The sequence below is a fragment of the Pleurocapsa sp. FMAR1 genome (genome assembly GCF_963665995.1).
In the GTDB taxonomy this organism is placed as follows: Bacteria; Cyanobacteriota; Cyanobacteriia; order Cyanobacteriales; family Xenococcaceae; genus Waterburya.
Window position 1 is genome coordinate 1,440,165 of the sequence record NZ_OY762512.1, and the last position, 57,671, is coordinate 1,497,835.

At 39.7% G+C, this 57,671-nt stretch carries 54 protein-coding genes, 1 tRNA gene and 1 pseudogene (2 of these 56 cut by a window edge); 26 read left to right on the top strand and 30 right to left on the bottom strand.

Annotated elements, in window-relative coordinates; translation table 11 throughout:
* A protein-coding gene (locus SLP02_RS07000; RefSeq protein ID WP_319419941.1) for a tetratricopeptide repeat protein crosses the window boundary here: on the top strand, nucleotides 1-315 show its 3' portion. The gene continues 192 nt to the left of window position 1, outside the view; 315 of the gene's 507 nt are visible here — the last part of the coding sequence; its start codon lies off the left edge, out of view; the stop codon is at nucleotides 313-315.
* A 141-nt stretch (nucleotides 316-456) separates the two neighbouring features.
* Here SLP02_RS07000 and SLP02_RS07005 read toward each other — a convergent pair whose 3' ends face one another.
* Nucleotides 457-2,262 carry an ABC transporter ATP-binding protein gene (locus SLP02_RS07005; RefSeq protein WP_319419942.1) on the bottom strand — a complete coding sequence of 602 codons (1,806 nt, stop codon included), beginning with the start codon at nucleotides 2,260-2,262 and terminating at the stop codon, nucleotides 457-459.
* Nucleotides 2,263-3,014: 752 nt separating this feature from the next.
* Between SLP02_RS07005 and psbA the strand changes: the two genes are divergently transcribed.
* Both psbA and SLP02_RS07015 read left to right on the top strand, forming a co-directional pair.
* Nucleotides 3,015-4,097 carry a photosystem II q(b) protein gene (gene psbA, locus SLP02_RS07010; protein ID WP_319419943.1) on the top strand — a complete coding sequence of 361 codons (1,083 nt, stop codon included), beginning with the start codon at nucleotides 3,015-3,017 and terminating at the stop codon, nucleotides 4,095-4,097.
* Nucleotides 4,098-4,380: 283 nt separating this feature from the next.
* Nucleotides 4,381-5,154, top strand: coding sequence for a DUF5765 domain-containing protein (locus tag SLP02_RS07015; protein ID WP_319419944.1), 774 nt, complete (start codon nucleotides 4,381-4,383; stop codon nucleotides 5,152-5,154).
* Between the two features lie 98 nt (nucleotides 5,155-5,252).
* Here SLP02_RS07015 and lpxD read toward each other — a convergent pair whose 3' ends face one another.
* On the bottom strand, nucleotides 5,253-6,299 hold the full coding sequence (lpxD, locus tag SLP02_RS07020; protein WP_319419945.1) for a UDP-3-O-(3-hydroxymyristoyl)glucosamine N-acyltransferase: 1,047 nt from the start codon (nucleotides 6,297-6,299) through the stop codon (nucleotides 5,253-5,255).
* 115 nt (nucleotides 6,300-6,414) lie between these two features.
* Here lpxD and SLP02_RS07025 point away from each other — a divergent pair, with 115 nt between their 5' ends.
* The 7 genes from SLP02_RS07025 (at nucleotide 6,415) to guaA (ending at nucleotide 14,950) form a co-directional block, all read left to right on the top strand.
* The gene (locus tag SLP02_RS07025; protein ID WP_319419946.1) at nucleotides 6,415-7,026 is read left to right on the top strand and encodes a class I SAM-dependent methyltransferase; all 612 of its coding nucleotides are present in this window, start codon (nucleotides 6,415-6,417) and stop codon (nucleotides 7,024-7,026) included.
* A gap of 340 nt (nucleotides 7,027-7,366) precedes the next feature.
* The gene (locus SLP02_RS07030; RefSeq protein WP_319419947.1) at nucleotides 7,367-7,696 is read left to right on the top strand and encodes an MgPME-cyclase complex family protein; all 330 of its coding nucleotides are present in this window, start codon (nucleotides 7,367-7,369) and stop codon (nucleotides 7,694-7,696) included.
* 112 nt (nucleotides 7,697-7,808) lie between these two features.
* The gene (gene ubiE / locus SLP02_RS07035) at nucleotides 7,809-8,519 is read left to right on the top strand and encodes a bifunctional demethylmenaquinone methyltransferase/2-methoxy-6-polyprenyl-1,4-benzoquinol methylase UbiE (RefSeq protein ID WP_319419948.1); all 711 of its coding nucleotides are present in this window, start codon (nucleotides 7,809-7,811) and stop codon (nucleotides 8,517-8,519) included.
* Nucleotides 8,520-8,578: 59 nt separating this feature from the next.
* A complete protein-coding gene (locus SLP02_RS07040) occupies nucleotides 8,579-9,808 on the top strand; it encodes a DUF445 domain-containing protein (protein ID WP_319419949.1) in 1,230 nt (409 codons plus the stop codon).
* A 668-nt stretch (nucleotides 9,809-10,476) separates the two neighbouring features.
* Complete coding sequence (gene gltX, locus SLP02_RS07045; protein WP_319419950.1) at nucleotides 10,477-11,928, top strand: glutamate--tRNA ligase; 1,452 nt, start codon at nucleotides 10,477-10,479, stop codon at nucleotides 11,926-11,928.
* A 132-nt stretch (nucleotides 11,929-12,060) separates the two neighbouring features.
* Entirely contained in the window at nucleotides 12,061-13,164 is a 1,104-nt protein-coding gene (gene cbiD, locus SLP02_RS07050) for a cobalt-precorrin-5B (C(1))-methyltransferase CbiD (protein WP_319419951.1), read from the top strand.
* Between the two features lie 157 nt (nucleotides 13,165-13,321).
* The gene (guaA, locus tag SLP02_RS07055; protein ID WP_413467134.1) at nucleotides 13,322-14,950 is read left to right on the top strand and encodes a glutamine-hydrolyzing GMP synthase; all 1,629 of its coding nucleotides are present in this window, start codon (nucleotides 13,322-13,324) and stop codon (nucleotides 14,948-14,950) included.
* Nucleotides 14,951-15,090: 140 nt separating this feature from the next.
* Here the strand turns inward: guaA and SLP02_RS07060 are convergent, their stop codons facing one another.
* Nucleotides 15,091-15,267 carry a hypothetical protein gene (locus SLP02_RS07060; RefSeq protein ID WP_319419952.1) on the bottom strand — a complete coding sequence of 59 codons (177 nt, stop codon included), beginning with the start codon at nucleotides 15,265-15,267 and terminating at the stop codon, nucleotides 15,091-15,093.
* A 1,182-nt stretch (nucleotides 15,268-16,449) separates the two neighbouring features.
* On the opposite strand from SLP02_RS07060, the gene SLP02_RS07065 reads away from it, so the two are divergent.
* Both SLP02_RS07065 and SLP02_RS07070 read left to right on the top strand, forming a co-directional pair.
* Nucleotides 16,450-17,082 (top strand): hypothetical protein, encoded by a 633-nt coding sequence (locus SLP02_RS07065; protein WP_319419953.1) that lies wholly within the window; start codon nucleotides 16,450-16,452, stop codon nucleotides 17,080-17,082.
* A gap of 637 nt (nucleotides 17,083-17,719) precedes the next feature.
* The gene (locus SLP02_RS07070; RefSeq protein ID WP_319418707.1) at nucleotides 17,720-18,199 is read left to right on the top strand and encodes a hypothetical protein; all 480 of its coding nucleotides are present in this window, start codon (nucleotides 17,720-17,722) and stop codon (nucleotides 18,197-18,199) included.
* 12 nt (nucleotides 18,200-18,211) lie between these two features.
* Here SLP02_RS07070 and SLP02_RS07075 read toward each other — a convergent pair whose 3' ends face one another.
* Both SLP02_RS07075 and SLP02_RS07080 read right to left on the bottom strand, forming a co-directional pair.
* Nucleotides 18,212-18,520, bottom strand: coding sequence for a GFA family protein (locus SLP02_RS07075; protein ID WP_319419954.1), 309 nt, complete (start codon nucleotides 18,518-18,520; stop codon nucleotides 18,212-18,214).
* A complete protein-coding gene (locus SLP02_RS07080; protein WP_319419955.1) occupies nucleotides 18,514-18,696 on the bottom strand; it encodes a GFA family protein in 183 nt (60 codons plus the stop codon). Before SLP02_RS07080 ends, SLP02_RS07075 begins: the two co-directional genes overlap by 7 nt.
* A gap of 176 nt (nucleotides 18,697-18,872) precedes the next feature.
* On the opposite strand from SLP02_RS07080, the gene rplI reads away from it, so the two are divergent.
* The 6 genes from rplI (at nucleotide 18,873) to SLP02_RS07110 (ending at nucleotide 22,441) form a co-directional block, all read left to right on the top strand.
* On the top strand, nucleotides 18,873-19,331 hold the full coding sequence (rplI, locus tag SLP02_RS07085; protein ID WP_319419956.1) for a 50S ribosomal protein L9: 459 nt from the start codon (nucleotides 18,873-18,875) through the stop codon (nucleotides 19,329-19,331).
* 306 nt (nucleotides 19,332-19,637) lie between these two features.
* Nucleotides 19,638-19,709 (top strand) — tRNA-Gly (locus SLP02_RS07090).
* A 182-nt stretch (nucleotides 19,710-19,891) separates the two neighbouring features.
* Complete coding sequence (locus tag SLP02_RS07095; protein WP_319419957.1) at nucleotides 19,892-20,302, top strand: hypothetical protein; 411 nt, start codon at nucleotides 19,892-19,894, stop codon at nucleotides 20,300-20,302.
* A 10-nt stretch (nucleotides 20,303-20,312) separates the two neighbouring features.
* The gene (locus SLP02_RS07100) at nucleotides 20,313-21,557 is read left to right on the top strand and encodes a glutamate-5-semialdehyde dehydrogenase (RefSeq protein ID WP_319419958.1); all 1,245 of its coding nucleotides are present in this window, start codon (nucleotides 20,313-20,315) and stop codon (nucleotides 21,555-21,557) included.
* Between the two features lie 10 nt (nucleotides 21,558-21,567).
* Nucleotides 21,568-22,089: a DUF427 domain-containing protein gene (locus tag SLP02_RS07105; protein WP_319419959.1), complete on the top strand. Its 522-nt coding sequence runs from the start codon at nucleotides 21,568-21,570 to the stop codon at nucleotides 22,087-22,089.
* A 61-nt stretch (nucleotides 22,090-22,150) separates the two neighbouring features.
* Entirely contained in the window at nucleotides 22,151-22,441 is a 291-nt protein-coding gene (locus SLP02_RS07110) for a hypothetical protein (protein WP_319419960.1), read from the top strand.
* 46 nt (nucleotides 22,442-22,487) lie between these two features.
* Here the strand turns inward: SLP02_RS07110 and SLP02_RS07115 are convergent, their stop codons facing one another.
* The 4 genes from SLP02_RS07115 to petJ all read right to left on the bottom strand — a co-directional run bounded on the left by SLP02_RS07115 (nucleotide 22,488) and on the right by petJ (nucleotide 24,963).
* The gene (locus tag SLP02_RS07115; protein ID WP_319419961.1) at nucleotides 22,488-23,060 is read right to left on the bottom strand and encodes a TIGR04376 family protein; all 573 of its coding nucleotides are present in this window, start codon (nucleotides 23,058-23,060) and stop codon (nucleotides 22,488-22,490) included.
* Nucleotides 23,061-23,107: 47 nt separating this feature from the next.
* Nucleotides 23,108-24,091 carry a hypothetical protein gene (locus SLP02_RS07120; protein ID WP_319419962.1) on the bottom strand — a complete coding sequence of 328 codons (984 nt, stop codon included), beginning with the start codon at nucleotides 24,089-24,091 and terminating at the stop codon, nucleotides 23,108-23,110.
* Nucleotides 24,092-24,219: 128 nt separating this feature from the next.
* Complete coding sequence (locus SLP02_RS07125) at nucleotides 24,220-24,495, bottom strand: hypothetical protein (protein ID WP_319419963.1); 276 nt, start codon at nucleotides 24,493-24,495, stop codon at nucleotides 24,220-24,222.
* A 132-nt stretch (nucleotides 24,496-24,627) separates the two neighbouring features.
* Entirely contained in the window at nucleotides 24,628-24,963 is a 336-nt protein-coding gene (gene petJ, locus SLP02_RS07130; RefSeq protein WP_319419964.1) for a cytochrome c6 PetJ, read from the bottom strand.
* A gap of 275 nt (nucleotides 24,964-25,238) precedes the next feature.
* Between petJ and petE the strand changes: the two genes are divergently transcribed.
* Together petE and SLP02_RS07140 are read left to right on the top strand one after the other, a co-directional pair.
* On the top strand, nucleotides 25,239-25,598 hold the full coding sequence (petE, locus tag SLP02_RS07135; protein WP_319419965.1) for a plastocyanin: 360 nt from the start codon (nucleotides 25,239-25,241) through the stop codon (nucleotides 25,596-25,598).
* Nucleotides 25,599-25,742: 144 nt separating this feature from the next.
* Nucleotides 25,743-26,033 (top strand): DUF3493 domain-containing protein, encoded by a 291-nt coding sequence (locus tag SLP02_RS07140; RefSeq protein ID WP_319419966.1) that lies wholly within the window; start codon nucleotides 25,743-25,745, stop codon nucleotides 26,031-26,033.
* A 524-nt stretch (nucleotides 26,034-26,557) separates the two neighbouring features.
* Here SLP02_RS07140 and SLP02_RS07145 read toward each other — a convergent pair.
* The 8 genes from SLP02_RS07145 to recA all read right to left on the bottom strand — a co-directional run bounded on the left by SLP02_RS07145 (nucleotide 26,558) and on the right by recA (nucleotide 37,342).
* Nucleotides 26,558-27,868, bottom strand: a complete 1,311-nt coding sequence (locus tag SLP02_RS07145; RefSeq protein WP_319419967.1) for a glycosyltransferase family 4 protein — start codon at nucleotides 27,866-27,868, stop codon at nucleotides 26,558-26,560.
* Between the two features lie 299 nt (nucleotides 27,869-28,167).
* Entirely contained in the window at nucleotides 28,168-28,932 is a 765-nt protein-coding gene (locus tag SLP02_RS07150; protein ID WP_319419968.1) for a class I SAM-dependent methyltransferase, read from the bottom strand.
* Between the two features lie 417 nt (nucleotides 28,933-29,349).
* Complete coding sequence (locus SLP02_RS07155; RefSeq protein ID WP_319419969.1) at nucleotides 29,350-30,633, bottom strand: glycosyltransferase family 2 protein; 1,284 nt, start codon at nucleotides 30,631-30,633, stop codon at nucleotides 29,350-29,352.
* Nucleotides 30,634-30,647: 14 nt separating this feature from the next.
* A complete protein-coding gene (locus tag SLP02_RS07160) occupies nucleotides 30,648-31,670 on the bottom strand; it encodes a glycosyltransferase (RefSeq protein ID WP_319419970.1) in 1,023 nt (340 codons plus the stop codon).
* Nucleotides 31,667-32,893 (bottom strand): glycosyltransferase family 2 protein, encoded by a 1,227-nt coding sequence (locus tag SLP02_RS07165; protein WP_319419971.1) that lies wholly within the window; start codon nucleotides 32,891-32,893, stop codon nucleotides 31,667-31,669. The genes SLP02_RS07160 and SLP02_RS07165 overlap by 4 nt, the downstream gene beginning before the upstream one ends.
* A gap of 8 nt (nucleotides 32,894-32,901) precedes the next feature.
* On the bottom strand, nucleotides 32,902-34,701 hold the full coding sequence (locus SLP02_RS07170) for an ABC transporter ATP-binding protein (RefSeq protein WP_319419972.1): 1,800 nt from the start codon (nucleotides 34,699-34,701) through the stop codon (nucleotides 32,902-32,904).
* A 4-nt stretch (nucleotides 34,702-34,705) separates the two neighbouring features.
* Entirely contained in the window at nucleotides 34,706-35,911 is a 1,206-nt protein-coding gene (locus SLP02_RS07175) for a glycosyltransferase family 2 protein (protein WP_319419973.1), read from the bottom strand.
* Nucleotides 35,912-36,241: 330 nt separating this feature from the next.
* Nucleotides 36,242-37,342 carry a recombinase RecA gene (recA, locus tag SLP02_RS07180; RefSeq protein ID WP_319419974.1) on the bottom strand — a complete coding sequence of 367 codons (1,101 nt, stop codon included), beginning with the start codon at nucleotides 37,340-37,342 and terminating at the stop codon, nucleotides 36,242-36,244.
* A gap of 493 nt (nucleotides 37,343-37,835) precedes the next feature.
* On the opposite strand from recA, the gene glyS reads away from it, so the two are divergent.
* Nucleotides 37,836-39,998, top strand: a complete 2,163-nt coding sequence (glyS, locus tag SLP02_RS07185) for a glycine--tRNA ligase subunit beta (protein ID WP_319419975.1) — start codon at nucleotides 37,836-37,838, stop codon at nucleotides 39,996-39,998.
* A gap of 82 nt (nucleotides 39,999-40,080) precedes the next feature.
* On the opposite strand, the gene SLP02_RS26545 is transcribed toward glyS, so the two are convergent.
* Nucleotides 40,081-40,140 (bottom strand): YqaE/Pmp3 family membrane protein, encoded by a 60-nt coding sequence (locus SLP02_RS26545; RefSeq protein ID WP_413467341.1) that lies wholly within the window; start codon nucleotides 40,138-40,140, stop codon nucleotides 40,081-40,083.
* 9 nt (nucleotides 40,141-40,149) lie between these two features.
* Entirely contained in the window at nucleotides 40,150-41,388 is a 1,239-nt protein-coding gene (locus tag SLP02_RS07190; RefSeq protein ID WP_319419976.1) for a transposase, read from the bottom strand.
* A gap of 26 nt (nucleotides 41,389-41,414) precedes the next feature.
* On the opposite strand from SLP02_RS07190, the gene tnpA reads away from it, so the two are divergent.
* Nucleotides 41,415-41,810 carry an IS200/IS605 family transposase gene (tnpA, locus tag SLP02_RS07195; RefSeq protein WP_319419977.1) on the top strand — a complete coding sequence of 132 codons (396 nt, stop codon included), beginning with the start codon at nucleotides 41,415-41,417 and terminating at the stop codon, nucleotides 41,808-41,810.
* Between the two features lie 76 nt (nucleotides 41,811-41,886).
* On the opposite strand, the pseudogene SLP02_RS26550 reads toward tnpA, so the two are convergent.
* The 6 genes and pseudogenes from SLP02_RS26550 to SLP02_RS07225 all read right to left on the bottom strand — a co-directional run.
* A pseudogene (locus SLP02_RS26550) lies at nucleotides 41,887-41,991 on the bottom strand (YqaE/Pmp3 family membrane protein); the annotation flags it as partial.
* A 256-nt stretch (nucleotides 41,992-42,247) separates the two neighbouring features.
* Nucleotides 42,248-43,597 (bottom strand): right-handed parallel beta-helix repeat-containing protein, encoded by a 1,350-nt coding sequence (locus SLP02_RS07205; RefSeq protein WP_319419978.1) that lies wholly within the window; start codon nucleotides 43,595-43,597, stop codon nucleotides 42,248-42,250.
* 227 nt (nucleotides 43,598-43,824) lie between these two features.
* Nucleotides 43,825-44,547, bottom strand: coding sequence for a Crp/Fnr family transcriptional regulator (locus tag SLP02_RS07210; RefSeq protein ID WP_319419979.1), 723 nt, complete (start codon nucleotides 44,545-44,547; stop codon nucleotides 43,825-43,827).
* Between the two features lie 465 nt (nucleotides 44,548-45,012).
* Nucleotides 45,013-45,699 carry a Crp/Fnr family transcriptional regulator gene (locus tag SLP02_RS07215; RefSeq protein ID WP_319419980.1) on the bottom strand — a complete coding sequence of 229 codons (687 nt, stop codon included), beginning with the start codon at nucleotides 45,697-45,699 and terminating at the stop codon, nucleotides 45,013-45,015.
* A gap of 153 nt (nucleotides 45,700-45,852) precedes the next feature.
* Nucleotides 45,853-46,278: a response regulator gene (locus SLP02_RS07220; protein ID WP_319419981.1), complete on the bottom strand. Its 426-nt coding sequence runs from the start codon at nucleotides 46,276-46,278 to the stop codon at nucleotides 45,853-45,855.
* A 237-nt stretch (nucleotides 46,279-46,515) separates the two neighbouring features.
* On the bottom strand, nucleotides 46,516-48,165 hold the full coding sequence (locus tag SLP02_RS07225) for an alpha-amylase family glycosyl hydrolase (protein ID WP_319419982.1): 1,650 nt from the start codon (nucleotides 48,163-48,165) through the stop codon (nucleotides 46,516-46,518).
* Between the two features lie 417 nt (nucleotides 48,166-48,582).
* Between SLP02_RS07225 and SLP02_RS07230 the strand changes: the two genes are divergently transcribed.
* From SLP02_RS07230 to SLP02_RS07240, 3 genes are all read left to right on the top strand, one after another.
* A complete protein-coding gene (locus SLP02_RS07230; RefSeq protein WP_319419983.1) occupies nucleotides 48,583-50,046 on the top strand; it encodes a sensor histidine kinase in 1,464 nt (487 codons plus the stop codon).
* Between the two features lie 238 nt (nucleotides 50,047-50,284).
* Entirely contained in the window at nucleotides 50,285-51,712 is a 1,428-nt protein-coding gene (locus SLP02_RS07235; protein WP_319419984.1) for an NAD(P)/FAD-dependent oxidoreductase, read from the top strand.
* 113 nt (nucleotides 51,713-51,825) lie between these two features.
* Nucleotides 51,826-52,509: a lecithin retinol acyltransferase family protein gene (locus tag SLP02_RS07240; RefSeq protein WP_319419985.1), complete on the top strand. Its 684-nt coding sequence runs from the start codon at nucleotides 51,826-51,828 to the stop codon at nucleotides 52,507-52,509.
* Nucleotides 52,510-52,587: 78 nt separating this feature from the next.
* Here the strand turns inward: SLP02_RS07240 and SLP02_RS07245 are convergent, their stop codons facing one another.
* Both SLP02_RS07245 and SLP02_RS07250 read right to left on the bottom strand, forming a co-directional pair.
* On the bottom strand, nucleotides 52,588-53,745 hold the full coding sequence (locus SLP02_RS07245; protein ID WP_319419986.1) for a baeRF7 domain-containing protein: 1,158 nt from the start codon (nucleotides 53,743-53,745) through the stop codon (nucleotides 52,588-52,590).
* Nucleotides 53,746-53,907: 162 nt separating this feature from the next.
* Nucleotides 53,908-54,762 carry a DUF2267 domain-containing protein gene (locus SLP02_RS07250; protein ID WP_319419987.1) on the bottom strand — a complete coding sequence of 285 codons (855 nt, stop codon included), beginning with the start codon at nucleotides 54,760-54,762 and terminating at the stop codon, nucleotides 53,908-53,910.
* 481 nt (nucleotides 54,763-55,243) lie between these two features.
* Between SLP02_RS07250 and SLP02_RS07255 the strand changes: the two genes are divergently transcribed.
* On the top strand, nucleotides 55,244-55,519 hold the full coding sequence (locus SLP02_RS07255) for a DUF1816 domain-containing protein (protein ID WP_319419988.1): 276 nt from the start codon (nucleotides 55,244-55,246) through the stop codon (nucleotides 55,517-55,519).
* Here the strand turns inward: SLP02_RS07255 and SLP02_RS07260 are convergent.
* From SLP02_RS07260 to SLP02_RS07270, 3 genes are all read right to left on the bottom strand, one after another.
* Nucleotides 55,491-56,585, bottom strand: a complete 1,095-nt coding sequence (locus tag SLP02_RS07260) for a DNA topoisomerase IB (RefSeq protein ID WP_319419989.1) — start codon at nucleotides 56,583-56,585, stop codon at nucleotides 55,491-55,493. The genes SLP02_RS07255 and SLP02_RS07260 overlap by 29 nt on opposite strands.
* A 20-nt stretch (nucleotides 56,586-56,605) precedes the next feature.
* Nucleotides 56,606-57,169 carry an HVA1 family protein gene (locus tag SLP02_RS07265; RefSeq protein ID WP_319419990.1) on the bottom strand — a complete coding sequence of 188 codons (564 nt, stop codon included), beginning with the start codon at nucleotides 57,167-57,169 and terminating at the stop codon, nucleotides 56,606-56,608.
* Between the two features lie 154 nt (nucleotides 57,170-57,323).
* Nucleotides 57,324-57,671: the 3' portion of a type II toxin-antitoxin system death-on-curing family toxin gene (locus SLP02_RS07270; protein ID WP_319419991.1), read on the bottom strand. The gene runs 36 nt beyond the window's last position; 348 of the gene's 384 nt are visible here — the last part of the coding sequence; the start codon falls outside the window, past its right edge — the gene reads right to left on this strand; the stop codon is at nucleotides 57,324-57,326.

Below are 57,671 nucleotides of genomic sequence, written 5' to 3' on the forward strand. Positions count from 1 at the left end.
GATGCGATCGCTTTATGTGAAAAACTAATTACCCATCCTAATCTCCAAACCCGCGAACAGGCACAGCGTATTCTCTATATTATCAAAGCTCCCAAGCTAGAGCGACCTAAAGAATGGATGAGTGAAATTCCTGATTTGGCTGACGCAGATCAAGGTGCATCTCGCTATGTTACGGCTAAAAAACAGACCGCCAAAAATTCATCTAAACAAGAATATTCAGAAACACCACCGACTGATAGCCAAGACAATCAGTTTATCTGGTTTGCTCTTGCATCGATCGCTGTAATATTAGGTATTCTAGCTTTGTTGAGTTAAAGCCTAATAACAAAACCAACATAAGTGCAAATAAGGAGCATTGCCTTAAGCTCAAGATCTTAGAGTAATCTATGACTGATAATATGCAGCTATTGATTAATTTTAAGGATCAAATTGATAATTACTGATTAATTAAGCAAGTTAAACTGTGTAGCTTGAGGCTTGGAGGCTAAACATCTCGGCATATAATCCGTTGTTTGCCATTAGTTCTTGATGGGATCCGATTTCGATAATACGACTGTTTTCTAGGACTACAATGCGATCGGCTAGCTGTACCGTCGAGAAACGATGACTGACAAAAAAGGTCATCTTACCTGCGGTTAAAGTTCGGAATTTTTCAAACAACTCATATTCTGCGATCGCATCTAGGGCAGCAGTAGGTTCATCTAAAATTAGAATAGGTGCATCGGTCATAAACGCTCGCGCCATGCCGATTTTCTGCCACTGTCCCCCTGAAAGATCCACTCCACCTTTGAACATCTTTCCTAAGCGGGTTTTGTAGCCATCACTAAGGGTTTTCACTACCCGATCTGCACCCGAATTTACCGCCGCTTCTTCAATGCGTGACTGATTTTCTCTTTCCTTTAAGTTGCCAAAACCAATGTTGTCCCTAGCACTTAGCTGATAACGGGCAAAGTCTTGATTGAGGACACCAATATTGGAATGCAATTCCGATAGCTTAAATTGCTGGAGAGGTATGTCATCAATGGTGATTGTGCCTGAATCTACGTCATATAGCCTAGTAAGAAGCTTCAGCAGAGTGGTTTTTCCTGCGCCATTTAAACCAACAAGCGCAATACTTTCTCCTGGGTTGACCTGCAAATTTAGATTGCGTAGTGTAGGTGCGGTTGCTCCTGGATAAGTAAAGGATACATTTTTTATTGATAATCCTTGTTTAATTGGTTGAGGAAAAGGTTTAGGACGGGGAATGTTAGTTACTTCTGGCTTAAGGTCTAAAAATTCAAAGTATTGGGAGACATAAAGATTAGATTCATATATTTTTGCCAAATTTTCGAGAATAGCAGGCAATAGCTGCTGTGCTTGACTAAATGCTCCTGTATACATGGTAAAGTCACCTACGGTAATTTTGGCGCTAATTGTTTGCACCAGAGTCCAGCCATAGGCGATATAAAAACCAGCGTTTACAAATATTCCTGATAAACCTCGCATTCTGGAATATTCAGAAGCGATCGCTGCTGATTTTCTGTTAAAGTCCTTGCGAATTGCAATCCACTGGCTCAATAAATGCCCACCTAAGTTAAATAGACGGACTTCTTTAGCAAAATTAGGATTAGTTAAAACACGCTGAATATAATCTGACAGTCGTCCGCTTTCAGTTTCTAGGCGTACCATCCAAAAACGCCTTCCAGAATAGACAATGCTAGTCCAAAATGAGGGTAAAGCTGTAAAAAATAGTAGAGGAACAATTGCTAAATTGAACTCCAACAAAAGTCCTAACAAGCTAATTAAGGTAATTCCCTGACCAAACAAACCAGTAAGTAGCTTGATAACCTGAACGGGATAATTACTACCGCTATTTTCGGCGCGACTTAAAGTATCATAAAATTCCGAAGATTCAAAATGAGCCAGATCTAGCTGGGCAGACTTTTCCAATAAAATATATTTCGTATGGAGCATCAGGCGATCGTTAAAGATCTGCGCTACATAGAGATTGACCTGATTTAATATAGCTCCTAGTAAACCAACCCCGAACCGTATCACTACTAATACAATTAGAGGTCTCCAAACAAAATCAGCATTACCCCAGTTAGCAATCACCAGATCGACAATCGCTTTATCAATTAATAGCATCAGGGCAGGTACTAGAGATTGAAACCCTGTCACCGCTAAAGATAGAAATAAATAAACTGGAGTAGCTTGCCACACTAAGCGCAGTAGCAAGGGAGTATTAATCAGAATTTCTTGTAGTCGTCTTCGATCAGTCAAATTTTTATTAGGTCGTTTTTAGTCTATTTTTCAGACGTAGACGTATTAGTTTTAGTCGCGATAGTTATAGTAGTGAAGTCACAGATTACTCCGCCACGTTTGACATAAATTGATGGAGTTTGTCTTGGACAGCATTATATGTTGCTAAAGCCTTGGATGCGGACAAGTATATGCGGGCAAGCGCGAAAAGCGAAACAGTTCGTTGCGGTGAAGCAGTTGCGTTGGGCGGGTTTCCCGACTTGAGCAAACTGAGGAAAGACCCCGCGTCGCCGTCAGGCGCAAGGGAATGCTTTCCGATGCTGAACCCGAAGGGAGGTTCCCTCCGTTAAAGAAACTGTTTTAAGAAGCGAAGCGAGGCGGTCTTGGGGGTTTCCCCGCAGGGCTGGGTACAGCCCAGAGCGTCGCTGGACGCGACTCAACGCTTCGCGTTGTGCAGCCATCGCTTCAAGAAGCCGTTGCGGGGGGAACCCCCGTTGAGGCTATTGAGCAAGAAGCCCTTTGTTTCTGTTAACGTGAAGTCTGTCCACTGCTGTGAGCGTTGGTTATTTATCACAAGCTTAGAGCGGGGGATTTCTACAACTTTTGATAGAGATCGTCAAGAATATTGTTACATAACTTGACAAAGTATTAATACTTAGCTATATTGATTACATAGACAAAAGAAACACATTATTTATCTGGTTTCTAAATCTAGTTCTAAGTTATTAACTATAGAACATTTAAATATATACACAACGCAATCATAAACACAAATGACAACCACTCTACAACAAACCCAAACCCAGAATAGCTGGGAAAGGTTCTGTCAGTGGATCACCAGCACCAACAACCGTATCTATGTCGGTTGGTTCGGCGTCCTGATGATTCCTACACTACTTGCAGCAACAACCTGTTTCCTAATCGCCTTCGTCGCAGCACCACCAGTAGACATCGATGGTATCAGAGAGCCTGTAGCAGGTTCCTTGCTTTACGGAAACAACATAATTTCTGGTGCAGTAGTACCTAGTTCTAACGCCATTGGACTTCACTTCTACCCAATTTGGGAAGCAGCCTCACTTGACGAGTGGCTGTATAACGGTGGACCATACCAACTGATTGTCTTTCACTTCCTAATCGGCGTATTCTCATACCTCGGTCGTCAGTGGGAACTATCATTCCGTTTAGGAATGCGTCCTTGGATATGTGTAGCCTACTCAGCACCAGTATCAGCAGCCACAGCAGTATTTCTAATCTATCCACTAGGACAAGGAAGCTTCAGTGATGGAATGCCTCTGGGTATCTCTGGAACATTCAACTTCATGTTGGTATTCCAAGCAGAACACAATATTCTGATGCACCCCTTCCATATGTTAGGAGTAGCAGGAGTATTCGGTGGAGCATTATTCTCTGCCATGCACGGTTCACTAGTAACATCGTCCTTAGTACGTGAAACAACCGAAACCGAATCACAAAACTACGGATACAAATTCGGACAAGAAGAAGAAACATACAACATCGTCGCAGCCCACGGCTACTTCGGTCGTCTAATCTTCCAATATGCGTCCTTTAACAACTCCAGAGCTTTGCACTTCTTCTTAGGAGCATGGCCAGTGATTGGAATCTGGTTAACAGCAATGGGAATATCCACCATGGCGTTCAACCTAAATGGATTCAACTTCAACCAGTCGGTAATGGATTCACAAGGACGTGTAGTCAACACTTGGGCAGACATCTTAAACCGAGCTAACCTGGGTTTTGAGGTAATGCACGAACGTAACGCTCACAACTTCCCGCTTGATTTAGCAAGTGGCGCTCAAGCTCCTGTAGCATTAACTGCACCTGCAATTAACGGTTAAGTTGACTTGAATTATAATTCTGTAATTAATTAACTAAAAAATGCCCTCCATCACTGGAGGGCATTTTTTTTGGCTATTTTTGACGAAAGGCTAAATAGCTAATACTAGCAAAATGTATCTTAGTTAAAAACCGAACTGATATTAGAGCATGTCATCAATTAGAAACTTGACTCTTCAATAATTGTTTATACTGATATTTAGTTGAGATGCAAATATTTGATTAAAACTTAATTGTGGCAATAAACAATTTGCAAATAAAAAAAATAAGAGAAATAATTAAATTATGTGTTGGAGTGGAGAAGCCTCAGCAACCCTAGCCACAATCGGGCTTACTAGTACAGCGTATGTTGCCTGGAAGGGTGAAAAAAAAGCATTATGGATTCCTCTTGGTTATTTTTCTTTAATGGAGTTACTCCAGGCATTTACCTATAGAGTAATTGATCAGCCAGATTTGCCTTTGAATCAGCTTCTTACTTTATTAGGATTATTGCATATTATTTTTCAGCCGTTTTTTATTAGTGCAGTATCACTGCATTTTATTCCAGAGAAAATCAGACAGAAGATTACACCATTAATCTATAGTTTGTGTTTTATAGGTGCAATCTTGATGTTAGTCAAAGTGTATCCATTTGCCTGGGCTGGAACTTGTACAATCGGATACGAACCTCTGTGTGGCAGTCAACTTTGCTCTGTTTCTGGAAATTGGCACATAGCCTGGAACGTGCCGATGAATGGATTAAAATGGCTGACTTTGGGATACTATATCCCAGTTTTTGTTGCTCCTTTAATCTATGGTTCTTGGAAATTTACGGTTTACCATCTTATTGTTGGACCTTTAGCTGCGAGAATGTTAACCGATAATCTTAATGAATGGCCAGCAGTATGGTGCTTGTTGTCCATAGCATTGTTTTTGATCGCCATTAAGTCTCCATTACGACAAATTCTTTACGTAAAACATTGGTGGCTATGGGATTCTGAAGCGATCGCCTTAGATTCGGATGCGGACGAGTCTGAGTCAATTCAAATTCCTGCAATTTCCTTGGCGGATAAGAAATAGCAATTATGAATACGAGTACCTAAGTTATCTATGGGATATGCGGTCAAGATTATCAGTAACTTGAGCATTGGCGATCGCACTTGTCCCTTCAAGATAGTTTAGGGTAATTTCTTCGCTTGCTGCTTCAACTCTTTATATATCTGATACATTTCAGGTAAACGCTTATACATTACAAACAGCTTACGATATAGTTTGCTAGGCATATAGGGCATCCCTGAAATCATTTCCCCTGCTGCTACGTTGCCCGTAATCCCTGTTTTTCCTGTAGCAATTACGCGATCGCCTACCGTCACTTGGTTGGCTACGCCTACCTGTCCCCCTAGCATTACGCCGTTACCAATAATTGCCCCACCCGCTAATCCTACTTGAGATGCTAGGGCGCAGTTGCGTCCAATTTTACAGCCGTGTCCAATTTGCACTAAATTATCTATTTTAGTGTTCCGCCCAATCATGGTTTCTCCCACCGCAGGGCGATCCACCGCGCTGTTACAGCCAACCTCTACCCCATCTTCTAGGACAGTGCAGCCAGACTGTTCCATCTTATACCAGCCTGTAGGAGTGGGTACAAAACCAAAGCCTTCTGAACCTATGGCTGCACCGCTATGAATTACACAGCCAGAGCCTATACTGGTTCGTTCGTGAATAGTACAATTAGCGTGTAGAGTTGTATCGCTGCCAATACTCACATCAGGATAAATTACGACATTAGGATGAATGCAAACGCGATCGCCAATAGTCACTCCTGAGTAGATCACTACGTTTGCGCCAATATATACATCTTGTCCTATTTTAGTATTAAAATCGATAACTGCGGTAGAATGAATACTAGAAGAGGGTTTAAAAGGTTGATAAAATAGAGCGATCGCCTGAGCAAACAATAATCTTGGTTGAGCAGTAGCAATCCAGGCAATGCCCTTAGCTGATGCTTGAGTTTGCCAAGTCTCATCTAGAGGCAAAATTAAGGCATCAGCCTTAGTTTCGGCGATCATCTTCGCAAATTTTCCCCCTTCCACATAGCTTAAAGTACCAGCAGCAGCTTCATCTATAGCAGTAATTCCTGTGATTTGAGGATTCAACTGATTATGATTTAAACTATTGTTTTTGGCTACTTGACCTAACTTGATAATGATTTGTTGAAACTGCATTTTATTTTGATCCTAAAAATAATTATTTTCTAATAAAGCTGTCTTGAGATAATCAAAGCAAAATTTACTTTAAAGCAGCAACACTTATTAATATTTGGCTCAAAAACATAAAATAATGGGATTTTATTCTAATTTAATTATTCCTTACTGTATCGAATTTGCTATGTCTGGTTCGACTCTTGAGGAGTATCGCCAGCAGCTTTTAGCAGATGTGTCAGGAGAGATTCTAGAGATTGGTTTTGGTACGGGTTTGAATTTGCCACACTATCCAGACAATGTGTCCAAAATTACCACTATCGATCCCAATGTGGGGATGCAAAAGCTAGCGCGAGCGCGTATTGCTGCTTCTAACATCTCTGTAGACCACAAGGTACTAAATGGAGAAAGTCTACCTATGGCTGACGGTAGCTTTGATTCGGTGGTGTGTACTTGGACGCTGTGCAGTATTCCTCAAGCAGATAAAGCGATCGCCGAAGTTTATCGTTTACTCAAGCCAGGCGGAAGATTTTTCTTTATTGAACACGGTCTAAGCCAAGATCCGAAAATTCAAGCTTGGCAAAATCGTCTTACTCCAATTCAAAAGGCGATCGCCGATGGTTGTCATCTTAATCGCCAGATTAAACATATTGTTCAACAAAAGTTTAATGATGTAACTATTGAACAGTTTTATGCACCCAAATTGCCTAAAGTAATTGGCTATATGTATCGAGGTATTGCTGTGAAGTAAATAAACAAAACAACTTCATAGATTTTGTTAGAAAATAAATGTCCATTAAATTAAATTATTTTTTAGCCTAAACTTTGCTTGATTTGCTCAGACAATAATTCAATAGTTCCTAAAAAAGCGTTACTAGATTTAGAACTAAAGGCTATAGCTAAAAATTAATAGACAATTTATTATTCTTCTGTATCCTATTTATGGAAAAATTATGATTAGCCCCATTGTCTCAATCAACACCGAATAAGTTATTTAGCGATCGCCAGATGTCAGAAATAAGTTTTAAACTTATGGCTTTGGTTATTTAAGATCATTAATTTAGTAATTTAAGTTCCAAAAATAATTAATCATGACCATTTATTATTACGTTGCGGCTAGCCAAAAGTTTTTATTAGAAGAAGAACCTTTTGCAGAGGTAATTGAAGAGAGAATTCGTAATTACCAAGAAAGAAACAAAGAAATTGATTTTTGGTTAATTAAGCAGCCTGCTTTTTTAGAAGCACCTGAAATGGCGGATGTTAAGGCAAAGACCCCCCAACCCTCAGTAGCCGTAGTTACTACTAGTGAACAACTATCTACCTGGCTAAAACTAAGATTAGAGTATGTAGCGACTGGAAAATTTGAAGCACCTTCTAACACTATTCCTGAACCTTTAAAATCTTTAGAGCAAGTTGCTTGAAAAAAGAGACAGTGACGGTAACGTTTTATAGATTAATAAGATTTTTCTGGGTTTTATATTCCGCTTCAAAGCAATGTTATATGATCTGTAAAAACAAGATGCCGACAGATTAATGACCAAAACCCATTCCCCAACAGCAGCAGAGATAAAGGAAATTTTTGAGCGTATTGCTCCTGTATACGATCGCTTAAACGATCGTCTTAGCTTTGGACAGCATCGAATTTGGAAGCTAATAGCGGTAAAATGGAGTGAGGCAAAACCAGGAGATCAGGCTCTGGATATTTGCTGTGGTAGCGGAGATTTGGCTTTATTGTTAGCAAAAAAGGTGGGAAAAACAGGTAAGGTAACAGGATTAGATTTTGCGAGGGAACAACTGGCGATCGCGCGATCGCGACAGATGCTTAAATGCCCTACTGTGCCGATGGAATGGCTAGAGGGAGACGCTTTAAATTTGCCCTTTGCTGACAATCAGTTTGACTGTGCCACAATGGGCTATGGCTTGCGGAATGTAACTAATATTTCTCGCTGCCTACAAGAGCTATACCGTGTCCTCAAGCCAGGGGCAAGGGCAGCCGTATTAGATTTTCATCGCCCTAGTCAAAGCTGGATGCAAAATTTTCAGCAATGGTATTTAGCGACTATTGTTGTGCCTACTGCTGAGAACATGGGCATGAAAGAAGAATATGCCTATCTCAATCCTAGTATTGAGAGATTTCCTAACGGTGCAAAGCAGGTTGAAATGTCTAAAATAGCAGGTTTTGAGCAGGCAATTCATTATCCTTTGATGGGAGACATGATGGGGATATTAGTGCTAAGGAAATAGAATAGGATATAGAATTAACTTTTGCTGTTTAAACTTTATTACCGATTCAATATACTGCTTTGGCACTAGCGAATCTCTGGATATTTTTTGTTCCCCCCATAGCTGGAAGCATTATTGGCTATTTCACCAATGATATAGCTATCAAAATGCTTTTTCGTCCATATAAAGCTATTTATATTGGCAAACGCAAGCTACCTTTTACACCTGGCTTAATTCCTGGTAATCAAGAGCGTTTAGCTCAGAAAGTCTCTGATACGATTATGGGTACGTTACTTACTCCAGGAGAACTTCAAAAGCTAGCTCAACGACTTTTGGCAACTGAACGTATTGAAGGAGCAATCTTATGGCTTTTGAAACTGGCACTTGACCAAGTTAGATCAGATCGAGAGCAAAAGACGGCTAAAATTTTGGCTAACATTCTCCATGATTCATTTAGTCAATCTTTACCTCGACTTTTAAAAGTATTAGCCAGAAAAGACGATTTCTTAGAAGCTCAAACCAATCAGATTTTTGAGCAAATACTGCTTGATTTTCAGTTAAAAGACGATCAGGCTAAGAAATTTTCTGATTGGTTACTCGGTTCGGTACTACCTGCCGATACTATTCGCCGAGCAATGATTGATTTTCTAAGCGATCGCAACATCAAAATTATTGATGAAGGTTTTCGCGAAAAAACTAGCGGTACATATTGGGTAGTTGCTAATTTATTTGGTTTACGCAATAGCCTAATACGGCTTCGTTCTTTTTGCCTGGATGAACCAGAAATTAGTAATGCTAGGCTTGAAGAATTAACCTACTCGCTACAAATTCGCGATCGCATCAAAAACTGGCTGAAAAATCTTTCCCTGCAAAATCTACCCGTCTCTACGGTTAGACAACTTCGTAAAACTGTACAAGAGGCAGTGCGCAATTACATCAGAGAAGAAGGAGGCGATGTAATAGTTCGTCTGGGCGACTCTGTAGAATGGGAAAACTTAGCTGCGTTGATCCTCAAGCGTCTTCAATCTTCGCCTACGGTTAATGATTCCTTAGAAATAATTAGCCAAGAATTAGCTTTAGTTCTAGAACGTTACCTGGAAAAAGACCTAGAAAAGCTAGTAACCGAAGCTATACCCATTCTCTCAATTGATCGGGTAATCATAGATCGGATTTCTGCCACCACACCCGAAGAATTAGAAACCGCAGTTCAGGGTATTGTAAAAAATGAACTTCAGGCTATCGTTAATTTGGGGGGCGTATTAGGATTTATTGTGGGGCTATTGCAAACGGTTATTTTATTTTTTAACTAGCTGCTAATAATTAACGTCTGATGTGGATTAACTTTCTTTTTTATTTTAAAGAAAACCTACATATTTTAGTAAAAAGATTCCTTGTTTAAATTAAACTCAGGCAGGCTCAGACTCTAGCTAATTATAAAAAGAATCGATGTTAATGTTTACGTCAGGGGCTTGGGGAGGGCGTAACGTCCCCAATGGGACGGCGCTTATAAAGGGGCGAATGCATTCGCCCCACAGCACCTTGGGTTTGGGGGGCTAGTCCCCCAATATTCAGTAATGGTTTTTACAAACCAATTTCATTTAGAAGCGAGAATAAGCATTTTTTTCTTGGTCAGCATTCCCTTGCTAGGTGAGCATTCCCTTGCGTCTTACGCCGACGCGGGGTCTCACCTCTGACGGCGACGCGGTGAGACAGTTGCGTTGCGGTGAAGCAGTTTCTTTAAGCGGGGTTCCCCCCGTTGCGAGACAGTCCGTTGCGCGGGTTTCCCGCGTTGAAGGAACTGTCGAGGGCGAGCAAACTGTTGAACCCTTTAGGGGGTCTGACCGCTAATTCACATTAGGCGTAATTAAGACCTCTTCTTGTGATTATCAGCCATTTTTATTCGAGAGATGTTACTCAATCTCGCTACAATGGATGACTACAGGCAAATAAAAAATTAATTTCAAGTAAGAGGTATTTTGTGAGTGTTAGAGTAAGGATTGCTCCTTCACCAACAGGGAATTTACATATCGGCACGGCGCGGACAGCAGTGTTTAATTGGCTGTTTGCCCATCGTCATCAAGGCGTATTTGTTTTACGGGTAGAAGATACAGATGCAGCGCGATCGCGCCCTGAATATACGGAAAACATTAAATCAGGATTAGAATGGCTAGGCTTAAATTGGGATGAAGGACCATTTTTCCAAACCCAGCGTTTGGATCAGTATCAGCAAGCTATACAAACTCTACTGGACAAAGGTTTAGCTTATCCTTGCTACTGTAGCCCTGAAGAATTAGACGAAATGCGGGAAACTCAACAAGCCAAGGGACAAGCCCCTGGTTATGATAATCGTCACCGCAATTTATCCCCCTCGGAAAAAGAGAAATTTGAGGCAGAAGGACGCAAGCCCGTAATTCGTTTCAAAATAGACGGCGATCGCGCTATTGCCTGGAAAGATGTGATCAGAGATACCGTCACTTGGCAGGGTTGTGACTTGGGAGGCGATATGGTAATTGCCCGCGCAGCCGAGAATGACGAGCCTTATGGACAGGCTTTGTATAATCTGGCAGTAGTTGTAGATGATATAGACATGAACATCTCCCACGTCATTCGGGGAGAAGATCATATTGCCAACACTGCTAAACAAATTTTGCTTTACGAAGCATTGGCTGAAGAAATTCCGATCTTTGCCCATACTCCTTTAATTCTCAATGAAGAAGGGCGCAAGCTGTCTAAACGTGATGGCGTGACTTCCATTGATGATTTTCGTAAAATGGGCTTTTTACCCGAAGCATTAGTTAACTACATGACTCTTTTGGGGTGGACTTTTCCTGACTCTACTAAAGAGATTTTTACTTTAGAAGAAGCGGCGCAAGAATTTGATTTAGACCGAGTTAATAAAGCAGGAGCAAAATTTGACTGGGATAAATTAGATTGGCTCAATAGTCAATATCTCCATCAAATGTCTGCTGATAAGTTAACTGATTTGCTAATTCCCCATTGGCAAGAAGCTGGATACGCTGTAGATAAGATGGATCGAGATTGGTTAGAAAAGTTGACGGCATTAACTGCACCTACTCTCAATCGTTTAACCGATGTAATTAAAGAAACCAGCGTCTTTTTTGTTGACTCAGTTGAATATAGCTCTGAGGCAATGGATTTACTCCAGCAAGAAGGTGTGGCAACAGTAATTACTGAAATTGCCGAACAAGTAAACAACACTGACAGCATAGGCGAAGATGATGCACAAGCTCTAATCAAGCAAGTCACCAAAAGCCAAAAAGTCAAAAAAGGCTTGGTAATGCGATCGCTACGCGCAAGTTTGACAGGCGAATTACACGGTCCCGATCTAACTCAAACTTGGTTGTTACTCAATCAGTTAGGGACAGACAAAACCCGTCTTCAGCAAACTTTAGATAAGATTGCAGGTTAAAAACTAGTTGACCAACGGTTAGAAATTATTTCGCTACTGTATAACGGAATAATTTTTAACTAAAAAGACAGTTAATACTTCTGTACGGGCGAACAGCGGTTCGCCCATAACTGACATCTAATTTTACTAATAATGTCTACTGGATATACCTTACCTGTCTTTGCCTGTGCTAGTGCGATCGCTGCTTTACGCCATCTTCATCAAGAATCACCTCAAGCTACGGTCAAAGTAAATTTAATTAAACCAGCCCAGATAGTAGATATTGCTGTTGAACAGGTGGCAAAAGTTGATGAATATACAGCGATCGCCATAACTCGTAGCGATCCTGGCGATCACCTGGATTTAACTCGTAATACCCCTATCTGGGCAAAGGTAAGCCTGAATAATTCTAATTTTGAGCAAATTACCATCAAAGGAGGTGAAGGTATTGGTCATTATGGTGAGAATCAGGCAGCAATTTATAGTTATGCCCAAGAATTAATTATAGAAAATATTAAACCTTTGCTTCAAAGTAATCAAAGCATTGAAATAACTATTATTATGCCCGAAGGACAAAGACTGGCTAAACGCACCTCAAATGAAGCCTTTGGAGTAGTAGAAGGATTATCTTTGTTAGGGACAACAGGAATTGTTCAGCCATTAACTGCTCTTAGTCAGCTAGAAGAATATCAGACTCAAATTAGGGAAAAGGCAGCTTTGTATGATTTTTTAGTCTTTTGTATTGGTGAAAATGGTATCGATCTGGCGCAAAGATCGGGCATAGATTCCCAAAGAATTATCAAAACCGCTAACTGGCTAGGTTCAATGTTAGTAACCGCAGGCTTTGCAGAAGTGAAGTCCATTTTGCTATTTGGTTATCACGGTAAGCTGATCAAGTTAGCTGGGGGCATTTTTCACACCCATAATCATCTTGCTGATGGCAGACTAGAGATTTTAACCGCTTATTGTGCCAAGCTGGGTTTGCCCCAGGCTGAAGCGATTAAAATTCTTGAATGTTCTACTACTGAATCTGCTTTGAACCTGCTGCGGGAATTGGACTCAGGCAATGAACAAGATTTTAGCTGGAGCGATCTAGTTTATGAAGAACTTACTCAGGCGATCGATCTAAAATCTCAGGCATATATTCGCAAGTATACTGAAAAGAAACTTAGCGTTGGCTCGGTATTATTCGATCGCCAGAGAAACATCATCAAAAAAAGCAAGAATGCTCTTCTTTTGCTGCCCAATCTATGTTAACCTGTTAAGAATATTTATAGCACTTTATATCTAGAGCTTGACCCTGTTGGATCGTAACTCTTCAGATACAAGAATGGCATAAAAGCCAATAATTATTTACACTTTCTTACTTAATTACCTACATTCCCATTACCTACACAGACTTTACTAGAGTATAGTGACTATCCAGACAGAATCAATCTCCCCTAGCAATGAGACTTTATCTCCTAAGTCTTTGGTAAATAAAACTAATCGCCAGAAAATAATCATTATTGATTTTGGTTCTCAATACTCTGAATTGATTGCTCGTAGAATACGAGAAACTCAAGTGTATTCAGAAGTTTTATCTTATCGAACTACTGCCGCTCAGCTTCGCGAAATAAATCCTCAAGGAATTATTCTTTCTGGTGGACCTAGTTCAGTATACGACGATCATGCTCCTAAATGCGATCCTGAAATCTGGAATTTAAACATTCCTATTTTTGGCGTATGCTACGGAATGCAGCTAATGGTCAAGCAACTGGGCGGTACGGTAGAAAAAGCTAAATTAGGCGAATATGGTAAAGCACCACTGTTTATCGAAGACCCCACAGACCTGCTAACTAATGTCGAGTCTGGATCTACCATGTGGATGAGTCATGGAGACTCCTGCATTAAGCTTCCAGAAGGATTTTCTATTTTAGCATATACCAAAAATACTCCCTGTGCTGCGATTTCCAATCCTGAGAAAAAGCTTTTCGGCGTACAGTTTCACCCTGAAGTAGTGCATTCAATTGGTGGGATCGCTTTAATTCGTAATTTTGTTTATCATGTCTGCGAATGTGAACCAACCTGGACAACAGAAGCCTTTGTCGAGGAGTCAATTCGAGATATTCGCGCTAAAGTTGGTAATAAACGAGTTTTATTGGCTCTTTCTGGAGGGGTTGATTCTTCTACCTTGGCTTTCCTACTCCATAGAGCCATTGGCGATCAGTTGACCTGTATGTTTATCGATCAGGGGTTCATGCGTAAAGGTGAACCAGAAAGACTGGTAGAAATATTTAAAAATAAGTTCTTGATTCCTGTAGAATATGTCATGGCTCGCGATCGCTTTTTAAAACAGGTAGAGGGTGTAAACGATCCCGAACTTAAGCGTCGTCGTATTGGGCATGAGTTTATCAAAGTTTTTGAAGAAGAGTCAAAAAAATTAGGGCCTTTTGATTATTTGGCACAGGGAACTCTTTATCCTGATGTAATTGAGTCTGCTGATACCAATGTTGACCCCAAAACAGGTGAAAGAGTAGCAGTCAAAATCAAAAGCCATCATAACGTTGGTGGTTTACCCAAAGATTTACGCTTTAAATTAGTTGAGCCTTTACGAAAGCTATTTAAAGACGAGGTGCGTAATGTTGCCCGCGCTATTGGTTTGCCAAAAGAAATTGTGCATCGTCATCCCTTCCCAGGACCAGGTTTAGCAATTCGGATTGTTGGGGAGGTTACTGCCGAAAGACTGAACATTCTGCGGGATGCTGATTTTATTGTTCGCGATGAAATTAGTAAACAGGGTATGTACCATGACTACTGGCAAGCCTTTGCGGTGCTATTGCCAATTCGCAGCGTTGGAGTAATGGGAGATAAACGCACCTATGCTCATCCAATTGTGCTGCGCTTTATTACCAGTGAAGACGGCATGACCGCAGATTGGTCAAGAGTACCTTATGATTTATTAGAAACTATTTCTAATCGAATTGTCAACGAGGTAAAAGGAGTAAATCGTGTTGTTTACGATATTACCTCCAAACCCCCAGGGACAATTGAGTGGGAGTAGGTTTTGAGAGATGAGGGACAAAGGCGCACTTCCACATATAAGAATTAGCTCACAAAGGTAGGGTTTTTTACAAAGATGTGATGTGAGTAAAGGCTCAAAAATAAGGTATGAGTAGAGTCAAAAGTTATGTAGTGGCTTTATTAGTAGCGATCGCTGGGAAAGATAAAGTTTTCTGGCTCTAGAATCATAAATCGCTGAAATCTTTTTGTTTCTGGTGTGCCGATGGCTTCAGTTAATGCAGCCTGAATTGCATAAGATAAAGCAAAACGCTTAGGCTTTATATTTTCTCGTAATCCATATATTTTGACTTGAGGCATCTACTTTTTTACTTTAATTTCTCACCATACTTTAGCGGAAAAATTGCAGTTTTCAGCAGGTTTCTGATTGCCAGTGTGTAGTTTAAACAAAACAAATTTAAATTACTTTAATCGTTGATGCCTGGTTGACTGACAAAAGATGAAGAGAAAAACCTGAGAATAGAGATTCAGTAAAGAGTTGAGGGATTGACACAAAGCAAGGGGAGTCAGCACTCTGAGATTAGATACCACTCATAATTTCAGAATACTGTGAATCAAAACTCCCGTCTCTACAATGCCTTGAATCAATGGATGAGTCAATAGAAGTTTGAAGACAGAAGTATGAAGGCGCGAAGTTTCAAGTTTGTTCGAGGGCTTGTACCTCATACGAAGGAAGAAGTTTGAAGTTTGAAGGAAGAAGGAATTCGGAATTCGGGAAGGATTTTTTGTAGCTCATACCTCACACCTCATACTTCGCGCTGTTTTACTTCATACCTCATACACAGGGCTATCGCCCAGATCGTCCGTCCTTCGGACGACTTCGATGCTTCGCATCGTGTAGGGCGAAGCCCTGGTACCTCTACCAAACTAAGAGCGATCGTGAACGACGGGGCTTGCAACTATAGTGGAACAAAGGACTTGTCCGCATGTAGGAGGAAGTAGCTGTTTACGAAGTTTGAAGGAAGAAGTTTGAAGGAAGAAGGAAGAAAGATTTTTTGTACCTCATACGAAGGAAGAAGTAGCTGTTTTACTTCATACTTCATACCTCATACTTCATACTTCATGCAGCTGTTTTACTTCATACACGGACTCTCTGTCCGTCGCCGTTCCCGAGGAGACGTCGGAACGCAGAGAGCGTTCACCTCACACTTCGCGCCACAGGGCTATCGCCCAGATCGTCCGTCCTTCGGACGACTTCGATGCTTCGCATCGTGTAGGGCGAAGCCCTGGTCAAGCTACTGACTGGTTACATTTATGTTTTACTTCATACACGGACTCTCTGTCCGTCGCCGTTCCCGAGGAGACGTCGGAACGCAGAGAGCGTTCACCTCGCCACAGGGCTATCGCCCAGATCGTCCGTCCTTCGGACGACTTCGATGCTTCGCATCGTGTAGGGCGAAGCCCTGGTCAAGCTACTCTTCAATCTTCAAATATTTGGATGATAATTGCTTTAATACACACGGGCAATGTCAACCTGACAAAATGGTCGATGTACATCCCTGGTCGAGGGAAGTGGCTGTCATCTTCAAACTTGGGGTATTGACGGGCAATGTCAACCTGACAAAATGGTCGATGTACATCCCTGGTCGAGGGAAGTTGGCTGGGGGTAGACAGAGACGTATTCAGCGTTGGCTAAACAATCCTCGAATCAATGTCCATCGAATCAGAAAGTCCTTGGTCAAAGCAGCACTTGATGATTGGTCAGAATCAAAAATATTTTTGGCATTAGACACTTCACTGTTCTGGGATGAGTATTGCCTTGTGCGGCTTTGGGTTATTCATCGAGGGAGAGCTTTACCGTTGGTGTGGAGAGTGATGAACCATGAAAGTGCTAGTATTTCAGTTACCGATTATCGAGAGATGATTAAGCAGGCACAAGTTAGGCTACGAGAATCAGTTAAGGTAATTTTACTCGCGGAGCGAGGATTTATACATACCGAATTGATGACCATGCTGACAACTCAACTAGGATGGCATTATCGTCTCCGAATTAAGAGTAATACCTGGATTTGGCGTGGAAGTTGGTGTCAACAGAAGTTTGAAGACAGAAGTATGAAGGCGCGAAGTTTCAAGTTTGTTCGAGGGCTTGTACCTCATACGAAGTTTGAAGTTTGAAGTTTGAAGGAAGAAGGAAGAAGGAATTCGGAATTCGGGAAGGATTTTTTGTAGCTCATACCTCACACCTCATACTTCGCGCCTTCATACCTCATACACAGGGCTATCGCCCAGATCGTCCGTCCTTCGGACGACTTCGATGCTTCGCATCGTGTAGGGCGAAGCCCTGGTACCTCTACCAAACTAAGAGCGATCGTGAACGACGGGGCTTGCAACTATAGTGGAACAAAGGACTTGTCCGCATGTAGGAGGAAGTAGCTGTTTACGAAGTTTGAAGGAAGAAGTTTGAAGGAAGAAGGAAGAAAGATTTTTTGTACCTCATACGAAGGAAGAAGTAGCTGTTTTACTTCATACTTCATACCTCATACTTCATACTTCATGCAGCTGTTTTACTTCATACACGGACTCTCTGTCCGTCGCCGTTCCCGAGGAGACGTCGGAACGCAGAGAGCGTTCACCTCACACTTCGCGCCACAGGGCTATCGCCCAGATCGTCCGTCCTTCGGACGACTTCGATGCTTCGCATCGTGTAGGGCGAAGCCCTGGTCAACCTAAAAACTTTCACTTTCATTTAGCAGAGGCAATTTGCTTACACAACGTACAGATTCACAAAGGTGAATTTTCTGGCAAAGTTCATGTGATTCTTGGTCGCAACAACGTTAACGGCGAACTATGGGCAATTGTCAGTAATGAAAAAACTACTCTACAAACCTTTGCTGAATATGGATTACGTTTTGATATCGAAGCGAATTTTTTAGATGACCAATCTGGTGGTTGGAATGTTCAACGCTCGATGATTCGAGATGTATGCGCTTTGTCCCGTTTGTGGTTTATCTTATCTGTGGCTACTCTCTACGTTAGTGCCCAAGGTGTTGAGGTAGTTCGTATTGGCAAACGAAGATGGGTTGATACTCATTGGTTTCGTGGTAATAGCTATTTTAGGATTGGTTGGGATTGGGTCAAAGCTGCACTCATTAATGGTTGGAATTTACTTCATTGCGTGACTTTCTCTAGTAATCAAGATCCCTCACCTGCAATGGCATCACGATCGCAATATCAAAAACGAGCAGATCAGTTGGAGTTCAAAGTTTTAACTTATTCCTACAATATTTCTTGAAAGTTTTGTCAGTCAATCAGCGTTGATGCAGTGAACTATTTGTTTATCATCAGGCATAGTTTCGTATTGAGGAAAGCTATCAGTAATCTTCCACCATTTAGCTTTTGATCCTGTAAAAATATGAAACTCTTGATATTGGTCAAATTCTCCTTCACAGCCAGCAATGGGTAAACCCAGTAAATTGTCTCGCAAGGGATAAATCGTTGCCAAGCTTGAGCCACAGTTTTTGCAGAAGGTTTTTATTACGTTGGCAGTAGCTTGATATTGAGCCAAATATTCTTGTCCTTGGATTATTTTATAGCCATCTGCCTTGATTACCATACGGCTTCTAAATGCTGCACCATGCCATTTACGGCATTTTGACGAGCGACCCCGCGTCGGCGAAAGACGCAAGGGAACGCGCGAGATAGACAATGACAATGAACTAAGTTTCCCATTGCGCCACAATACTCATAGCGAATTTTGCCACACAAACATTCTCCCTTCAAATTCGCCATTTTTTCTCTATTAGCCTACAAAATGTTGATTTGAACTATAACAATTATTATTAACTGCTGACTACCAAATCTAACTTCCATCTGCTGACCTGACTGATATAATAAAAAGTTCAGCAGGTGCAACAATCAAACCGCCACAGCAAAATATAATTGATATAGGAGAATTTAAGTAAGAAATGGCAAAGCGTGTATCCGTAGTTTTAAATCAAAGCGTTAGCAAATTAGGCAATAATGGCGACTTAGTAGATGTCGCTCCTGGTTTCGCTAGGAACTATCTCATTCCTCAAGGTTTGGCTAGTTTGGCTACCAAAGGAATTGTTAAGCAAATTGAATTTAGAAGAGAAAAAGAAAGAAAACAGAAACTAGCAGAAAAACAAGCAGCAGAAAACAAAAAAGTTGCTTTTAAAACTATTGGTAAGTTGACTATTCGTAAACAAGTCGGAGAACAAAAGGCTATCTTTGGTAGTGTTACCAGTCAAGAGATAGCTGACGTTATCAAACAACAAGCTGGCATTGAGGTAGACCGCCGTGGTATTGAAGTTCCAGATATAAGTTCTACAGGCGATTATCAAGCAGAAGTTAAACTACATCCTGAAGTTAGTGCCACAGTAGATTTCCAAGTTATACCTTTGTAAAAAATAAAAGATTTGGAAAAAGTAAAGTTGATCTATGAGGAACTGTGGGCGTGATGCAATTACGCCCACAGTCCCTTCCTCATTTCCCAAATTGTTTTTTGTAGGCATGACAAATCAAAATTTGTTGGACGCTGACGTTAAATTAAGATCTAAAAGTTAGATTGACAGCTTATTTAAAGAAATATGTCAGCGATCTGACGATTTACTTGATAAAAACTTTATCTTCTGAGATAATATATATCGGCAAGTAAATAGCACAGCTATTCAGCTGTATATTTCAACAGTCCGAAAGGAATCGGCTGAAGTGCGGGTGTAGCTCAGTGGTAGAGCGTCACCTTGCCAAGGTGAATGTCGCGCGTTCGAATCGCGTCACCCGCTTTAAGTAAAACATCAAAAATCTAAGTTAAGTAAAGATAAGAAAGAGGCTGTTAAATCTTATGGCTTCATTAAAATTAGGTTGAAGAATGTTAAGACAATAGTGAAGGATAATATATTTATCTTTATAGATAGTTATCAAACTACATCAAATAATTAACTTTTCCTAACCTTAATCAATTCCAGTGCGCTCTCACAAAATACAGAAAATAGATTCAAGCAGCGAATATCCTTGTCCTTGCAGGCGTAAAGGCAATCTCAAGCCGATCGTGTTGACTGAAGCTTTAGGCTGCGATCGCTGTCAACAAATTTTTGAGATCAAAAAAGATGGTCAGGTAATTGAGCAATTAGCCTCAATGTATCAAAAAAAATCTTGGCGGTGGACAGGACACCGTTGGAAAAGTGCCTATGATATCTGGACACAAAACTATCTAACAAAAATACTCATATTAAGCATTTCAACCTTTGTAGCAGTTGTTGTTTTACCCATAATGTTGCGCTGGCTGAGTACCCAGAGTATCATTTCTTGGGCGGTATCATTTTTAATTTTAATTATACTGCTGCTAATGGCACTGTTTGTAGTCTATCGGCATTAACAAAAAACCAATGCAAAGTTCATCCAACCAACTGCTGACTATAGTTCGAGAATCTAACCGAGCCGCCGCTATATTGGCTCAAACATCGGCAGCTAAAAGAAGGCTGGGTGTGTCAGCATTGGCAGAGTTAATGGAAGACAGTTTCGATCAAATACTTGAAGCCAACACCTTAGACTTAGAAATGAGTCGAGAGATGGCGATCTCCGACCCAGTTGTTGATTGGCTAAAGTTGACTCCAGAGAGATTGGAAATAACCGTTTCTATTTTGCAACAGCTATCAAAATCGGCAGATCCGACACGACGCTTAATTAATGCTCCCTATCAGCTAGAGCCATCTCAAACTTATTGCCAGCTAATACCTTTGGGAACGATCGCTTTAGTACATGAAGCTTTTCCCGAACTTGCAGCGATCGCAGCAGGAATGTGCCTCAAAACAGGAAACAGCTTGATAGTTAGAGGCTGTGGTGTTGCCAGCAACTCCAATCAGGTCATTGCAGCTGTTTTAAAAAAAGCTGTGGCTAATACAGACTTGCCTCCAAGCTCGATTGAAACTATCTCTCCAGATTCGGGGATCTCCGTTCAAGAATTAGTCACCCAAGATCGCCATCTTAATTTGGTAATCCCCTATGGTCGTCCTAGTTTGGTGCAGCAGGTGGCAGAAAAAGCAACGGCAACGGTACTAAAAACTACGATTGGCAATTGTTATTTATATTGGTCACTCAGCGGAAATTTAGAACTAACTCGTCAGGTAATTGCCGACAGTCACGATAGTGAACCAGATGCAGTTAATGCGATTGAAAAGGTATTGATCAATCAGAATATTAAACCTTCAGCATTACAGTCCTTGTTTAGTAATCTTCAGCAACAAGGCTTTAAACTGCGAGGAGATGAGGTATTAGTAAATGAGTTTCCTGAATATCTAAAGTTAATGAAGTCTGAAGAATGGAGAAGACCTTATTTACGAAAAATAGTAGCATTTCGCCTTATAGATAACTTATCCAAAGCCGTATCTTGGATAAATCGTTACAGCAGTGGTCATGCTGATTGTATTGTGACAGAATCCTATCAAGAAAGTCGTCAATTTGTTCAAGGGATTGATAGTGCTTTAGTTTATATCAACACTTCACCTAGGTTTTCTCGTAATCCTGAAGGGGGAGAAGACGTATTTTTAGGAATGTCCAATCAAAAAGGATATCGCCAAGGTTTAATTAGTGTAGAGACATTTACAACCATCAAACAAATAGTTCAAGGGTAATCAATTATCAATGAATCATCTACAGCGTATTGAACCGAAGCCAGGACAAGAATCTGTCTGGGACTATCCTCGTCCGCCACTTTTAGAGCGATGCCTTCGGCTAGCTTCGCAATCGCCAAAACAGGTCAGAATTATTTTTAATGACATTACTATTGCCGATAGCGGTAACACTTATCGTGTGTTAGAAACTAGTCATCCTCCTGTTTACTATATTCCTCCCGTAGACATCAAAACCGAATATCTTGAGCCAGCCAATTCTAGAAGCTCTTTTTGTGAATGGAAAGGATTAGCTAGCTATTATAATTTGACCGTAGGAGATAAGCAGGTACAAAATGCAGCTTGGTACTATAGTTCACCCACAGATTATTTTGCCCCAATTAAAGACTATTTAGCTTTTTATCCGAGTAAAATGGATGCCTGCTATGTCGATGATGAGCTAGTCAAAGCGCAAGCAGGAGATTTTTATGGTGGTTGGGTCACTCAAGATATAGTTGGACCGTTTAAAGGAGAATTAGGAACATGGGGATGGTAAACAATTGACAATTAACAATTATCGGTTTAAGCATTTGGGATAAAAAGAGAGAACGGTAATTATGAAAGCTTGGTTGATTGGTGTAGGGATTTTGTTTGTGTTGGCTGAATTTGGTATTTGGTTAAAGCAGTTTATGCTGCCTTTGCCTATTTATATTTTAGGTGGAGCTTTTTTGGCGATCGCATCTAACTATGAAAAAGGCATAATGGCAATGTTCCGTCAACAGTCGACAACTGACGATGCTTTATATCAAACCGCAACTTTAATTAATCAGATTGGTGTTTTAGAAGAAGACAGAAACAAAACTTCAAGTTTGCCTAAAGTTCCTCAAGATCCACAGTCTGACCACTGACCTTCATTACAGACAAACCTGCGAAAATTAATGGGAATGACTATACTTATTTCATATTTCTTTTAATTCTCTCTAATTCTTCGTCCACTTCCCATTTTTGAAATTCCGCCTCTAGGGGATCTGCACTACGGTTATATTGAGGGGCATTAGCACCGCGATCCCAGCCTACGGTATCACTAGAATAATTATTGGCAGTTGTAGAAGTTTTTGCCTGAGTTGACTGGGTTTTCATTTCCTGGCGTTTTTGCTTAACTTTTTTTAAAAGTTCCTGTGCTTGAACAATGCGCTGCTTTACTCCTTCCATTTGTCCCCAAACCTGATTGCCTTGTCTGAGTAATTCAGCCTCTCTTTCTCTGGCAGCATCAGCTAGATCTTGTCTTTTAGCTGCCTCAGCCTTACCAATTCTTTTGTGCCAAGCTTGGATATTTTCGGCAGTTTCTAATATTTGGCTTTGCAGGCTTTTCTCTTCAAGCTGTAGCTTGGCAATCAATTTGGTAGTATCTTGCTCTTGTTCTCTTAATTGTTCTTCAATTGCCTGGAATTCTAAATGAGGATTGTTACGCAGAAATTCGTCAAGTCGCTCTTCTAAGAATTGATTGATGTCGTCAAATAAACCCATTTTGCTTTTATTTAGGTACTAAAAACGCCCATAGTTCAATTAATATCTTAGAACGTTTCTCCTACAGAGATAGAGCGAATTTGTCCTTGATAGCTAATATTAGCCGACTCTTTTCCCACCGATTCTAATATCCAACCATCATTATTGATCTTTTCACCTACCCAAACACGTTTAGTTTGACCATCAACTTTAACTAGTGCTGCGGATTGATTGGCTCCTAATTCCAAAATCCCAATCAGGGTATTTTTTATAACTGGTTGAGCAGCAATTTGTTCGTTGGTTTTCTCCTTCTCAGGTGGATTAGCTGATTCTGATTCAATCGGAGTTGCAGGAGGAAGTGGTGGCGGTGCGGGGATTTTTAGAGGCTCATTAGCAGCAGGTTCAGGAATCTGAGGTGTATTGTTACTGGGTGCGGTTAAAGGTAAATTAGATACTGGAGGAAGACTAGGAGTAGTAGGCGGGGTATATACAGGTACGTAGACTAACTGCTCTTGCTTATCTGCTTCAGTTTTGCTGGTTTCTAGCTGACGATCTATCGCTTCGAGCGATCGCTCTGCATAATTGATAAATTCCTCGTCAGATTTAGATATAGTAAAATATTTGCCCCCTGTCCAGGTAGTCAAAAGCTGATTGACTTGATGCCCGAATAACCACCAGAGAACAAATAGACAATAGCTTATGGCAAGAGAAAACAAAATTTTACCGAGGTAATCATGATTCTTTGGCTGATGACCATCAGTAGAATTATCTAAACTAGAATATTTAACTATTTCTGCCAAATTTAAGCCAGAGAAATCAGTATCACCATCTGACCCATACCAGCTTGTATCGATGGTAGCAGCGACCATAGTCGCAGAACTTGAATCTTTCAGATTAGCCTGACTAAATAATGTTGATGTTTCTTTTGGCTGAGAAATTACAGCTTGATCGGCACTAGTTTGATTGTTCTCATTTTCTTGGCGAGATAAATTTAAGCTTTGAATAAATGAGAATTTTTGAATTACTTGTCTATGACTAGCATCCCTGAGCATGAAATGTCTTGCCAGCGTCTAAATTAACTCATTCAAGATAAACTGTTTATCTTGGATGAACCATAGTATTTACCCAGAGATTTACCAAGCCACATTCTAGTTCTTTAGTGTAAATACGCATCTTTAAGCTAGTAACTGATTACTGATAATTGCGAGACAGTTACGTTGCGGCACATGCGGCTAAAGCCTTTGTATGACCCGTTGCGAGACAAAACCGTTGCGGGGGTTCCCCCCGTTGAGGTTATTGTCGAGGGTGAGTAAACTGTCGAGGTTGATAATTGACTAACAGGAGCAGGAATCATTTCCCCGCGAAAATCGAGTAGCTGCACAACTACTAAATATGCGATCGCAATTAAGATTGAAATCACTCCTGTGACAATGGCGATTAATTTACTCCGATCCATCTTGCTCCTGCTTCATAATCTTTAATATGCTTACATTGTTTCACAAAAAAGAAATATCCCCAATCTCAGAGTAAGGCGATCGAGGATAAAAAAAATCCAATTTAATTAGTTTTTTTTGGAAATGATTAGCAATTACCAACCTTTTTCTGCTTGAGAAAGAACATAAGTTGCTACGTCATCAATTTGAGTATCACTTAAACGACCTTTAAAAGCTGGCATGGCATTTTTGCCATTAACTACTTGATGAGTAACCGCCTCAAGAGAGTTCATTTCATATTTATCTAAGGCATCTTTTTGTAGTGTTTTTGCTCCGCTAATAACGTTTCTGCCACCAGCATGACAAGCAGCACAGTTAGCACTAAAAATTTTAGCTCCGCTAGCAGCATCGCCTGCTATTGCGGGAGTAGCGAAGGCGAACATCGCAGCAGTTAAAAACACCAGTAGTGTTGATAATAATTTGGCAAACATGGTATCTCCTCTCAAAATTATTAAGCTTCAATTAAAAAAGCTGATTGTAATCAAATAACTATGGTGTGTTATCCGTACAAAATAGTCAAAAGACAAGTCGTCAAAGTTTTACAACTCGTCAAACTTCTGTAGTAATATATAAACAAAGGGATAGAGCCAATAGAAATACAGCCAGATCGTTGTAAAAGCAAGAGGGTTCGATCTAGGTTCTAATTCCTCGTATTCAGAAATGTTTACTAAAAAAAATCATATTCGATCAAGAGAGTTCAACAAAAATGGCTAGAAAAATAAGTTTGTTATTGTCGGCACTAGTATTAGTAGTATCTACCTTCTTCTTCAGCGTTGCTCCCGCAGCAGCTAATACTGTTGATGTAAAAATGGGTAGCGACAAGGGAATGCTTAAGTTTGTACCCGAAACTGTAACTATTAAAGAAGGAGATACAGTTAAGTGGGATAATAATAAAATGTCTCCTCACAACGTAGTTTTTGAGAATGCTACCGACAAATCTCACAAAAACTTAGTGTTTTCTCCAGGAGAAAGCTATGAAAGTACTTTTAATGAAGCTGGAGAATATTCCTACTACTGTGAGCCTCATCGCGGTGCTGGAATGGTAGGCAAAGTAATTGTTCAATAAGCTTTGAGCTAAACAAAATCAATTCTCGCAATTAAAAAGGAGAGGTAGATGTTTTTATGTTTACCTCTCCTTTTCCCGTTAATATCAATATTATCGGCAAATATTTCTCATCTTTAAGCATTCATACAATATATAAAATTTAAAATGGCAGATTTATCTCCAGAAGAATTAGCTAGAGCTAGAAAAAACAATCTTACGCCTGAAAAATATGCTCGCTTGCGCGCAGAAGCAAAAGCTCCCTACAGAGGTTTTAGAAAGTTTTTCTACGTTGCTTTTGGTGCTTCTGGTTTAATTGGTGCGTTCGTCTTTTTAGCTAAGTTAGCAGCAGGTCAAGATTTATCTGCTAATTTACCTAATTTTGCTCTGCAAATAGGTGTTGTTGCTTTAATGGTGTTTTTATTTCGTGTAGATAAATCAAAGGATGAAGCGAAATAATATAGCAATCCTGCTCATTTTTAGGCAGATTACGAAATTTAAGGGCAAAAACTAGAACATATATCTAAGCAGGTCTATTGGCTCATTTACCCACAATTTGCCTCCAGTCTGTTTGATCGTGAAATCTTCTTCTATTTGTTCTACTAAGACACCTCAATTTTGATGTTCTTCGATTCCTAACCAAAAACATTCCTGAAAAACAGCCTAAAAATTGTTCTTTAAATAAATTCGATTGTCTCTTGCTACCAAAAATAGAAAGTCAATAGATTTTTCTTTTGCTAATTCTGTTAGAAAGTTTAAATGTCCGTAACGATGTTGTTGTTCCGATGTAAGAAACCGAGATGACACCAGGAAAAATTCAATAATGTATCATTTAAACTAGAGTTTAAATGGTACGAGAAATTTTAACGAGATTCCAAGAATTTGAGAGGTCTGTTTATCAAAGGGTTCAATCAATACACTCGATTTTTTCTTTTAGCGTAACTTTCTGTACAATTGCTACTCAACCTTTAACCCTTACGCTGCTAGGCATCAAAAACAGCGATGAAGTCCCGTAGCTGTTGACCTACTGCGGCTAAAGAAAAATAGTTTTTTACTCGATGCTGCCCCAATTTGCCTAGTTGCTCCCGCAGTGAGCGATCGCGCAAAATTCTGCTCAGAGCATGGGATAAAGCGATCGCATTTTCACTAGGAACAACCAAACCACCCGATTGTTCACCCTCTTTAAAGATATCAGCAACGCCAGGAGCATCAGTCGCAACTACAGGCAAGCCACACGCCATCGCTTCTAGGGGTGCTACGGGAAATCCTTCATGACGTGAAGGCAGAGTATAAACGTCAGCAGCCGAAAGATAAGTCAGAATGACCTGACGTTCAATGGTATATTGGTTGAGCCAACGAACGTTAGCTAAGTTTTTTTGTTTAATCAGCTCTGTAAAACGCCGTGCATCACTACCTGTTCCGATTAACAGTAATAAAGGTTGATCTTTGCATTGTCGGTCAACTTGCTCCCAGGCATCCAACAGAATATCCAGTCCTTTGCGGAAAATTTCTACTCTACCGTGCCACACAACAATCTGATTTGCAATTGGCAGATTAAGCAGTTTTCTGGCTTGATTTCGCTCTATAGCTTGCCATTGATCTACATTCAGAGGATTAAAAATTTTCGCCAGTTTGTTATCCGCGATCTGGTATTTTTTCTTAACTCGCTGTCTTTCAGTTTCGCTAGGAATGATTAAACCTTGACAAGCTTTTATAGTTAGAGGGCGAAAATAACGCTCTAAACGACTCAACTGAAAGTTTCCTCCCTGAAAACTGGCAAACACGGGGATATTCATCAGCTTACCCAACAATATGCAGACATCAAACCGAGCATATTCGTACTCCTGACACAGAATTGCCTGACAGTTGTTCTTTTTTAGCTCTTTTGCTACTAATCTAAGCGGAGTTGCTAGATAGGGTAGCGTATGCCTATAGATCTCAAGCTGCCAACGACGCCAACTCTTAACATCTCCTATAGCTTCCTTAAAATTCCAGCCGTAGGGATTAACTATCGGACGACGAATCGAATGATAAATCTTGGGAACAGGTAAAACGCAGATTTTTGCGCCTGTAGGAAGATGAATATGATAGACAGGTTCGTTTACGCGCTCGGAGATGCAAAATAAAATAGTTTCTATTCCAGCTAATTTAAGAGCATCAATATAGCCAAATAGCCACCCTCCCGTCATTTCTTGACAAAAAGATTCAAAAGGAACATCAATCGTATCGAGGAAATCTTCAATAAGATTGCCCCAATGGAGTAAGGCGATCGTCGGCTGAGATGTTTTATTCACTAATTGTTTAAATAAATGCTATTGAATTTTTTCAGATAAAGAAAGTTAAATTTCGTTGAATCTAATCGCGATATCTAAATAAGATGCTAGTAAGCAACAACACATCTAAAGCAAAAAATAATCTAATTTGAAAAAAAATAAGCAAATTGTATTAGGATATTTTGCAGCTAATAATGATGAATTAATAAGCTAAAATACAGCAAACGCAAAGCATATATCTAAATCATCTAATAATTATTAGCAGTTTGATCTTTAATATTTGTCAGCAATTTATTCATGATACTTTTGAATTTTATTAATTATTTCTTTTGCCATACATATGCTGTTTCTGTACCTTTAGTATGGGGCTGATGTAAATAGTAACTCAGCCAGGTTAAAGGACTAATCAACTTGCAAATCCATCTTTTATGGCCCACGGAAAAATCAGAAAATGCTATGTCATGAGAGAAAACTGTCAGAGGATTGATAAAAGTAGCATATTTTTGACAGGGTAAGGTAATCAAATTATTTAATTCTGCTAGCGTGTATCCTCTTCGTACATGACCCCATTCGTCCATTACTTCTTTTTCTGGGGGACAAATTGATTTTAAGAAACTATAGTAGGGAAATCGCCAATTTTCGTTAGGCGTACTGACAAGCAGAAATCCTCCAGGTTTTAATATTCGTAAGGCTTCACAAATGGCTTTCTTGTCATCGGGAATATGTTCCAAAACGTCGAACATGGTGACGGCATCAAAAGAGCGATCGTCAAAAGGCAAAGCAGTCGCATCACCATAGACGAAACTAACGTTTTTTTGTTGATTACATGGTGCGTTTGCAAAATTTGGATTACAGTCTAGATTAGTAATTCGAGAATGGGGATAAAGTAAGGCAGTTAGTCCTCCTTGTCCTCCGCCTATTTCTAACAGGTCATTTAGAGCAAGATTAGGTGCAACACGATGTATGGCGCGCATTTTCTCACGATAGAAAAATCCTAAAGTCAGAGGATGAGGAAAAGGATTTTGAGCAACAAATTCTGATAAAGATGTTTGATTAATTTTCTTTTTGGTTGAAGTAGCAATCATTTTTTACTAAATAGCTTTTGCATTATGTTTTTAGCTCGTCTAATCAGATCTTGCTTTGCTAGCCTTGGTATTGCTAACAGCACTTTTTTAAAAGAGATATTTTTTGGCTCTGCGACTGCTTAACATTTATCTATTTCGCCAGCGTACCACTGAGCATTCTGATGTTCTCTTTGATAATTTTAGGCAAGTTCTAAATACTTATTAGGAGGAACTAATCTAAGTTGTTGTTGAGAGCTTTGCTGCCATAATTTGTATAATTCAGGTTATTTTTTGGTAAAATATTGCTGTTCGGCAAACAATAAAATATTTTGAGCATACCAGTAATCTACTCGCTCATTCTAAAAGGACAATTTCTGTGGCAGAGCGTCTCGATTTCTCATGTAAATATACAAAAAAGTCGTTACTATAGATTGACATTTACTTTTCTTCTCCAGCTATATAGTCTTTGTTTTGCCAATAATATTTAACACCAGCCAGACAGCCAGCAACTTCCGATTCCAGAGTGGGCTGGCAATCGCCTCTAATATATTTGCCAAAGGCTCTTTTAAGGTAATATCTGGGTAAGGCAATTAAAGTTCGTCGTAGGTTTCCCCAATGTTGATAGCGGTTGAACTGGACAAGAAGAGCAGCTATGTGTCCTCTCATATATTGGTACATCTGCTGCTGCAAACTCTTAAGATTGTGGCGATGATAATGAAAAATTACTGCTGTAGGTTCATAACGGCATTGCCAGCCTTGAGCCAAAATTCTATACCACATTTCAGAATCCTCGCTGCATCCTGCCGCACCAGCACCAAGCATCTGGTTAAAACTGCCAACTAGCTGGAATACCTGACTGCGAAATGCCATGTTTGCACCAGCACCAATGCGCCATACAGGTACTCCTTTAGACAGCATTGCTGCAAAAAATTTGCGCCCAAAAATTAAATGTTGGTATTCCCAACGAGAACTATTTGAACCCTGATAGAAAGCAACTTGAGCTGGGGTTTCTAATTCAGCAGGTAACATCAACCCAGTTACTGCCATGACCTCTGGTTCTTTAAAGCCTTGTTCTAAACCAAAGATCCATTGGGGATGAACCTCCACATCATCATCAGTAAAAGCAATGATGTCTCCTCGACAGTGACCAATTCCCGTGTTACGAGCAATGCTGAGTCCAGGGTTGGCTTCTAAGATATATTTCAGCTGTGGAAATTGACTTACTATCTGTCGGGTAGCATCACTACTAGGTGCGTTATCGATGACGAGAATTTCCAAAGGAGAGGGAGCAAGAACACAAAGCGATCGCAAACATTTTTTTAGCTGCTCTGGTCTATCTCTGGTACAAACTACGACAGAAACGCTTAATGTAGCTGGTTGTTGCCAACGAGCTTTTAAAGCATATAGGGGCTGCTCTAGTTGCTGCAACTGTTTCCAGTCGGTCAAGGGGTTCGGACATTGATGTAGACGATCCACGGGTAGTTTGCCTGCAAAACTAGCTCCTAGCAGTTGGCTACCAACTCCAAAAGAGATCGCCTTAACTGCTAAATTGAGAATTGCAGCCGCAGATAAAGGTAACTCAGAAGCAGATATTTCGCGATCGCCAAGCGGAATACCTTGCCAACAGAAAAAAACTAATATTCCCTGATAGCCGTCGGGTAGGGTCAAAGGCGAAATTTTTTGACTCAATTCTAACTGAATTACTTTCCAAGGTGCTTGCATGATGTCTACTATTGTTATGGTCTGGTTTCTACCGCAGTGGAAATAGCTGTTTCGATCCCTAGGGACTCGGAGCAACTGGCAGCACAACCTAATATTGCACCGCGTCTTTTGGGTAACATAAGGGATATACGCACAATGCCATTCCACTTACCCAAAACAAAGCAGGCGTTAATCATAGCTTTCGGTTTAGAGCCGCGACCAAGCATCGCCTTAATCGCAGTGAACAAAACTTTTTTAGTCGCAGCAATAGCTTTCTTTGATGTTGTCAATAACCAATCAAGCTCAGAATCTGACCACAGCAAAGCATCGCCAAATATTTGCGAAATGCCCAGACCATAATTGATGCGATACAGATACTTGAATTGAGTTCTTTGAGCTGGAATAAAATGGTTAATTTGACATAATGGATTATACCAAAGTTCGGCAACAGCAGATAAACGCAAAGCTAATTCAACATCTCCACCAGAAATTAATTTCTGACCAACGCGATCGTTCAAATACTGCTTTTTTAACCAGTTTGTGGCTAATAAAGTGCGACGATTAATTACCATTCCTGCACCTACCAAACAAGAAACAGTTTTTGCTTTTCTTCCTTGTTCCTGCTGGGCAAAACAATAACCATATTCTCGGACAAAAGGTTTTGGCGGGCTTGACCACTCTAGACTTACTCGACCACCAAAAGCACTACAGTCAGGGTACTGCTGGGCAAATCGAACCGCTTGTTCGAGCCAATCTACTGCTAAAAGACAATCATCATCAATAAAAGCAATCCAATCTCCCGTAGTATTTTTGATTCCGCAGCGACGTGCGTGGTTAAGACCCTGCTGTGGTTCAATAATCTGGCTCAGGTTAGGAATAGTAGCAGCCTGGAGATGTTTGTCAACTATGGTTGCGGTGTGGTCGCTACAATTATTGTTAACAACCAAGACTCCCCATTCCACCCCCGAAGGTTTTTGCCGAGCGATCGTTTCTAATACGCGATCAAGTAAGTCAGCATGGTTATAAGTACAGATAATTAAATCAAAACTAACGTTCATTTTTTGACGGCTAGATTTAAATTGAGCGTGGATTTAGCTTTAATAGATTCGATACGTAGTAGAGAACGTTGGTATTCACCCAACAGTCCCATAATTCCGCCCCACAACTCAGCCAGGGACATAGAGATGGGAATTGGATTACGCCCAGTTAAACTTCTTTTGGCTTGACGATATTGGTATTGAAACCACCACCAAATCAAACGGCGCAGTTGGGGTCTTTTGACTACATCAGTTTGATATGATTTGACGACAAAAGCCATAAAGCCAAGTCCCCAACTCCAATATTGACGACGCAGCTTGGTTAGGTCTTGGCGATGTTGATGAAAAACCATATACTGTGGTTCGTATACTAGCGGATAACCAGCTCGAATCACTCGATAAAACATATCCAAATCTCCACCTCCAGGTAAGGTTGCTCCCGTATCTAATGCTTCGTCAAAACCGCCCAACTCCAGCAATACTTGTCGCCGAAAAGCCATATTACAGCCAGCACCAAAGATACCAGCACCACAAGGATAGAGTGGATTGCCAGGTAAAACTTTGCTATAGCGAATCTTGTCAAAACCGCGACGGAAGCCACCTCCTCGTTCAAAAATAATTTGTGCTTCTGTTTCTAGTTCGTAAGGCAAAACTAGCCCTGTAAAAGCTGCTGCATCGGGATTTTCTTGCCAGACTTCGCTTATTCCTGCAAGCCAATTGCGGTCTACTACTACATCATCATCAATAAAGGCAATCATTTCGCTTTTAGCTTCATTGATTGCTCGATTACGGGCAAAATCTAACCCTGGCTTTGGTTCGCACGTATAACGCACCTTAATTAACTCAGAAACCAGGTCTTTGGTTTGAGAATCGCTAGGAGCGTTGTCTACTACCAAAATTTCTAATGTCGATTGTTCTAGCTGGAGTAAAGAGTTCAAACATCTTGCCAAGTTGTCGGTGCGATCTTTGGTACAAATGGCTACTGTTAAACAAGGAATAGATAGTTGTCGGCAAGGAATTAATTCTGCTCGAATTTGCTCTTGCAGTATTTTTGAACTAAGCTGTTGAGTAATTAGCCGAGCAAGTTCGACAGACTCGATGATGGTATTGGGTTGAGCTTGGTGCATAATAAATCCAACTACCCGCTCTCGGTAACGAACCAGCAACGCTATGCCCGTCTGGTCAGACAAACTAATTGAAGGTAAAGCCTTGGTTACTTCCAGTTCTACAATTCGATACGTCATAAACTTTTTTAGTTAACTTGAGTTTGCGTGGTGCGATACTGGAGACGATGTAGCCGAGCAAATAACCCCTGCTGCTTTAACAACTGTTCAAAAGAACCTTGTTCAATAATCTTGCCCCGATCCAAAACAATAATCTGGTCTGCTTGTTCAATGGTGGACAGACGATGGGCGATCGCAATTACGGTACACTTTTTACTTAATGTATCAAGAGCTTCTTGAATTAAATGTTCGCAAATGCTGTCTAAGGCGTTAGTGGCTTCATCGAGAATCAAAATCTCTGGTTGACGTACAATTGCCCTCGCTAAAGCAATACGCTGTCTTTGTCCTCCTGAAAGTCTCATGCCACGATCGCCGATTTTAGTATTGTAACCGTCACTAAATTGACAGATAAATTCATCAGCATTAGCTAATTTTGCTGCGGCAACAATTTCTGCATTAGTTGCCGTCGGACAACCATAAGCAATATTTTCTCGAATAGTAGTAGCAAAAAGATAAATATCTTGACTTACTACCGCAATGCGACTGCGCCATGAATCTAGGTCAAATTCCCTTAAGGGACTACCATCGACATAAATTTCTCCCGCGCTTACCTCATATAGACGACAGATTAAACTGATTAAAGTTGATTTTCCTGCCCCAGAAGAGCCGACAAAAGCTGTGGTTTTACCCTTGGGAATACAAAAGGAGATGTCTTTGACTGCTGTTTGTTCTAAATTGCCATAGGCAAAACTGACAGATTCCAAACAGATCGCTTGCTGTAAGCCGCCAAAGGTTTTATTTCCCCAAGCAATATAAGGTTTGTTAGTCGTATCGATTAGAGACATCACGTCTTCTATCGAACTAATCAGGCTAGCTAGAGCAACGCGACTAAGATCGAGCTGCTTTACTTTTGGCTGTAGACGATAAAGTATAAACACAAAGGTGAGTAAACTCGGTAAAGCAATGCCGTCTTGATACCTGGCGATCGCCAGGATGCCTAATAATAAAGCGGCAGATAATACTTCTGATAGAGGATTAACTATGCCTGCTAGTAGATCCAGTCGTAAAAATGAATTCAGCACCTTAAGCGAAGCACGATCAAAACGCTGTTGTTCGTATTCTTCCATGCTAAAAGCTCTGATCACTTTCATCCCGCCAAATCCTTCCCACATTCGACTGGCTAGCTCTTTATTGGCAGCGACGGCTTTTTGACCCCAGTATCTGGTTTTTCGGGTCATTAGTTGAACCAGAATAGAAATCAAGCCCAAGCCTGCCGCTACAGCAATAGTAAGCTGCCAAGAAATTAGCAACAATAAACTGCCAAAAATAGCGATCGTACCCAAACAAATTAACAAATCAACTATTATGGCCAAAGCTTGAGTTGTTCGCCAAGTTTCGGTGGCTAAGGTGTTCATCAGTTTGCCTGAGTCACTATTTTCTAAAAAGCTATAGCTGACGGTTAAAAACTGCCGAAAAATGCTGCTTCTTAAACGATGTCCGATGCGACCATTAAACCAAGCCAGGGCAACGCCATTGCTATAGACCAAAAGATTTTTTAGTAGAATGCTAGCAAAGATAAATAAGGCAATAATAATAAGTTGATCGCCAGAAGATACATCACCTGATAGTCGCTCAACAAAAGACAGCCAACGATTGCTAGCTATTACCTGAGATTCTCCTTTAAGACTTTGTAATAGAGGAATAAATAGAGTAATTCCCAAACCTTCAGACAAAGAGGCAAACAAACCCAAGATGACAATACCAAAGATCGTCCAGGGATAAAGCTTTAGCAAAGGTAAGAAATTTTTAACAGCTTTTAGTTCTTGCATTATTTTAATTCTTCGCCTGGACTAAATAATCGGCTTGCCTTGGCTCAAGCTGGATTGAAGATTTCTGACATAATTTGAACACCCTATTCCATCTATACCAGAGTATGTAGTCATAAGGTCGTCGCAACAGTGTTTTTCGGCGTTTTAAAGTTTGTTGTAAATCCGACAAATTAGCGTACTCTTGTCTTTCAATGCCAAATTTGGCTTTAAACTCAATCCAGGCTTGATGATCTTGCCAAATCAGAGAAGTAACTGGTTGAGCTAAGATTTTCAATGTGCAGATAAATAAAATTTTGTAGATTCCTGGATGTAAAATAATTGCCCAATCCACTTTTAAAACTTGATAAATCCAGTAAATTGATTTCCAGTGGTTTCCGCTACCAAGGTTTTGACACATTAAATAATTATAAAAACAGCTTTCAGACCAACGAAAAAGATAATCAGGTAATTCTTGACAGCGAGATCGCAGTTTGGTGATAACCAAAGAGTAAGATTTTGCCATGGCAGCACAATTGCGAGACATGCTGTTAATTTCCTGACGGTAACCCATCAAAAATTTAGGTACGACCTGAAATTCGTAGTATTCGGCAATTCGCAGGTATAAATCTAAGTCTTCGCATCCTTGAGCTTGCTGTTGTTTTAGTTGAGGATCATAGCCACCAATCTTTGCAAAACAACTACGACGGATCAAAGGTAGACTGGCGTTATTCAAGAAATTTGTATAGGCTAAGGCAGGCAATATACAGCCAGTTAAGGAATGTTTTTTCTGATAGACATCAGCCAAATACTTGCCAAAAATTTTTCCTTGGTAATCGATACAAACCGACCAAGTATAAACCAAGCCAACTGATGCTGGAGAACTCAGCATACATTGAACTTGCAGCTCTATTTTGTCGGGAAACCAAATATCATCGGCATCAATGGGGGCAACATATTCACCCTGAGATTCTTCTATGCCCTTGTTTCTTGCCTTAGCGACTCCAGCGTTGGCTTGTTTAATTAAAACTACTCTTTCATCTTGCTGGGCAATTTCTTGGACTAATTTAGCTGTTTGATCTCGTGAACCATCATCAACTACTATGACTTCTAAATTTTTATAAGTTTGATTTAAAACTGAGTTTATCGTTGTGCAAATTGTTCTTGCGGCATTATAGGCAGGAATAATTACCGATACTAAAGGTTTTGACTGCTCTGATAATTTGATATTCATGTTAATTCATAAATGATCCACATCTCTGCAGCCAAAACAGAGCCAGCAACTCAACTGGAATTTGCTCATGTCATAATTTCATACTTCAAATAAGCTTAAATTATAGAATAAAAAAGCCATACTACGAAAAGTAACAAGAAATTAGTTTTTCAGTCCATGAGCTAATTTTTTAACTTGGCGGAATATAGAAGGTCTGTGCGACGAAGTGCAGCCTCAAATTTAATATGACTCTGATACCCTAACGAAAACTAAACGCTCATTGGGATGAGAAGCTTTTGATTGGTGTGTTCCCATTTCACTATTTGTTAAGAGAACACACCCTACAGCTAGTTATTCTTCAGAATCAAAGTCATCATCATCAGCATCTAAATCTTTAGAGGAAGATGCTCCGTTTGATCCTACTCCTGCTTTCAGATTTTCTTTAACTTTTTGCTCAATTTCTGCTGCTACTTCTGGATTTTCTAACAGATAGCTCATAGTATTATCTCTACCTTGTCCTACATTATCGCCTTTGTAGCTATACCAAGCTCCTTTACGAACAACAATATCTGCATCTTCAGCTAAATCAAGCAAACAGCCGATATTAGATATTCCTTTGCCAAAAATAATGTCAAATTCGGCAATACGAAAAGGCGGTGCAACTTTATTTTTAGCTACTTTAACCTTCGCTCGGATACCATACATTCCTTCGTTACCTTTTTTAAGGGTTTGAATACGGCGGATATCCAAGCGAACTGAGCAATAAAATTTTAGAGCATTACCGCCTGTGGTTACTTCGGGGTTACCATAGCTAATGCCGATTTTTTGCCGTAGCTGGTTGAGAAAGATAACTGTCGCCCCAGATTTGCCGATATTTCCCGCAATTTTTCTCAGGGCTTTACTCATCAAACGAGCCTGTAAACCCACCTGATTGTCACCCATTTCTCCCTCAATTTCAGCGCGGGGAGTCAGCGCAGCAACGGAATCTATTACTACTAAGTCTACCGCTGCCGATCGCACTAGTTGATCGACGATTTCTAAGCCCGATTCTCCATTGTCTGGTTGAGCTACCAGTAAGTTTTCAATATCGACTCCTAGTGCTGCCGAGTAGGTAGGATCTAAGGCGTGTTCGGCATCGACAAAGGCAGCTACACCCCCCATTTTTTGCGTTTCGGCGATCGCGTGTAATGCTAATGTAGTCTTACCAGAGCTTTCTGGTCCATAAATCTCAATAATTCTTCCCTTTGGTAAACCTCCACCCAAAGCAACGTCTAAAGTTAATGCACCACTAGGTATGGTTTCTACCCTCATTTGAGCAGCATCTCCCAGGCGCATAATCGCACCTTTACCAAAGTTACGCTCGATCTGTTTTAAAACTAGGTTGAGAGCTTTATCTTTATCTGAATTGCTAGAGGTACTAGAAGTGTTAGAAGTATTTGTCCGAGTTGCCATGAATGCCTCAATCAATATAGTAGAAAATAGTTTTGAAAATAGCTGAAAAGTTTGTTTTGATTTTACACTTTGTATTTAGTTTCATTAGCACAAGCTCAGAGAAACTGCTTTGTATTCTGTGGTTAAACTTGCATCGGAACCGATCTGGAAAAAGATAGTAACTTCAATGACCGTGATGATGTTTATATATTTCTTTATTTTCTCATTAGTTGACAAAAAAGTCAACATACAAATCAATACTTATATCAAGATTAACTAATAAAAACAATTTTGATAATAGGTTAATGTAATTGAGAGAAATAATTTTAATTTTCTTAATATTTTTATTGTTCACCCACTATAGTAATGCTAAAAATAGCCAAGGCAATCGCTATCTAATTTTATTTCCTCAGCTTTGGCATCAGTATTGTAATTAGATAACAATAGCTGATAATTGATGGGGGATAACTGCTATCCTGTTTAAACGGTACGGCAGTAAATAAATCTTTATTTCATGGCTAATTTTTTGTTGGAAGTAGGTACAGAAGAATTACCCGCAGATTTTGTCAGTAGCGCGATCGCTCAGTGGCAAAATAAAGTTCCCGCTAGTTTAGCACAAGAGTTTTTAAATCCCGCAGCAGTAGAGTATTATGGAACTCCTCGCCGTTTAGCCATTTTAATTAAAGATATTCAAGAGCGACAAGCAGACCGAGAAGAAGAGATAAAAGGTCCTCCAGTTAAAGCAGCATTTAAAGATGGTCAACCAACCAAGGCAGCAGAGGGTTTTGCTCGTAAACAGGGTGTTAGTCTTGATGAGCTTGAAATTCGTGATACTTCTAAAGGAGAGTTTACTTTTATCCAGAAAAAAATCCCAGGTCGCAATACTGTGGAAATTCTTCAGGAGTTATGCACTCAATGGATTACTGGCTTAGAAGGAAAACGCTTTATGCGCTGGGGCGACGGAGATTTAAGGTTTCCTCGCCCTATTCGCTGGCTAGTGGCATTGTGGGATAGTGAAATTATGCCTTTAGAACTGATTAATGGTTCAGAAACTATCAAAAGCGAGCGCACTTCTCGTGGACATCGAGTTTTACATCCTGACGCTGTTAGTATTGCCCAACCGACAGATTATGTCACAACTCTTCGATCTGCCTCTGTAGAAGTTGAATTAGAAGCCAGAAAAGAAAAAATAAGGGCAGGCATTTTAGCTGAAGCTAAAAAATTAGGCGCAAAAGCCGAAATATACCCAGACTTGCTGGCAGAAGTGATTAATTTAGTAGAATATCCGACCGCAGTTACGGGAAAGTTTGCAGCAGATTTTCTCAAGCTACCAACTGAGGTGATTACTACCGTCATGGTAAGTCATCAGCGTTATTTCCCTGTTCATCAAGCAGGGGTTGATAATGCTCTTTTACCTAACTTTATTACTATTTCCAATGGCGATCCTAACAAAAAAGAGGCGATCGCTGAAGGTAATGGCAGAGTGATCCGCGCCAGATTAGCAGATGCTCAATTTTTCTATCAGGCAGACTGCGACGAACATCTTGATACTTATCTTCCGCAACTAGAAACGGTCACTTTTCAAGCAGAACTTGGCACAATGCGGGATAAGGTAGACCGTATTATCGATACTGCCAAGATCATAGCCCAACAGCTTGAGGTTAGCGAAGAACAGCAAAACGAAATTGAAAGCACCGCCTTACTTTGCAAAGCCGACTTAGTTACCCAAATGGTTTATGAGTTTCCCGAACTACAGGGGGTTATGGGTGAAAAATATGCCGTGGTGAGTGGCGAATCCAAAACAGTTGCCAAAGGCATCTTTGAGCATTATTTACCCAGAGGCGCAGACGATATAATGCCTAGTACCTTAAACGGTCAGGTAGTGGGTTTAGCCGATCGCCTGGATACTTTAATTGGCATTTTTGGGATTGGTATGATGCCTACAGGTTCATCCGATCCCTTTGCCTTACGCCGTGCAGCTAACGGGATTATCAATATTATTTGGGATGCCGATTTAGAAATAAATTTGAATCAGCTAATTGAACAAGGTGCAGCAGATTTTGTTTCGGGTCATAGCGATCCGAAGGCTAGCGAAGCTAATCGCACTTCTCCTGTAGCAGCTTTACAAGAATTCTTTCTTCAGCGAATCTGTAGTCTATTGCAAGAGAAAAATATTGATTACGATTTAGTTAATGCCATTGTTGGTGATGGTGATGCCGAATATACTGAGCGAGCTTTGACGGACTTATTAGACGTTCGCGATCGCGCTTTATTTTTACAAGAAACCCGCGATAATGGTAAGTTAACTGAAATCTACGAAACTATCAATCGTTCTGCTCGTTTGGCAGCCAAAGGCGATTTAGATACTCCAGTACTAAACCCCGAAGGATTGGTTAATCCTGAATTGTTTGAGGAATCTTCTGAGAGAGAATTTTATGATGCACTGTTGGAGTTGTTACCTCAAACCGAAGCTTCTCAAGCAGAGCGTAATTATCAATTATTAATCGACGGATTAGGAAAAATTGCTCCTGTTATTAGTAGCTTTTTTGATGGTGAAAATAGCGTGCTGGTGATGGCAGACAACCCCGATGTCAAACGCAACCGCTTAAATCTTTTAGGATTACTGCGAAATCATGCCAGAGTGTTAGCAGACTTTGGGGCGATCGTTAAAGGCTAAGTAGTTGAGCGAAAAAACTTGTAAAACATAGAAGATAAGTAATTGGTGCTATGCGATCGCAATTGCCAAAAATAACTTTAATTTATTCCCTGGCAATTATCCAGATTGCATGAATGATTCCAGGTATATAGCCAATTGACACTCCGCACGTTTACGCTGACGCTAAAAACGTGGGATTCTCCCGTCTAGTCTCAAAATTGGTAGTATCGAACAGACACAATTGTTCTGCTCTCCCATTTATGATGTTCATGGAGTTCAGGGGATTGCCAATTACCCCGTCCAATAGATTGTCTGTATCCATTGCAGATACAGCTTTTAGATAATCTACTGGACAACTACGGTAGTCCCAAATAGCGAGATTACGAGCAGCATTAAAGTCAGAGTTTAATTTTGCGCCAGAGGTGCATTTAAACCAATGCCCATTGCGTTTGCCAATAACGCTGTTAACAGATGAAGTTTTAGAAGAATAATGAGGAGGTCTGACATGGACAAGTCTGCCAAGTTTAGCCATTTTATATTCTAGCTTTTGCCCGAGATCGTAGTACGCCCAAGCATGACGAGACTTGGCATTATCAGAACGAGATTTCTTTCTCTGTTTCATTGTCTGACGGCAGCCAGACAAATCTTCTAGTATCAAGTCGGCATTCTGCCAGTCAGCAAAATCAACAATACGACGAGACACAGTATTATTTACTGCCCTCATCCAACGTTGTTCTTTTTGCTCTAGCTTCTTAACAGCACGATATTTACCAGCCTTCTGTAGCTGTTTTCTGCGCTGCTGAAACTTGCGACGAATATGCTTGACCTGTGATCCTGAAAAGAATAATCCAAATCCTTTTTTTGGTGCAGCAACAGCAATTTGATTTTGCCCTCTATCTACCCCGACTCGATTGTCTGCTATCAGCTTTGGAACTTCCTCAGTGACTGAGATTAGTGCATACCATTTACCTTTGTACTGGCACAACTTGAGTGTACCTTTAGTCAAAGATTTGTCATTAGCTAAAAGCCTGTCTAATATTGGTTGCCAATGACGAGATTTAATTGCTATTGGTACTCTTTTGATGCCAAACAAGGTAGGAAAAGAAACGGAGTAGACATCACCTACTTTAAATAGCCTCCAGTTTTGACAATTTGCTTCTGGAGGCAATAGTTTAAATTTCTTAGCTTTCTTACCAGCTTTGCCTTTACAGTGACGAATAACCTGATTGGCTAATGCTGATTTTAGAGGTGTTACTACTTTTGAAGTAGTCAATTTTTTTCTCTCTTTAATTGGCACAGCCAAAAGTTCGTTCCCAAAAACAGTACAAGCTGTTGTCGTCTCAGCAAACATAGTGGCTTTGACGGCATTAAGATTATGAAATTTAAGTTTTAAAGTAGTAGTGACCTGCATGAAAAAACTATACTACAATATTGTCTATGAATCAATCTTATAGACGAACAAATACCACTGTATCTTTAATCAATTACCATTTTATTTGGATACCCCGTCGCAGACGAAAAGTCCTCAAGAGTGCGGTTCATACTAGAGTCACAGAGTTAATCTACGAAAAAGCTAGCGAATTAGATTGCAAAATAGTCAGTTTGGCTGTTGAACCTGAGCATATTCACTTGTTTCTGAACTGCTCTCCAGGTTTAGCACCAAAGCAAATTATGCACCGTATCAAAGGTTATTCATCCTATGTGTTGAGAAAAGAATTTCCACACCTCAAGAAGATGCCTAGTATGTGGACTCGTAGCTATTTTGTCTCTACTGCTGGAAATGTTTCTAGTAGTACAATTGAGAAATATATTGCTGCTCAAGGCAAAGTTTAACGGGCGATAAATCACTCGTGTCGAAATTCATCCCATTGCCTAAAGGCAATGGGATGAATTTCTCCCGTCCTTTATGTAAAGTCAATACAATATTAATTGCTAGTAGAGTACTAAAACCTGTTTGCAAAAATACTCCTAAAGGTGGCACAAATATTGCACAAATAATTCTAATAATGTCTATTTTATTACTATGCGCCCTAATTTTTTAACTTGATATTCTTATATTAAAAATAAATCAAGCAAAAATCTGGCTTAGGTTATAAACATCAGCCAGAAAAAATTTATTTATATATAGCAAAAGATAGAGAAAGCATTGATAAATGGATAATGTAATGTCTTCTTAATATGCGATCGCTCTGTGGTAATTTTTGAGCGTAGATCTTACAAAGACAATTTATTAAGTTCTTTAATCAATCTACTGAATTTTAAGAACTATTCTAAGAAATATTAGCCTGGGCAAAATATTCGTCTGCAAATAAACTAAAGTTTGCCTCATCTGGATTTTCGGTTAAAGCAATAAGCTTTTCAGCTGCTTCATTTACCCAATAGTCTGGTGTATTAATCTCAAAGCTTGAGAAGTTGTTGTTTTCAAGAGTCATGGTTTCAGTGGTAAATTCCGTTGCATTAAATGCTACAAACTTGCCAACAGAGGTAGCGTTATTGTTTTTGACAATCGAGTTAGAGCTTTTTTCATTATAGATACCTACCATACCCACATTCTTATTAAAGCTAGGCGCTAAAAAGTCTTCTCCTGCATTTACAATCCTATTACCTTTGATTAAAGTACCATTTGTAGTATCGTTCCAAATATTATTCGCATTAATATCAGAGAAATAGCTATTTCTAATAATGACATCGTTGGTATTAAAAAATTTGATGCCAGCAGCATCATGGCTTTGTGAGTGTTGTGCTGCCAGATTAATATTTTGTACTGAGATACCGCCGATTATCGCTCCGTCGGTATCTCCAACACTAACGCCTTTTCTACCTACATTATGTACTTTGGAATTGAGTAGCTTAAGTCCGTCCGCATGACCAAGAGCAATACCGACATTATTCGAACCTGTTCTAATTGGATTATTTATGCCAATATTGTTTACATTCAGATTTTGCAATGTAAGGTTATGCGCGCCATTACCGTAGATGCCATTATTACCATTGGTTATTTCTATGTCTTGGATGGTTGCGCCAGTCGCTCCTTGAGTTAAGTTAAAAATTGATGCCAATGTTCCGCCTCCGTTGACAACAGAACCTTTTTGACCATCAATGGTAATATCTTTATCAATCGTGATTCCAGAAGTATAGTAAGTTTTACTACCTAGCTTGACTACATCACCATCATTTGCTGATGCGATCGCACCTTTTAAATTGCCACCAAAATCCTTGTCTACATTGATAATTTTTGTACCATTTGAGGTTAAATTAACCTTGGCAATTGAACCTGAGTTGATAGGTACATTAATAGATGGCGAAGAAACCTTGGCAGATATATCCTTAAATTTTGGAGTTAGTGCTTTTTTTCCATTGTCTTCAACTATGAAGATGGGAGAAATAGATTGTCCTTGGTTGAGATTTGCCCAAGCGTTTTGACCACTGATTGTATAGCTACCGTTGTCATGGTTAACTAGATCTACACCATAAGCAGCAGAGATTTTGTAAGGAAGCTCGAAGTCTAATGTCCAGTGGTCAGCGTAGGATTTTGGAGTTAGATCTAGCTCTAGTTTGTATCCGCCTAGCCAATCTTCAACAATGTTGGAATTAGTATTAAATGCTTTATTAGTAGTCATATAAAAGTAACCTGCGAGTATTTCAACTGATTACTTTTATAAAAACTTTAAGTTGAGTTTACCGTGATTTCACAACTACTACAAACAGGATTACGATCACACTTTTAAAGTGCCTCTTTTTTTAATATTGCTTTGATTTGAAGATCGGCTATACAAATTCAGTCAAGGTTTTAGAATATTTTTGCGATCGCCAACCATATTAATCTGAGTCAGAGATTACTGCAAAGCTAGACAGAGTCTGAATCGAGTAACCGAGAATATTCTTTGGCAATCAGCCAATAACATTCGCAGGCATTAGCCTCTAGCTTCTCTTTAGAGTCAATCTTTATCAAGCCACGTTTATAGTGAATTATTCCTGCTTCTTGAAATTTGCTGGCTACTTCGGTAACTCCAGTACGGCGCACCCCTAACATCTGCGAGATAAATTCTTGAGTTAGCTGATATTCATCTTTTTGGATACTGTCTCGTACCGATAGCAACCAACGTGCAAATCGCTGTTCGAGATTGTGATAGCGATTACAGGCAGCAGTTTGACCAAGCTGAATTATTCGAGCTTGAACATAGCGCATTAGCAGTATTTTAAAAGCTCCTTGGCGATTCAACTCTTTTTGTAGTTGTTGGGCTTTAATTCGATAACCATTGCCACCCACCTGAACGATCGCGGTAGAATTTGTATAGCTGGTATCTAAGATGATGGGCAATCCCACCATGCCCTCATTACCAATAACTCCAATTTCTGTAGTAGAACCATTTTCCATAATCGCGACGCTAGAAATAATCGCGTGAGAGGGAAAGTAAGCATATTCATAATGTTCTCCAGCATGAAAAAGAACTTTATGCTGAGGAAGCTCTACAAATTCTAAATCAGGATAAAGGCGTTGATAATCTTCTTGAGGCAAAGCAGCTAAAAGCCGATTAACTGGTTTTTCTTCTATATTTTGTGAACGCACTTGGAATATATTTATTTATTCAAATTTAAATACAATCTGGCTGAAAATCTTGTACTAATAACCTCTAGTTATTGATACAAGATTTTAAGATAAATTGCCTTATGTTAAGAATACTAATAATTATAAATTTTGTATGTCCGTTGTCCGACATAAACTAAGAGCTAGGAATCACCGATTGCGAAGCTAGCCGTAGGCATCCTTTAGACTTTTCAGATGTCATCAGCGGTAAACCGTTAATAGTTATCGATCTAATTGACTGATATTATGCACTTATCGATCTGAGAGATGGGGGGACTGGGAGAAAGCTCGATAGCCAGAGAATAAATTCTCTGTCTCATAGGGAAAGTCTGTTTAAACAGACTTAAGTTTTAAGCCAAGAAATTTATTTCTTGGTCAATCAGGATAAAAATGAAATAGCCGCGTCACTAACCACAGCAATTAGATTAAATGCGTGTACCTCAAGAATCAAACAGAAGACCAATCTTTGACAACTTGATAGCACTCACAAGCAATTGTTTCTAATGCTTGGCGATCTAAAATTTCAATTTTTCCTCGGCGGTAGTCAATAATTCCCTGTCGCTGAAATTCCTTGGCGATTTCGGTAACTCCAGTACGTCTGACTCCCAACATCCTGGCGAGTAATTGCTGAGTCATGAATAGTGTTGTTTGGTCACTGCGGTCGTCAAGCATCAACAACCAGCGAGCAATTCGCTGCTGGACGGTATGGTGATTATTACAAGCAGAACATTGACTTACCTGATTGAACAGTTTTAAGGCATAGCGCAGCATTAGTTTTTGTAGCATTTCACCGCGATCGTATTCTGCTTGCAGTGCGTCTACCTCAACTCCCATTGCCCATCCTGGAGATTGGACGATAGATTGACTATTAGATGTTCCTTTGCCTAAAAATCGTAATGTTCCCACCATTCCTTCTCGACCAATTAAGCCAATTTCTGTGGTAGAACTACCGTCTAACACCGAAACTAAAGATACAACTCCTTGGGTGGGGAAATAGAATAATTCACCTTGCTGATTAGATTGAAACAAAATCTTATTTAAAGGAAGTTGAACTGGTTCTAAATAAGCGCTAAAACGCTGATATTCTCTTTCTGGTAATGCTGATAGTATGAGATTATTTTGAAAATTATTCAATATAGAGGAAACTTATTTTCCTACTGAATTCGAACGCATTGTGGGCATTGCACTCTATTAAGTTGCAATGAATGAAGAAATATATGGGAACTTTGATGATGAGATTAAATGCAGCTAGATATATGTAGATGCTCACCTAGCAAACGTCCGACACTAGGGCATTCCGTTTAGGAAAGCCAGGCGAATTTGGGAACGCACATCAAGATAGCGATCGCAGGCATTAATCACTTGGTTCTTTAAGGTCAGAATGTCAAAAGGCTTGGTAATTACTTGTATATCTTCAGTAATTTGCAGCTTAATTATTTTTTCCATACTGACCATAGCGGTTACAAAAATGATCGGAATAGAACGGGTAATCGGATTAGACTTGAGTAAATAATAAACTTCTAAACCATCTAAGCCAGGCATGACCATATCAAGTAAGATAATGCTTGGTTGTTGCGATCGCGCTTTAGTCAAACCTGTTTCTCCATTGGAGGCCGTCAAAATTTTCCAATTGGTATCGTATTCTAAAACGAATTTTACTAACCTGCTAAAATCACTGTCGTCATCAATAACTAAAACAGTTATGGAAATCATGATTTTCGGACACTTCTAATAAATATAGTCAAGTTGAAAATCAATTGATTCAATTGATTTTCAACTTGACTATAAGCCTGACATGATTTTAACAGAGTGTCTGACCTTTAGCGGACTTAATAATAGCTTCTTGATGATTCTGCTTTACCTGCTGATTCTTAAACCGAACTCAGGTTGAATTAAATAGCCGAACATACATATTGTAAGGGTTTTTGGCGAAAAACCCTTACTGTTTAATTATTTTACAAATACTTGAGCTTCATATTCAGGTAAATCGAGCGTAATCTGATTATCGCCAGCTTCAATATCATAATTACTAGTCCATTCATGCCAAGTACCATCGGCAGGGAAGTTGGGAATCGTATAATCAGCTAAAAAGTTGTCAGAGAAGTTAACCACAACTACTATTTGTGAACCTTCACCATTCCAGCGAGTATATGCCATTACCTTCGATTCTGCATCTTCGTAGAAGAAATCAATGTTTTCTGTATATAGTGCATGGTTTTCTTTACGCAGATGAATCAAGCCTTTATAGTGATCGAAAAGATGTTGGTTTTTGTCTCCTGCCATCAGCGTCCAATCGATTTTACTGGATTCTTGGTTTAATGGCTGATAGTCACCAAACTCTTCACCCATCCAAATCATGGGAATACCTACAGCACTCATTAATAAAGCTGCACCTAGTTTGACTCGCTTAAAGGCAGCCTCGTCTACAATACCTCGATTGCCCAACTCGACCATTAATCTTGTCTGGTCATGATTACTAAGATAGTTAACTAAGTTGGTTGCACCCATAAAGCCTTTTCGTTTGCAGTCAAGCACGTCTTTTAATTCTTCTGGGTCATAGCGATCGCCACAGAGATGAGCAACTACGTTAGCATAGAAGCTATAGTGCCAACAGCTATCCATTGGTCCATCAATATTAGTAATTTCTGCTTTTTCAGGAATATGTTCGGCAACATTAAAAAATGGCTTCATCCCGCCATGTTCCTTGGTGCGATCGACAATCCAGTGCATAAAATCATAGTTAGCGATTTGCTTGGCTGCATCATAGCGAATGCCGTCAATATGATATTCATCAATCCAAAAATTTACATTTTCACCAATGAATTTCCAGGCTGGTTTAATATCTAGATTTTCATCGTACATTTCGTAATTAAATTCTGGTCCCCAGCTATTGTCAGGATCGGTAGGATCGTGATGAAACCAGTAGTCGTGGTTTATTTGCGTCAAAGGACAGTCGGTATTGGCATGATTATAAATTCCATCCAAGAATACCCGAATTCCTTTGCCATGACACTCATCAATTAAGTGCTTTAGTTCGTCGGTAGTGCCGTAATTCGATTCAGCTGCAAAAAAATGTTGGGGACTATAACCCCAACTATATGTGCCTGGATTTTCTTTGACGGGCATCAATTCAATGGCATTAATACCCAAATCTACTAAATAGTCTAGCTTTTCAATTACGTGCTGGTATTTTCCTCTGGCTTTGGGATCATCTTCTCCACCTGAAAAGTCGCCGACGTGGAGTTCATAGATGATCAGTTGATTATCTGCGGGTAAAGATTTATCGTCATGCTGCCAGACATAAGTATCGACAATTTTTGCACCCTCTTTAATAGTTACCGTCCCGTTTTGGCTTTCTGGAGCGATATCTACCGCATAAGGATCGATTATTTCTACCCATTCATCTGTTTCTAAAAACCAGCTAAGAGAGCGAACACGAAACTTATATTCGTATTTTCCATCTTCTAGTTCCACTTTAGTTTTAAAATAACCATCGTCACCTTTTTCCATCGCTACAGGTTGCCAGTCAGAAAAACAACCAACAACGGCAGCTTCTTTATTATGTGGAGCAAATAACTTGAACTCTATTGAATTAGTCATAGTAATAAATGTAGTGTCCCAAAGTAATTATAAGTATCGCAACTATAGATGCAAGTATAAAAAAATTAACAATTGCCAACATCTATCAAGAGAATGAGTCGCTTTGCTATTATTCAAAATTATGACGTTGCTGAATGTGTAATGCTAAGTCATTATTTTGCTTATCAGCTAAAAACATACAACTTCTAAAAGCGCAGCGCGTACGCGCAGTTCGCCCTTGGCGGGCTTCGCTGCATCCGCAGCGTGCATCTGATAGCTACGAACAGTATTGTATTGTGAGTCAAAGTTTAAATTACCAACGCCTTTTTAAACTTTGAACTTTTTGTCAATTGTGCCTTGAGAAAATGCGGTGCTTGTAGAAATCGGATACCATGTTCAAGAAACCTTAAGCTGCTGCTAACTTCTGCCATCTCGTGAATGTTCAAGTTTACTAATAATCGCTGGAATCAATTTTGGTCAGAAATTGCTTTGCCCAATCGCAATAAAGACTGTTCCAATTGCTGGTCGGGATTACCAATTGCTTATCGTGGTGCGGTAATTATTGCAATTCCGCTCATTTCTATCATACCAGCGATCGCAGGCTGGATTTGGTCATATCATGCCAAAAATGAAGCTTATGTCTTGATCGATCATACCGAAGAAGTAATTAGAAACAGTGATGTTTTGATGTTGGCATTGGTAGATGCCGAAACAGGAGTTCGTGGCTATACCATTACTCAACAAGCTGAGTTTTTAGAGCCATACAACCAAGCCAGACCAGAAATTTCTGTGCAGTTGCAAGAGCTTAAAAAATCAACTCAAGACAACCCAGAACAACAGCAGCAATTACAAAAGATTGAGGAGCAAGTACAAAGTCAGTTAAACTTGTTTACCCAAGTCTTAGATACAGTCAGACCAGTACCAGAAGTAACAAATTCGTCACGGTTGATTAAGCTTTTGACTCAAGGTAAAGCAGAAATGGATGCAATCCGCAACTCGGTAAGTATCTTTAAAAATAGAGAGTGGCGATCGCGCGATCTTCGTCAACAGCGTTTGGATAGAATTGCCAGAATTACCAACGTTTTGATAGGCATAACTATATTCAGTGGTTTAGTAGGTTATTGGCTGGCAATTAGATTTTATTATCAATCTGAAAGTAAGTTGGCACAAAAAGCCAAAGAATTAACTGAGGCAAACCAGACTTTAGCTACAACTAATAGACTTGTCGAAGAACGTAACCAAGAATTGGATCAGTTTACCTATATAGTTTCTCACGATCTCAAAGCACCATTACGAGCAATTTCTAATTTGTCTGAATGGATTGAGGAAGATATAGAAGACAAGTTAGATGAGGATACTAGCCAGAATATGGCTTTATTGCGTAACCGTGTCCAGCGCATGAATGATTTTATTGACGGATTATTAGAATATTCCCGTGCAGGAAGAGTCAAAAGAGAAACAAGCACAGTTGATGTCCGACAACTTTTGCATGAGATTATTGATTCAATCGCTCCTTCACCCAAATTCACGATCAATATTGATGCTCAGATGCCAGTTTTGCAAACGGAAGCTTTACCTTTGCAACAGGTGTTTAGTAATCTCATTAGTAATAGTATCAAACATCATCATCGCGATGATGGCACAATTACTATTTCTGCCGAAGAAAGTCAGGAATTTTATCAGTTTTCAGTAGCAGATGATGGGATGGGGATCGCTCTAGAACATCAAGAGAAAATCTTTACCATCTTTCACACTGTCGCCTTAAAAGATACCAAGGAAAACACTGGGATTGGCTTATCTATAGTCAAAAAAACTGTCGAAAATCAAGGAGGCAAAATTTGGCTAGAATCGGAGCTAAATAAGGGAAGTATTTTTTACTTTACTTGGCATAAAAGCAGTTAAAAGAGTATTTTGTCCGATAAGATGTCTTTTTTTTGTTATTTTATTGACACTAGATTGTCATATTAGGTCGGCATTATAAATAATATTAAACAAATTTAAAGCAATATAGTTGCAACAGCAATATTTACTTTGATAACCATGAAAAAAATAGTTTAGAAAGCCAAAAGCAAACAGGAACTAAAAAGTCCATCAAAATCTAGACTCTATCTAAACTCCAACTTTTACTACCAAAAAAATCATGAATAATATAACCAATCCCACAGTAATCGTCGGTGGTGGCTTTGTTGGACTGTTTACCGCCTTACATCTGAGCCATCGTCACTATAGCGAGCCTATCATCCTAATCGATTCTCAAGACAGGTTTGTCTTTAAACCGTTACTTTATGAGCATCTGACGGGAGAGATGCAGAATGAACAGGTTTTGCCCCGCTATGAAAAATTGTTAGAGGGTAGTAAGGTTACTTTCATACAGGATAAGGTAACTAAGATTGACTTAAAGCAGCGTCGGCTAGAATTAGCTTCTGGATTACATTACGATTACCGCCATCTCGTTTTGGGGGTAGGTAGCACCCAAGGATATCTTGGTACTGAAGGAGCAGAAGAAAATGCCTTTGCTTTCCGCACACAAGAAGATACTATCGCCTTAGAAAAGCACCTGAGAGAGTGTCTTCAGCAAGCTAGTCAAGCAGAATCTGCTCAACGGGAGGCTTTGCTAACTATAGCAATAGTAGGAGCAGGCCCTTCTGGAGTGGAAATAGCTGCCACTCTCGCCGATCTCTTGCCTCAATGGTATGAGAAATTGGGTGGTGATTTTAGCAACATTCGGATTGTGTTGGTTAATCACGGTCAAGAAATCCTCAAAGGAGATGTTAATTCTCATTTGCGAGATACTGCCCTCAAGGCACTTAAAGACAAGGCTATACCTGTTGAACTAGTATTAGGAGCAAAAGTCACTAAAGTAGGGCGCGATCGCCTTGAATATCAGCTAGAAAACGAAGAAGCAACTAAAACTATCTCAACACAAACAGTAGTTTGGACGGCAGGTACGGCAAATAATCCTTTGCTCAAGACCTTATCTATTGCGGATAAAAATCGCGATCGACATGGCTTACCTATGGTGACAGATACTTTGCAGCTACCAAATTATCCTGAAGTATTTGCAGCAGGAGACTGTGCTGTAGTTCTAGATCGCTCCTATCCTCCCGTAGCTCAAATCGCCTATCAAGAGGGAAAGACTATTGCCAAGAATTTAATGGCGCTGTCGCAAAATAAAGAACTGCATCCCGTCAATGCCAGTATGCGAGGCACTTTAATGAAGTTAGGTATCCGTAATGGAGTCGCTAATATTTTTGATAAAGTGAAGGTTAAAGGTCGAGCAGGAGACTCGATTCGTAGTCTTACCTATTTAGAAATGCTGCCTACTCCCATACATAACTTTAATGCCACGACAGAATGGCTGAGTGATGAGATTTTTCATGATCATCATCATTATCATCAGCCCACAAAACTAGGTCAGCCAAAGTCAAACAAACGTTTTGCTGGTTTGGCAAGCATTGCCGCTGGTGCGATCGCGGCAGTGGCATTAGTTGGTGGGACGGCAGCAGTGTGGCATATTGCCCATTCTGGGAATCAACCGCAAGCAACCCAAAAACAGCTTACAAAATAATCAATTATGCTTAAGGGGTTTATTGTACACAAGCTTACGCAAACCCCTCGATCGCACTTTTAAACTACTGATTTTTCGTTATACTGCCTAACATCAGTTAATAAAATACTTTAATGGCAAAAGGCGATCTCGTGTACGCACATCGAAACTTGTGGCAGCTAGACGGACTATATAAACATTACGGTATTGACTGCGGTGACGGCACAGTAATTCATTACCGTAAGCCAAGTGAAACAATTGAAAGTACTGATTTAGCAACTTTTAGCCAAGGAAACCCTATCTACGTTGCTGAATATAGTGAGGGCTTTGGCTACATCCCAGATGCGGTAGTCGAAAGAGCCGAAAGCCGATTAGGAGAACAAGAATATAATTTACTGTTTAACAACTGTGAACATTTTGCAAGCTGGTGTAAAACAGGCGTTAGCGACAGCCGACAGGTAAGAAACTTTTTGCCCTTTGTGAGTACGCTAGATACTTCAAAACTATATGAACCAATTAAAAACGCCTTGAAAGGTAAAGATAGCAAAACTGCACAACAGCTACTAACTGAATCTCTGATAGATATCAAATCAGTTTGGAATCAGATCCAGCCTGAATATCAAAAAGCGATCGCCGAAATACAAGTCTGGGAGAAAGTAGCTAAAAAGGCTTTAAAAAGCAATAGAGAAGATTTAGCTCGTGCTGCGATCGCCAAAAAGCTTGATTATCAAAAAAAAGCTACCAAATTAGAAATTGAATTAAGTGAACTTGCTGAAATGACCGAAAATATTGTCCGTAATCAACAAGAATTTAGTTAATTGTTTAACCTGAGCGTTTTTACTCTGTCAAACGCCCAGGTTTTGTCAGACTCCGAAAACTATTAAACTGCATATTAGCTATGCGTTGGCTTTTGCATACACAGGATAGCGGAAAACAGCCAAGGCATCTGTATCGGCTGGCATATCTTTTTGAATATAAACATTGCCACCCTGAAGGAAAGTTTGAACTACAGCAAAATTGATCAAATCAATACTGTCTTCGGCTGATTCTGTCTGGAATATTACCTTATTTGCCTGTGGTTGAAATTGACCCCACTTTTGAGCATCGGCAGCGATAAACAGAGTTTCTACCTGTCCATTAGCAGCACTAGGAATTATTTGTTCTAGCTGAGAACTAGCTTCATTCGTATCAGCTAGCTGATGATATTTATCCATTGCTTGTTGGCGTTGGGCAGCAAAATGGGGTTCAATAATCTCCCAAGCTGAACGATGCAGATCTTCTGTAGCAACATTTTCAGGATTACCAGTAATTCCTGCTTCTAATAAATTATTGTATGAATTTGCTTCATGATAGATGGGTAAAAGGTAATCCACTCCAGCTAAGATTAAGGGAGTGTTTTCTGATTGTAAAGCTGCTTTTAGACTATTATCTACCTGATCGAAGAAACGTTTTATTTCATCTTTATTATCTGTAGTGCCAACTCCTTGACCATGATAAATAGGGCTATTTCCTGAATTAGCACTATGAGACTGAGTTTGTTTTTCGGGATCATCATATTTCAAAGCTTCAGCTAAACTAGCTGGGGCTGATTCAGGTAATTGTATTTGATTGATGCTGTAGTGGCTACCCAAGAAAAACTTCACCTGATTTTGGGATAGTGATAGTAAATAAAATTTACTATCGTTAGAAATTACGGGTAACAAAGGCTTAAGATAAAAGCGATCGCTTACCTCAACTTCTGATTGGAAACTGTAGGGAAGACGATAATACTGTACACGCTCGGCATCGACAAAAAACGCTAATCCACAATCTTGATGTTGCCAAAAATCATAATCATCTACATAGCCTTCAGCAGATTTTAAAGATTTTGCTAACTCTTCTGACTTGTTCAACTGCTCTATTTTTTGTTCAGCTTCGCGAATTAGATTTTTGAAGCGGATCGGATTTTTTCTAGTTTCTGTTCCCGCCTTTTCAGCAGGCATATAAATAGATATACAGGTTGAACCAGTTGTTTGAGCAAGCTTTTGAAAATCAGAGCGAGATAATTCAGTCATAAATATTTTTTAAAATCGTTGGTAACGTCTATTTACATAACAACAAAAAAACAAAGCGATCGCATCCTTCTTTCGATAGTAAATTATCAAAAAATAAGGACGTTGAAATCAACGCCCTCAATATTTAAATATTAGATTAATAGATGTATGATGCTGTATTATCTAAGCAGCTTCCCACATATCTTTAATTTTTCCTGGTAAAAACTCACCAACTTGGCTAATTTTATCTTCAGATAATTCTTCTTTAGTAGCTGAGAAAACTGCATCAATCACTTTTTCGGCACTTGTTCCGCGAGGCACTCCACCTTCTTTTTCAATACGAAATATAAAAGTATCTGCATCAAATTTTAAAGGCGGACGAATATCACTTAACCAGGCGACTATAGGATTATCATCGTGCCAAAGCTTGGCTATTTCCTCTTGTAATCTTTTGTTACTAGCATTTTCCTCTGCTTCTGAGTGTAATTCTGCTTCTACTGCTTTAGATGCTTCGGTAGTCATTAAATCGCGCATGGTGCGATAAACGATAGTAGTTAAGTCTCTAGCATCAAAAATATCTTCTAATTCACCTCTGAGCATAACCTTCTCTAGAAAAGGCGTGTCTTTAGTAGCAATAGGTGTAGAGGGTCCTTTTTCCATATCATTTGGAGGATTTTTCTCCATCCGCTCCAGCATTTTTTCCCCTTTTGCGGTAAGTTGTGCTTTTTTAAACTTAATTAAATGGGGCAAAGGACCATCGGGTGCGCCAAAAGTGTTGGCAACGCGGAAATCTACTTCTTCCTCATCTACTAAATCAGGTACATCTTCTTGGTTGGCGTAGGCATTACCCGAAAACTCAGCATCAATGTATTGCTTTTGCTCTAAATAATCAAGATGACCTAAAAAATCTGATATGGTCAAATTGCGTCCCGTAAAGTCTGTAGCTTGAAAATCTACAGAGTGTTTTCCACTGCCATCTCCTTGATGAATTTTATTAAGGAGGATGTACATTACATCATCTCTTAGTGCTATAGGCATATAATTATTATTCTCTATTATTTTTTTACAAGGAAGATCTTAATAAAAATATATCAATTATCGCATCTGCTTTAGGGATAATATTGAGATCTAACTTTAGATAGAGATGTGAGCAGGTAAAATCTGGGTTGGATTGTCCCTATTGTCTACAACTTTTGACCTGTAGGCTGGTTGAAAAAAGAAATGAGCTTATTTTCGTATACTTTCTAACAGCATGACCAAAGATTATAAACTACCCTACGTTTAAGCAGGCTAATATAAAGTGATTTGTAATTTAGCTAAAGGATTCACCAGTTTGATAGCAGTTTTTTCAAAACTATTCTTATTTGACAAGAATAGGATAAAAATTATTATTTTGGCTCTGGTTTCAAAAATCTAGTTATTTTTCTATTAAGCAGTTCAACTCACGCCTCACGTTTAGGATTGACTTAATTATTGTTCGTTTTAAAATAAACCCCTTTAAATAAACCCTAAAAAAAATATGTTACTTGAAACTTTTGCCAAACGTTTGAAAAGCGTTGCTAACTCTCTAGTTAACAATAAATTTATTCAACCTTATTGGGTGGAAATCATTACGCAGCAACCTTCTTGTACCTACTATTTCGGGCCTTTTGATTCTCGTGCAGAAGCAAAGGAAATTCAGTCTGGTTATATTGAAGATCTGATGGCGGAAAAAGCGATTGGGATCAGTGTGGCTATTAAACGCTGTTTACCCACTAGGCTAACAATTACGGACGAGGAATACTTTGCTGAATAATATTTAAAACCATCTTTTCTTCTGGACTAAGCTGGTTGGGTTTTGATTCTATATTTGCCGTCTGGCTCATCAAGTCTAGCAAAGATCCATCTTCATAAGCCTCAAGAATAGCTGGATGAATGTAATATTTACGACAGGTTGCAGGACGGTTACCAAGCTGTTTTGCAACATTTTTTATTGCTTGAGTAATGTTTTTACGTGCTTTGTTTTCTGAGTCAAATTCACCTATTTCATCAAGCTCAATAGCAGCTAGTAATGTACCTGCCCAGGTACGAAAGTCTTTTGCCGTAAATTCCTGCCCCGTTATGGTTTGAAGATACTCGTTTACGTCTGCTGAATCAACAAGTTGCTTATCGCCAGATTCGTCGTAATATTTAAATACTTCATATCCTGGTATTTCTTGGCATTGCTTGATCACGTTTGCCAATCGGCGATCGCGTAGCTCGATTTCGTGATCCACACCGCTTTTGCCGCGAAATTCAAACTTTACCTTGGTGCCTGTAATATCTATATGGCGATCGCGCAGGGTAGTTAAGCCAAAAGAGCGATTATTCTTAGCATACTGGCTGTTTCCCACCCTAATTAGAGTAGTTTCTAGTAGCTGTACCACCGTTGCTAAAACCTTTTCCCTAGATAAGCCTTTTTGACGCAGATGCTTGGCTGTAGTTGCTCTAATCTGGGGTAAAGAGGCAGCAAATAACACCATTCGATTAAACTTATGGCGATCGCGAATTTTGCGCCAGTCAGGATGGTAAAAATACTGTTTGCGTTGTTTAGCATCTTTGCCAGTCGCCTGTAAATGTCCATGAGGTAAATGACAAATAACGACATCGGTTAAAGCAGGGGGAATAGTTAAAGACTTGAGACGTTCTAATTCTGCTTCATCGGTGATGCGATCGCCAAGGCGATCGTGATAGCTAAAACCCCGACCAACTTTTTTTCTCTCAATTCGTAAACTATCAGCCCGAATATATCTCAAGCCAGCAAGTTTAGCCGTCTTTTCTGGCTCAATGTCCAAAACCTTAACGATGTCGCTATTAGCTATTTTATTTACTGCTAACACCATTTGATATCACCTTCTTATTTCTATCCCTTATTGCTTTTTAGCGGATCGTGTCCCCAATTCATCAGCGAATAACGCCAGGGAGTTTTCTCTATATCTCCTGATGGTTTTTGTGCCAAATGACGATGAACATAGCCCACCACTTTTTTCATGTGTTTAAAGTCTTTTTTCTGATAGTCAGACAGATCTTTATTCAAAATTTTGGCAATTTTCTTGCCAGACTTACGCCCTTTGATTTTTCCTTTTTTATCTTTTTGTCCTACAGAATTGCTTTCATCCGTTTTTAGCCATTGCTTAATTTTGGAAGCATTCATGTTGACTGTTGATTGAAAGTCTTCTAATACTTCTTGCTGTTTAGGCTTGAGCTTTTTAGCGTCTTTAACAGAAGACAAAGCTCTAGTTTTGTGTACGCTGGTTTTGCCTGTATTTTCGTTTTCAACTAAATAGCGGGGTTTATTTTCAGTCGCGCTGATTTTTCTACCATTTAGCGTAGTAGATTCAGTAATTTTTTGAGTTACTTTTCCAGTAGTTTCTCCTCTTCCTACCTTCCACTTCACGCGATCGCCCTGCTTGAATTTAGTTGTCATAGTTTAAAGTTATTTGAAATCTCATCTTTAAGATAATGGCTGATCGATCGGTATTTCAACCTCTTCTAAAAGACTGATTTTTAACCAAAGCTATTAGCTAAACGATTCTAACTCTCTCTTCTGTATCGAATAAAAGGAAAGTTTTAAATAGAAACTATTGACAATTAATCTGTAACCATGCAGTTAAATCTATTTCGGATACCTCCGACTTAGCAACACCTAACATAATCTTTACCACCTCTACTTCGGTTGCTACAAAACTAACCCCGTTAATTTCTAAAAAGACAGCCATCACAATAAATGCAGTCCGCTTGTTTCCATCAACAAAAGGGTGATTAATAGCGATCGCATAGCTCAACGCAGCAGCCAACTCATATAAATTAGCACCTTGATTGTAGTTGGCAATGTTAGTAGGTCTATATAATGCGCTTTCTAAACTCCCTTCATCTATAAATCCAGTCGCCCCACCAAAAAGAGCAAGATGTTGAACGTGGATGGCTTT

Coding starts and splice junctions, on each gene's coding strand:
- SLP02_RS07230 (WP_319419983.1), top strand. CDS start 48,583: ATGTTCAAGTTTACTAATAATCGCTGGAATCAATTTTGGTCAGAAATT.
- SLP02_RS07065 (WP_319419953.1), top strand. CDS start 16,450: ATGGTCGATGTACATCCCTGGTCGAGGGAAGTGGCTGTCATCTTCAAA.
- SLP02_RS07155 (WP_319419969.1), bottom strand. CDS start 30,633: ATGCAAGCACCTTGGAAAGTAATTCAGTTAGAATTGAGTCAAAAAATT.
- SLP02_RS07110 (WP_319419960.1), top strand. CDS start 22,151: ATGAAAGCTTGGTTGATTGGTGTAGGGATTTTGTTTGTGTTGGCTGAA.
- SLP02_RS07150 (WP_319419968.1), bottom strand. CDS start 28,932: ATGATTGCTACTTCAACCAAAAAGAAAATTAATCAAACATCTTTATCA.
- SLP02_RS07100 (WP_319419958.1), top strand. CDS start 20,313: ATGCAAAGTTCATCCAACCAACTGCTGACTATAGTTCGAGAATCTAAC.
- SLP02_RS07165 (WP_319419971.1), bottom strand. CDS start 32,893: ATGACGTATCGAATTGTAGAACTGGAAGTAACCAAGGCTTTACCTTCA.
- SLP02_RS07160 (WP_319419970.1), bottom strand. CDS start 31,670: ATGAACGTTAGTTTTGATTTAATTATCTGTACTTATAACCATGCTGAC.
- SLP02_RS07220 (WP_319419981.1), bottom strand. CDS start 46,278: ATGATTTCCATAACTGTTTTAGTTATTGATGACGACAGTGATTTTAGC.
- SLP02_RS07255 (WP_319419988.1), top strand. CDS start 55,244: ATGTTACTTGAAACTTTTGCCAAACGTTTGAAAAGCGTTGCTAACTCT.
- SLP02_RS07060 (WP_319419952.1), bottom strand. CDS start 15,267: ATGCCTCAAGTCAAAATATATGGATTACGAGAAAATATAAAGCCTAAG.
- SLP02_RS07120 (WP_319419962.1), bottom strand. CDS start 24,091: ATGCTCAGGGATGCTAGTCATAGACAAGTAATTCAAAAATTCTCATTT.
- SLP02_RS07190 (WP_319419976.1), bottom strand. CDS start 41,388: ATGCAGGTCACTACTACTTTAAAACTTAAATTTCATAATCTTAATGCC.
- ubiE (WP_319419948.1), top strand. CDS start 7,809: ATGACCAAAACCCATTCCCCAACAGCAGCAGAGATAAAGGAAATTTTT.
- cbiD (WP_319419951.1), top strand. CDS start 12,061: ATGTCTACTGGATATACCTTACCTGTCTTTGCCTGTGCTAGTGCGATC.
- SLP02_RS07265 (WP_319419990.1), bottom strand. CDS start 57,169: ATGACAACTAAATTCAAGCAGGGCGATCGCGTGAAGTGGAAGGTAGGA.
- SLP02_RS07260 (WP_319419989.1), bottom strand. CDS start 56,585: ATGGTGTTAGCAGTAAATAAAATAGCTAATAGCGACATCGTTAAGGTT.
- SLP02_RS07250 (WP_319419987.1), bottom strand. CDS start 54,762: ATGCCTATAGCACTAAGAGATGATGTAATGTACATCCTCCTTAATAAA.
- petE (WP_319419965.1), top strand. CDS start 25,239: ATGGCTAGAAAAATAAGTTTGTTATTGTCGGCACTAGTATTAGTAGTA.
- SLP02_RS07240 (WP_319419985.1), top strand. CDS start 51,826: ATGGCAAAAGGCGATCTCGTGTACGCACATCGAAACTTGTGGCAGCTA.
- lpxD (WP_319419945.1), bottom strand. CDS start 6,299: ATGCAGTTTCAACAAATCATTATCAAGTTAGGTCAAGTAGCCAAAAAC.
- SLP02_RS07115 (WP_319419961.1), bottom strand. CDS start 23,060: ATGGGTTTATTTGACGACATCAATCAATTCTTAGAAGAGCGACTTGAC.
- SLP02_RS07225 (WP_319419982.1), bottom strand. CDS start 48,165: ATGACTAATTCAATAGAGTTCAAGTTATTTGCTCCACATAATAAAGAA.
- SLP02_RS07015 (WP_319419944.1), top strand. CDS start 4,381: ATGTGTTGGAGTGGAGAAGCCTCAGCAACCCTAGCCACAATCGGGCTT.
- SLP02_RS07075 (WP_319419954.1), bottom strand. CDS start 18,520: ATGGTAATCAAGGCAGATGGCTATAAAATAATCCAAGGACAAGAATAT.
- SLP02_RS07205 (WP_319419978.1), bottom strand. CDS start 43,597: ATGACTACTAATAAAGCATTTAATACTAATTCCAACATTGTTGAAGAT.
- SLP02_RS07170 (WP_319419972.1), bottom strand. CDS start 34,701: ATGCAAGAACTAAAAGCTGTTAAAAATTTCTTACCTTTGCTAAAGCTT.
- SLP02_RS07105 (WP_319419959.1), top strand. CDS start 21,568: ATGAATCATCTACAGCGTATTGAACCGAAGCCAGGACAAGAATCTGTC.
- petJ (WP_319419964.1), bottom strand. CDS start 24,963: ATGTTTGCCAAATTATTATCAACACTACTGGTGTTTTTAACTGCTGCG.
- psbA (WP_319419943.1), top strand. CDS start 3,015: ATGACAACCACTCTACAACAAACCCAAACCCAGAATAGCTGGGAAAGG.
- SLP02_RS07030 (WP_319419947.1), top strand. CDS start 7,367: ATGACCATTTATTATTACGTTGCGGCTAGCCAAAAGTTTTTATTAGAA.
- recA (WP_319419974.1), bottom strand. CDS start 37,342: ATGGCAACTCGGACAAATACTTCTAACACTTCTAGTACCTCTAGCAAT.
- SLP02_RS07125 (WP_319419963.1), bottom strand. CDS start 24,495: ATGGATCGGAGTAAATTAATCGCCATTGTCACAGGAGTGATTTCAATC.
- SLP02_RS07175 (WP_319419973.1), bottom strand. CDS start 35,911: ATGAATATCAAATTATCAGAGCAGTCAAAACCTTTAGTATCGGTAATT.
- SLP02_RS07245 (WP_319419986.1), bottom strand. CDS start 53,745: ATGACTGAATTATCTCGCTCTGATTTTCAAAAGCTTGCTCAAACAACT.
- glyS (WP_319419975.1), top strand. CDS start 37,836: ATGGCTAATTTTTTGTTGGAAGTAGGTACAGAAGAATTACCCGCAGAT.
- rplI (WP_319419956.1), top strand. CDS start 18,873: ATGGCAAAGCGTGTATCCGTAGTTTTAAATCAAAGCGTTAGCAAATTA.
- tnpA (WP_319419977.1), top strand. CDS start 41,415: ATGAATCAATCTTATAGACGAACAAATACCACTGTATCTTTAATCAAT.
- SLP02_RS07235 (WP_319419984.1), top strand. CDS start 50,285: ATGAATAATATAACCAATCCCACAGTAATCGTCGGTGGTGGCTTTGTT.
- SLP02_RS07140 (WP_319419966.1), top strand. CDS start 25,743: ATGGCAGATTTATCTCCAGAAGAATTAGCTAGAGCTAGAAAAAACAAT.
- SLP02_RS07025 (WP_319419946.1), top strand. CDS start 6,415: ATGGGATTTTATTCTAATTTAATTATTCCTTACTGTATCGAATTTGCT.
- SLP02_RS07080 (WP_319419955.1), bottom strand. CDS start 18,696: ATGGCGAATTTGAAGGGAGAATGTTTGTGTGGCAAAATTCGCTATGAG.